The organism is Klebsiella sp. JN_Kp122, from assembly GCF_040062085.1.
In the GTDB taxonomy this organism is placed as follows: Bacteria; Pseudomonadota; Gammaproteobacteria; order Enterobacterales; family Enterobacteriaceae; genus Klebsiella; species Klebsiella aerogenes.
The window spans coordinates 1-56,499 of sequence record NZ_JBEAHW010000015.1 but is presented as its reverse complement, the minus strand read 5'-3'; the positions used below and the strand labels follow the sequence as shown (position 1 = coordinate 56,499).

The window sequence follows — 56,499 nt, the reverse complement described above, 5'->3', positions numbered from 1 at the left end:
GAGCGAATCACCTGGCCATCCGGCTGCACCACTTCCAGCTTCACCGGCTGCTCCGCCAGCGGTTTACCATCGCCGTCGCGCAACAGCGCGTTAAGGATAACCGTTTCCCCCGGGCGATAGAGATCGCGCGGGCCAAACATAAAGAACTGTTTACTGAAGCCAGGGGCGCCAGCGATGGAGAATTCCGCCAGATCCAGCGCCGGCAGTTTAAGGTCAAGCAGCGTCGTCTGCCCGTCTTTACGCGCCAGCAGCAGCGCCGCTTCTTTATCGGTTTGCAGAGTAACATGGCCCTGGCTATCGCTTTTCGCCTGCGCCAGCGTCTGCCCTTTGGCGTTTAGCAGTTGTACTTCAATATCCGACTGCGCGGCGCCATTTTCGAGGCTCTGGGTGAAGACATCGAGCCGGTTGTGGTAGCGATGCGCCGAGACGCCGATATCGCTGAGGGTGAACAGCGTTGCCGCATTACTGTAGCTGTAATGACCGGCCGGATTCATCACCGCCACATAGACGCCCGGCTGCTGAAGCGGCTTGATGTCGTTAAGCGGCAGCAGCAGCTTTTCACGGGTATTACGCGCCGGGTTGAGATCGAAGCGCCCGCTGTAAACCAGATCGGCCATCTTCAACAGTTCGTCAGATTCCCAATTGCTTAACGAGTTACGGTATTCCCACTGACTGACGAAGGCCGAGAGTGATTCCGGCTTGATACGGAAAAAATTAACATCGACATTGTCGACGTTCAGCGCCATCACTGGCAGCCCGGCGACCACTTTCCCCGGCAGCAGCGAACCGCGGCTGGCGAAACCGACGCTCGGCGCGATATCGCGAGTAGCGATGTTTTTTTCAAAAGGGCTGCCGAGGGTGGCGTCATTGAGGGCAATGAGCGTTGGGTCAACGGTGACGATCAATTCACGCTTTGGCTCGAGGTGGCGCAGACGCAGCTCTTTGAGATTCGGCGCCAGCTCCCACGCGCCGTCAACCTTGCCGCTTTTCTTATCGACCAGATGCACGCTGTGGGAGAAATCCTGATCCGGTTTGAGCGGAATGGAGAAGGTCAGCACCAGCGTCGCTGCGCCATCTAGCTGCACTTCAGAAGCGTCGAGCAACGTCAAAGCCTTGCCCTGGCTTTTTTCTTTTAACGTCGCCAGCTGCGCGCTATCCGGCTTTTTCGCGCTATCGGCGGCGCCTTTATCGGCCGCCGATACGGCCTGTGGTTCACCGCTGTTATCGCAGCCGCTTAATGAGATCGCGGTAAGGAGCGCTAACGATAGCGCCGCTAAACGAAATGGTTTCATCCTTCTAACCCCTCGGCCCAGAGCCTGATGCAATCAATAACGTTCTATTATGCGTCATCGCGGCGATTCTCAACAGCTACCAGCATAGAAACCACCGATGAATCGGGAAACTACGTGACCACCTCCCCACTCCCGCGACCTTAACTTGTCAGCCCTTTATAAAACGCCGACAATTCATTGATCGATAATAAAACGGAGGCACTCATGTCCACCTCATTCTTTGTTGCGGCCGACTGGCTGGCGGAACATATTGATGACCCGCAGATTCAAATTCTTGATGCGCGGATGGCGCCGGCGGGTCAGGAAGCGCTGCGCGATATGGCGGCGGAATACCGCGACGGGCATATCCCCGGCGCGGTTTTTTTTGATATCGAAGCGCTGTCTGACCACACCAGCCCGCTGCCGCATATGATGCCGCGTGCGGAAACCTTCGCCGTGGCGATGCGCGAGCTTGGCGTCAACAGCGATAAGCACCTGGTGGTTTATGATGAAGGCAATCTGTTCTCAGCGCCGCGCGCCTGGTGGATGCTACGTACCTTCGGCGTCGAAAAAGTGTCAATTGTCGCCGGCGGCCTCGAAGGCTGGCGCCGTGATGAATTGCCGCTGGAGAAAGGCGAACCCGACCTGCCGGAAGGCGAATTTGAGGTGAACTTCGATCCGGAGGTGATCAAACGCTTAACCGATGTACTGCTGGTCAGCCACGAAGGATCGGCGCAGATCGTTGATGCCCGTCCGGCGGCGCGTTTTAACGGGCTGGCGGATGAACCGCGTCCAGGCTTACGCCGCGGGCATATCCCCGGCGCGCTTAACGTCCCGTGGACCGAGCTGGTGATTAATGGCGAACTGAAAACCGTTGATGAGATGAACGATATCTTTAAGCGTCAGGGCGTTGATTTTGCCCGACCGATTATCGCCAGCTGCGGTTCCGGGGTAACGGCGGCAGTAGTGGTACTGGCGTTGACCACCCTCGGCGTCAACGGCGTGTGCCTGTACGATGGCTCGTGGAGTGAATGGGGAGCGAGAACGGATTTGCCGATCGAGCCGGCGCAGTAAAGGTAAAATATCCGGGTAGTGGCTGCGCCCTACCCGGCAGGCTTTAAATAATCCGGTTCTGTTTGAAATCGCGCAGGAAGCTGCCCCAACGTTTTTCATAGAACGGCGTAATATGGGCAATCATAAAGTGGCTGATGCCCTTCTCGCCTTCTACCACCTGGCAAATATCGATAGGTTCATCGCCTGGCAAGGTATCGGTGGCCACGCTGCCGGTGGTTTGGATAATGGATTCAATATCTCCTTCCGCTTCAATCCCGATCAACAAGTTAGCCGGCGCGTCGGCGCTCTCTTTAATCGAGCACAGAAACGCCCGCTTGACGGTCTTCAGCGTTTTGAACAGCGTGGTCAACGAATCCACCATCTGCGCCGGCGGTTCGGCGACTTCAGACAGCAGCAGCGCTTCACCGCCTTCCAGTACCGTCTGGGTACTGAGCGGACTGCCCTCTTCACCCAGCAGATGGCTGATTTCCCGCGGGGTGAATTCTTTGCCGCTCGGCAGCTTCGGGTTGAGGAACAGCGATTCGCCCAGCGTCATCGCCATCAGCGTGCGGGCGGGCATCATCACGAAAGCCTGTTCGTCTTCTACCGCCTGCTGCAGCGCCTCCAGCGAGGTAAAGAACGGAATAACCGACGTGCCGTCTTCTTTTTCCCAATGCTGTAGATCGAGGGCGCTATCTTCGACAATCTGCTCGCCGTCAGCCGCGCTGCCCGGCACCCACACGGTGGCCTCAAGCAGCGCGGTGAAAAATGCCGGACGATGGGCAGGCTCGGTCGCCGCCTTCTCCAGCAGAGTTTCTAATTCATTTTTAGTATCAGACATAGATTCGCTACTTCAAAAATCGCCCGTCCGCGCGGGCTTACGGTTTTCCTGGCCGGGTAAGCGTAGCGCCACCCGGCAAGGCCATTACTCAGCCGTCAGCAGATTAGCGATAGTGCGCACGCCAAGGCCAGTCGCACCCGCCGACCACTGTTCAACCGCAGCTTTACGGTAAGTCGCAGAGCAGTCGATATGCAGCCAGCCCTGGTGGTAGTTTTCCACGAAGTGGGACAGGAAGCCCGCCGCGGTGCTGGCGCCGGCCGGATACGCCGCGCTACCGGTGTTGTTCAGTTCAGCGAAGTTAGACGGCAGCTGGTTGCGGTGGAATTCGGCCAGCGGCAGACGCCAGAAGGCTTCATTTTCCGCCTGCGCGCTCGCCAGCAGACGATTCGCCAGCGCGTCGTCAAAGCTAAACAGCGCGTGGTAGTCGTTACCCAACGCCGTTTTCGCCGCACCGGTCAGGGTGGCGGCATCGATGATCAGCTGCGGCTTCTGCGCCGAGGCGTCGATCAGGCCATCCGCCAGCACCAGGCGACCTTCGGCGTCGGTGTTCATGATTTCAACGGTTTTACCGTTGCGGTAATGAATGATATCGCCAAGCTTGAAAGCGTTGCCGCTAATCAGGTTATCCGCGCAGCACAGGAACAGCTTCACACGTTTGTTCAGACCGCGGGTAATGGCGAAAGCCAGCGCGCCCGTCACGGTGGCCGCACCGCCCATGTCGGATTTCATCGAATCCATAAAGGCGCTTTGCTTGATGCTGTAGCCGCCGGAGTCGAAGGTGATGCCTTTGCCGACCAGACAGGCGTATACCGGCGCGTCTTTATCGCCGGTCGGGTTGTAGTCCAGCGCCAGCAGGACCGGCGGGCGCTCGGAGCCGCGGCCAACGGTATGCAGGCCAAGATAGTTCTGCTCACGCAGATCTTCGCCTTTGGTGATGCGATAGCTGACCTTTTCGCCCGCCACGCCGCACAGCAGATCGACGGCGCGCTGCGCCAGCTGTTCTGGCCCCAGCTCTTCTGCCGGCGCGTTGATGGTGTCGCGAACCCAATCGATGATCGTCAGGCGGTTATCCAGCTCGCTGCGCTGCGCGTCGTCCAGGGTTGGCCATTCGACCTGGCGCTGACCTTTCGGCCCTTTATAGCCGGCCCAAAAAGCCCAGGCGCGATCGGTGTTCCAGCCTTCGCCGCTCAGGGCGACGTGCTTGATCCCCATGCCGTCAATTTTGCGCGCCGCGCGCTGGATTAACCCCAGGTCGTCTTTACCGTTGAGATGTAAGGCGATACCGTCGTTATTGATACTCCAGGTCGCTTTTTCTCCCCAGCGCGCATCGGCAGGCAGAGTAGAAAGCGTAATCTTCATGGCTTCGGTCATTATCTTTATCCTTATTAGCAAACGGGCCACCCTATGGCAGCCCGTTAAAATTTTTCCGCTTGAGGCGAAAATTATTCGGCTTCGTCTAACCAGACTAGCAGAATCGCCTCCAGAATTTTTTCATTGGATGCGTTTGGGTCGTCATCGAACTCTTCCAGGTCGCAAATCCACTGATGCATATCGGTGAAGCGAACGGTTTTCGGGTCGAGATCCGGGTAAGCGTCATACAAGGCTTCGCCGATTTCGCGGCTGTCGGTCCATTTCAGTGCCATATTAGTGCTCGCGTGCGTGGTTGATGGTGTAACGTGGGATCTCAACGACCAGATCTTCGTCGGTGACGCGCGCCTGGCAGCTCAGACGGCTATCAGGTTCCAGCCCCCAGGCTTTATCCAGCATGTCGTCTTCATCTTCGCTACTTTCCGCCAGCGAGTCAAAACCTTCACGCACGATGCAGTGGCAGGTGGTGCAGGCACAGGATTTCTCACAGGCGTGTTCAATCTCGATACCGCTACGCAGCGCCGCATCCAGAATGGTTTCACCGCTCTCAGCTTCCACAACTACGCCATCCGGGCACAGGTCCTGGTGGGGCAGAAAAACAATTTTTGGCATTTTAAACCTCGTCCACGGATTGGCCTTTCAGCGCAGCGCGGACCGACTGGTCCATGCGGCGTGCGGCGAATTCCTGGGTTTGTGTGTCGATATTTTTAATGGCTTCTTTAATCGCGTCGGCATCTTCGCCTGCCGCGGCGGTGCGAACCTGCTCCGCGGCGGCATCGATAACCTGACGCTCTGCGGCGCTTAACAGCGCGGCGTCGGCGGCCAGCGCGCTTTCCAGGCTCTCCAGTACGCGAGCGGCTTCGACTTTCTGTTCAGCCAGCATACGCGCCTGAATATCCTGTTCGGCGTAGCTCATCGAATCTTTAATCATGTTGGCGATTTCGCCGTCGGTCAGGCCGTAAGACGGTTTCACCTGGATTGAGGCTTCCACGCCGGTCGATTTCTCCATCGCCGTGACGCTCAGCAGACCGTCGGCATCAACCTGGAAGGTCACGCGAATATGCGCCCCGCCCGCCGGCAGCGCCGGGATACCGCGCAGCGCAAAACGCGCCAGGGAGCGGCAATCCTGCACCAGCTCACGTTCGCCCTGCATCACGTGAATAGACATCGCCGTTTGGCCATCTTTGAAAGTGGTAAACTCCTGCGCCCGGGCCACCGGAATGGTGGTATTACGCGGGATCACTTTCTCTACCAGGCCGCCCATGGTTTCCAGCCCAAGCGACAGCGGGATAACATCAAGCAGCAGCAGTTCGCTGTCCGGTTTGTTGCCGACCAGAATATCTGCCTGAATCGCCGCGCCAATGGCGACGACTTTGTCCGGGTCGATAGAGGTCAGCGGGGTTCGGCCAAAGAATTCGCCAACGCGCTCACGCACCAACGGCACGCGGGTGGAGCCGCCAACCATCACCACTTCCAGCACTTCTTGCGCTTCAACGCCGGCGTCTTTCAGCGCGCGACGGCAGGCCATCAGAGTACGTTTTACCAGTGGGGCAATCAGATCGTTAAACTGGCTACGGCTGATATCGCCCTGCCAGCCGCCGACCTCAACGTGCGCCACGTCGGCATCGCTCAAGGCGATTTTCGCCGCAATGGCGGCATCCAGCAACTCACGCTGCAGGCGGTTATCGCTACGGTCGCGGAGACCCGCCTGCTCGCGCAGATAGTCGGCCAGCAGATGGTCGAAATCATCGCCGCCGAGAGCGGAATCGCCGCCGGTCGCCATCACTTCAAACACCCCGCGGCTTAAGCGCAGAATGGAGATATCAAAGGTACCGCCGCCGAGATCGTAAACCGCAATCACCCCTTCCTGGCCGGAATCGAGGCCGTAGGCGATAGCCGCCGCGGTCGGCTCATTGAGCAGGCGCAGCACGTGCAGGCCCGCCAGACGCGCCGCGTCTTTGGTTCCCTGACGCTGAGCATCATCGAAATAGGCCGGAACGGTAATGACCACGCCGTCGAGATCGCCCGCCAACGCTTCGGTCGCCCGGGCAGCCAGCGCTTTGAGGATATCGGCGGAGACCCGCACCGGGTTCAGCAAGCCGCCGGCGGTCTGGAGCATCGGCAGTCCATTTTCGCTGGCCTGCAGCTGATACGGCAGATGCGGATAGCGGGTTTGAATATCGGCGAGGGAACGCCCCATCATTCGCTTCACCGAGCTGATGGTGTTCACCGGATCCTGAGCGGCATTGAGCCGGGCTTCATAGCCGACGGTCAGCCCTGAGGCGTGGTAGTTCACGACCGACGGCAGCAGGTAGCGGCCTTGATGATCGGGCAGAGTTTCGGCCTGGCCGCTACGCACGGTAGCAACCAGAGAATTGGTGGTGCCAAGGTCGATACCTGCCGCCAATCGACGCTGATGCGGCGCGGCGCTCAGACCAGGCTCACTAATTTGTAATAGGGCCATAATTGCTTCCGAAAATTAAAAATCGAGCAGTTTTTCTTCGAGTTCTTCAGCACTGCTGCGCAGTTTATCGAGAAAACGGAGCTTGCGTACAGTATCAGCCGCCGCATCCCAGGTCTCGTTTTGCAATTGTTCAACCATCAGTTGATGGCGGGTATCAAACAGCGCTTTTACCCGTTTGATAAAAGCTTCCAGCCGCGCTTCGTCTTTCGCCTGGCCGATTTCATCGAGCTCTTCGCGCAGTTCCAGCTGCTCCATCAGGAACGCGGTGTCGCGGACGGTGTGCTGCTCGCTGGCGAGGTCAAAGCCGTGCAGCGAAAGGAGATATTCCGCACGGGTCAGCGGATGACGCAGAGTCTGCCAGGCCTGGTTAATGGTGGCGGAGTGCTGAACCGCAGCCAGCTGTTCCGCAGCGGGCGCGCTGGCAAATTTATCCGGATGGTACTGGCGCTGCAGATCCTGATACCGGACAGCCAGTTGTTCGAGCGAGAGGGTATAGCTGGCTGGTAACCCGAAGAGGGTGAAATAGTCCATAGTAACCTCAGGGTCATGCATCTAAACGAAAACCCCACGCGCGGCGTGACCGCGGTGGGGTTGGGGATTACCGATTATACGTTAAAGCTTTCGCCGCAACCGCACTCATCTTTCACGTTCGGGTTAGTAAATTTGAACCCTTCGTTAAGGCCTTCTTTGACGAAGTCCAGTTGAGTGCCGTCGAGGAATTGCAGGCTCTTACCGTCGATCACGACTTTCACGCCTTTGTCTTCAAACACGGTGTCTTCTGCCGCCGGCTCGTCAACAAATTCCAGTACATAAGCCATACCTGAACAGCCGGAGGTTCTTACCCCCAGACGCAGGCCAAAGCCTTTACCGCGGTTCGCCAGGAAGGAATTGACTCGCGCTGCTGCACTGTCGCTTAAGGTAATCGACATAACAAACCTCAACTCTTAATTATTTTGCTTCACGTTTGCTTTTGTAATCCGCAATCGCGGCTTTAATCGCGTCTTCCGCCAGGATAGAGCAGTGAATTTTCACCGGCGGCAGTTCCAGTTCATCGGCGATATCGGTGTTCTTGATAGCCTGCGCTTCGTCCAGCGATTTACCTTTCACCCACTCGGTGACCAGGGAGCTGGAAGCGATAGCGGAACCGCAGCCATAGGTCTTGAAGCGCGCGTCTTCAATGATACCTTCATTGTTGACTTTAATCTGCAACTTCATGACGTCGCCGCACGCCGGCGCGCCAACCATACCGCTACCGACGCTGTCGTCGCTGTTGTCGAAGGATCCGACGTTGCGCGGATTTTCGTAATGATCGATGACTTTTTCGCTGTATGCCATGTTGAATTCTCCTTATCGGTGCCGAATTAGTGATGTGACCATTCAATGCTGTTCAGATCCACGCCCTGCTTGAACATTTCCCACAGCGGAGAAAGGTCGCGCAGACGGCCGATGGAGTTACGAACCAGCTTGATGGTGTAGTCAATCTCTTCTTCGGTAGTGAAACGACCTAAAGAGAAACGAATAGAACTGTGCGCCAGTTCATCAGTCATGCCTAACGCGCGCAGCACGTAGGATGGCTCAAGGCTCGCGGAAGTACAGGCTGAACCGGAGGAAACCGCCAGGTCTTTCAGCGCCATAATCAGCGACTCGCCTTCAACATAGTTGAAGCTGACGTTGAGAATGTTCGGCGCGCCCTGCTCAAGGTCGCCATTCAGATAGACTTCTTCCATATCTTTCACGCCGTTCCACAGACGGTCACGCAGGCCGCGCAGGCGCGCCATTTCGCTTTCCATCTCTTCTTTGGCGATACGGTAAGCTTCGCCCATACCGACGATCTGGTGGACAGGCAGGGTGCCAGAACGCATGCCGCGCTCGTGACCGCCGCCGTGCATCTGCGCTTCGATGCGGATACGCGGCTTACGGCGTACGTACAGCGCGCCGATACCTTTCGGGCCATAAATTTTGTGACCGGAGAAGGACATCAGGTCAACTTTCAGCTGGCTCAGATCGATAGGCAGTTTGCCCACGCTCTGGGTGGCGTCAACGTGGTAAATGATACCGCGGGCGCGGCACATTTCGCCGATGGTAGCGATATCCTGCACCACGCCGATTTCGTTGTTCACGTGCATAATGGAAACCAGGATGGTGTCGTCACGCATCGCCGCTTCCAGTTCTTTCAGATCGATAATACCGTTGCTCTGAGGAGCAAGGTAGGTCACTTCAAAACCTTCGCGCTCGAGCTGACGGCAGGTATCCAGCACCGCTTTATGCTCAGTTTTGCTGGTGATGATGTGCTTGCCTTTTTTCTGATAAAAGTTGGCTGCACCTTTAATCGCCAGGTTATCGGATTCCGTTGCGCCGGAGGTAAAGACGATTTCGCGCGGATCGGCGCCGACCAGTTCGGCAATCTGATTACGGGCGATATCTACCGCCTCTTCAGCCTGCCAACCGAAACGGTGAGAACGTGAGGCCGGGTTACCAAAGGTCCCGTCCAGGGTCAGGAACTGCATCATTTTCTCGGCAACACGCGGGTCCACCGGCGTTGTTGCGGAGTAATCGAGGTAAATCGGTAATTTCATTGCTCTTAAACTCCGTACATCACTCAATGCAAGGAACCAGGCAACCGGCTTGATGTACGACCGAGTACACGAGATGTCTCAACATCCCGGCCTGATTCTGAAAATCTTTATTATTGCTATCTACCCTGCCGTTTCACCTTGCAGCCCGTAAGCCGCAAGCTGAAACTAAGCCTCGTGCTAGGCGCGCAGTTTTACGTCAATGGCGTCCTGAGAACGCGTAGTACGCTGAGATTCATGATTGTGCTGACGACCAGAAACATCGAGGATTTCCTGGTTATTCACCAGTTCGCCCAGGGTGATGTTGTTGAGGAAACCGGTCAAACGTTCGCTCAGATCGCGCCACAGCGCGTGGGTCAGACACTTATCGCCACCCTGGCAGCCGCCTTTACCCTGACAACGGGTGGCGTCAACGGATTCGTCTACGGCGCTGATCACTTCGCCTACGGCGATGCTGCCAGCTTCTTTACCTAACAGGTAACCGCCGCCTGGTCCACGAACGCTGGATACCAGACCATTTTTACGCAGGCGAGAGAACAGCTGTTCCAGATAGGAAAGCGAAATTCCCTGACGCTCTGAAATATCTGCCAACGGAACCGGACCCGTTTCAGAGTTGAGCGCAACGTCAAGCATTGCGGTCACGGCATAACGCCCTTTAGATGTCAGTCTCATGTCTTACTTAACCTCAAACTCGCCCCTGCCCGGGCTTTTTATTAATATGGGTATTGCATAGCAGGGCCAAGTCTGACATTCCCGAGTAAATTGGTCAACTATTTACTTGACTGTTTTAGTCAGGTATTTGGCTTTCCGTGCCGTTATTGATTTCGAGCCGCTCCCGGGGTCGGCCAAAGGCCTCGCCCGGGCTACAACAGATTCGTAGGCCGGATAAGCGAAGCGCCATCCGGCGTTAACGCGCTTACTTACCTTTATTCTGCTGCTCAATAGACGCCAGCATCCCGCGCAGGATGTTCAGCTCCTGGCTTTCCGGACGCGCGCGGGTGAACAGACGACGCAACTTGTTCATCACCTGCCCCGGATGATTCGGACGGATAAAACCGGTCGCCAGCAGCGTCTGCTCAAGGTGGCCGTAGAAACGTTCTAAATCATCGACCAGCGGATATGGCGTTTCTTCATGTTCAACCGCTGGCTGCGCCTGCTCCTGAGTCGCCAGCCAGGCCATTCGCACTTCATAGGCGATAACCTGCACCGCCATTGCCAGGTTCAGCGAGCTGTACTCGGGGTTGGCGGCGATCGCCACATGATAGTGGCACTTCTGCAGTTCGTCGTTAGTCAGGCCAACGCGCTCGCGGCCAAAGACCAGCGCGACCGGCGCATGCTGACCTTCGGCGACGCTTTTCAGGCCGCATTCGCGCGGATCCAGCATCGGCCACGGCAGCGTGCGGGAGCGCGCGCTGGTGCCAACCACCAGGCTACAGCCCGCCAGCGCTTCATCAAGGGTATCGACGATCTGCGCGTTACCAATCACATCGCTGGCGCCAGCGGCCAGCGCGATGGCCTGGGAATCAGGTTTCACCAGCGGGTTGACCAGCCACAGGTTAGTTAAGCCCATGGTTTTCATCGCGCGGGCAACGGAGCCCATATTGCCGGTGTGTGAGGTTTCTACCAGTACGATTCGAATATTTTGCAGCATTATGGTTCTTCGGCTAAAGATTATTCGTGCATGCTAACATAAAACGGAGACATAAGCAGAATTCGCTGTTAATATATGCGCCGTTTTTTCCCGTTCTTTAACATCCAGTGAGAGATACCGATGCATCCGATGCTGAACATTGCCGTGCGCGCAGCGCGCAAGGCGGGTAATTTAATTGCCAAGCACTACGAAACGCCAGATTCCGTAGAAACCAGCCAGAAAGGCAGCAATGACTTTGTGACTAACGTCGATAAAGCCGCAGAAGCGATTATTATCGAAACCATTCGCAAGTCTTACCCACAGCACACCATCATCACCGAAGAAAGCGGCGAGCACGCTGGTGAAGATCAGGATATTCAATGGGTTATCGATCCACTGGATGGCACCACCAACTTCGTTAAACGTCTGCCGCACTTCTCTGTTTCCATCGCCGTACGCATTAAAGGCCGTACTGAAGTCGCGGTGGTTTACGATCCAATGCGTAATGAACTGTTCACCGCCACCCGCGGCCAGGGCGCGCAGCTGAACGGCTACCGTCTGCGCGGCAGCAACGCTCGCGATCTCGACGGTACTATCATCGCCACCGGTTTCCCGTTCAAAGCGAAGCAGCACGCTACCGCTTACATGAACATCCTCGGTAACATGTTCACCGAGTGCGCTGACTTCCGTCGCACTGGTTCCGCCGCGCTGGATCTGGCCTACGTTGCCGCTGGCCGCGTTGACGGTTACTTTGAAATCGCCCTCAAACCGTGGGATTTCGCCGCTGGTGAACTGATCGCTCGTGAAGCAGGCGCCATCGTTTGCGACTTCACCGGTGGTCATAACTATATGCTGACCGGCAACATCGTAGCCGGTAACCCGCGCGTCGTGAAAGCGATGCTGGCGAACATGCGCGAGCAACTGAGCGAAGCGCTGAAGCGTTAATTTCTCACTGAATGTAAAAAGGAAGCCGCGGCTTCCTTTTTTTATACACTAAAACGGACGCAAGCCGCCGCCCGGCGGGATCGCGCTACTCCACATCACGACAGCAGCCGTCAACAGCGCCACGCCGCCGGCCAGCGCCAGCGTCGCCCAGCCAACCTGTTTCCACATCGCCGGCGTCTGATGGCGACTCAGGCGGATAGCCAACTGGCGGAATCCATGCACCAACAGCGCCAGCCCGCTTATGGTCAGCGACGTTCCCGCCGCCATTACCAGCGCGGCAGCCATGCCCCAGCCAAAGACGCCGATCACCTTGCTGAACAGCAGCACCATAATCGCTCCCGAGCAGGGACGCATGCCCATCGACAGTACAATCGCCAGCCTGGCGCGCCAGTCGTCGCCACTCTGTAGTTGATCCGGCGCCGGAAGGTGCTGATGGCCGCAGCCGCAATGTTCATCATGGACGTGATGCGGGGTAAAAGCGGTAAACGTTGGCCGCCGCAGCAAGACTCGCAGTTTTTTCAATGCCCGCCAGCACAGTAAAAGCCCCAATGCGCCGACCAGCAGATAGCTCCCCTTCTCCAGCCAGAAGCTGCTGAGATGCAGTTGACGCGCCGGAAGCTGCAGCAGCGTCAATACCACCACCACCAGCGCTATCGCCACCATTCCCTGCAACAGCGATGCCGCCAGCGTCAGCGCAATACTCGATTTCAACTTTGAGGGATGGGTGGCAAGCCAGGTGGTAATCACGATTTTTCCGTGACCGGGGCCAAGCGCGTGCAGTACGCCGTAGACAAAACTGAACCCGAGCAGTGACAGCCCCGCCGCTGACGGATTATCCGCCACCGCCTGCAGCAGTTGGCTGAGCTCAAGATTCAGTGAACGCTGCCAGACCGCGCTTTGCAACAGTACCTGCGGCCAGGCGAGCCACAACCAGATACCGCCCACGACGGTCAGCATCAGAAACAACGCCAGCGGCCAGAATGATTTCCAGCGCGGCGCCCGCGCTCGCGGCGTAAAGACTACTGACATGTCAAGGTCACCTTCTGGGCGAAGTAGTTACCCAGTTCCATATCTTCCGGCGGCGCGTCCTCTTTATCGAGCGACTGCGCATAAGACAACATTTTGTCGTTGGGTTTCGGCGTCATTACCGTGGCCTTGCAGGAGGCCCGCAGCGCGGCAGGCAACGAAAAATCGCTATCCTGCTCATAAAACATATCGACGTAGTAGGTCGGATCGAAGGTGGATAAAGTAAAGGTTTGTCCGGCAACAGGTTGCGGTGTCGCCAACGGCAAGGTGAAGGTGAGTACCGCCTGCAGCCCGCTACGCGCAAGGCCGTAGCCATCCGGGCGGTTAGCAAACTTAACCCGCTGGCCGTTGTGCCACAGTTCGCTGAAGTAGTGCTGGCCGAGTACGTTGGCCATGACCTCCGCCGCCAGTTTTTTCCATACTTCGCTGCCCGCCTTTGCATTGCCGGCATCATAGAGCAGATCCGCTGAAGTTATTTCGTCCATCGTCCAGCGCATCTTAAAGCCGGTCAACAGACCGTCTTTCACCACGGCTTCACTCTGCAAATTAATGAAGCTGTGCGGATGCGCAACGGCTGACAATGATAAAACCATGAAAAATGCCGCACCGACGCAGTGTTTCACTTTCTTCATCTGTTCCTCGCGTGAAAAATTCTGTGAACTTCGCCAGCAATCCTGATCTAAAGGCCGCGGCCCGCCCTGCTCACCCTGCATCCTTTGGCTATTCTTAGCTGAAACCCTAACTGGAACTTACCAGATGATGACAGTGATTGAACCACCATCTGCGCTTTCCAGTCCACAGCGCCGTAGCCAGGTGCTCCTGATGTTCTATCTTCCGGGACAATCCGTCACGCCGCAACAGCTGGTCAGGCTCAACCAGGTGGATGAGGCGACGGCCCAACAGGATATCGCGGAGACGGGGCGCGAAATTCAGCGTTATCATCGACTGACTCTCGCGTCGCAGATGGACGGCAGCTATCGGATTGAAGGCGCCGCGCTCGATCAACGCCTGTGCCTGCTGCACGCTCTCCGGCGTGGGCTACGCCTGTGCCCGCATTTCGTTCATCACCATTTTACCCCGGCGTTAAAAACGCAGCTTAAACAGCAGGGTATCGCGCGAACCTTATATGATGATACCAATCTTCAGGCGCTGGTGAATCGCTGCGCTCGCGCGCTCAATCGGCAGTTCGACTGCCGGGACGGTCAGTTCCTGCGCCTGTATCTTCAGTACTGCCTGCTACAACATCATCTGGGCCAGTCGCCGGATTTCACCCGTGAGCAGCGCAACTGGGCGCAGGCCGCGGCGGAATTTAACCTCGCCGCCGAAATCGTCCGCCACTGGCAGCGCCGGGTCAGCGCCACGCCCCATGCCGGCGAACAACTTTTCCTGACCCTGCTGTTTATGTTACTGAAAACCCCGGATCCCATTCACGACGGTCATCAACAGGACAGACGCCTGCATCTGGCGATCTCCCGCTTGATCCATCGTTTCCAGGATCTGGCGGGACGGCCATTCAGCGATGAACAAGGGTTGAGTGACCAACTCTATATCCATCTTTCGCAGGCGTTGAACCGCAGCGTATTCGCCATCGGTATTGATAACGCTTTACCGGAGGAGATCGAACGCCTGTATCCGCGCCTGATGCGTACCACCCAGGAGGCATTACGCGATTTCGAAACGGCCTATCATATTCAATTTAATCAGGAAGAGGTCAGCTTAATCGCGGTGATTTTCGGCGCGTGGTTGATGCAAAAAGCCGACCTGCATGAAAAGCAGGTAGTGCTGCTGACGCGGGAAAATAGCGAACTGGAACAGGCGCTGGAAATGCAATTGCGGGAATTAACGCTGCTGCCGCTGAATATTAAATACTTAAGCGTGACTCAGTTTCAGCAACAAGGCGCGCCCAAGGATGTGACCTTAGTGGTCACGCCTTACACCACCGCGCTACCGCTGTTTTCGCCGCCGCTGTTTCATGCTGAAGAGAATTTTAGCGATCACCAGCGGCAGCAGATTTGCAAAATGCTTGAGGATTAGGCGCTCACCGCCTTCGGTCGCACGATCAGCGCCGGTAGCGCCACCAGCGCCATCACCCAGAAGACGCCCTGATGCAGGTGCTGGTAGAGGAAACCAGCAAACACCGTCATCACCGCGATGCTGCCGCCCATCGCCACCGCCGAGTAAACGGCCTGCAGGCGGATAACCTCACTTCCCTGCCGCGCGGCGATATAGCGCATGGCCGCCAGATGACAGACGGTAAACGTTCCGCAGTGGAGGATCTGCGCGACCAGTAGCCATGGCAGCGCGGTCGTCCAGCCCATAATCGTCCAGCGCGCCACCCCGCACACCGCCGAGAGCAGCAGCAGGTCGCGGGCGCTAAACCGACGGAACACTTTTTTACTCAAGGCGAAAATCACCACTTCGGCGACGACGCCGAGCGACCATAAATAACCGACGGCGGAGGCAGAATAACCGGCCTGCTGCCAGTATAGCGCGCTGAAGCCATAGTAGGCGGCATGCGCTCCCTGCAACAGACAGACGCAGGCTAGAAAACGCCAGCTTTGCCGCACCAGGCTAAGCCACGCCGGTAGTCCGGCCGCCTCCTGATGGCGGCTCTCCCCCTGAGGCATCACTGAAGGTTTCAGCAGCATGCCCAACAGCATCGAAGCGGTGCCCAGGCTTAACAACAACAGGATCGCCCGGTAATCAAACAGACTCACCAGCTTGCCGGTCAGCGCAGAACCGATGACAAAAGCAATCGATCCCCACAACCGCACCCGGCCGTAATCCATGGTGATCTGCTTTTGCCAGGTGTTGGCCAGCGCATCAGTTAAGGGTACCAGCGGCGAGAAAAAGAGGTTGAATCCGACGATGACCACCATCAGCCAGGCCACCTGCCCGCCGACCCAGAAGGCGAGAGCAAACAGCAGCGTCAGCAACGCCAGGATACGCAAGGCGCTAATCAAACGAGAAGGATCGCTGACCCGCGGCGCAATTAGCAGGCTGCCCAGAAAACGCGCCACCAGCCCGGCGCCGAGCAGCACGCCAATGGTTTCGGGCGTCAGGCCAACGCCTGCCAGCCAGACGCTCCAGAATGGTAAAAAAATACCGTAGCTAAAAAAGTAGGTGAAGTAACTTAGCGCCAGCCAGCGCGTGGAGTGCAAGACCATGATTCCCTCCCGAATGGAAGCTCTAGTCTGGCGATAAAGCGCATACTGAGCAAACCCATGTCTCACTATCTTCATGGTCGTTAAGTACATTTCTCTTAAAATCGTGAGCATTGTCACGCGATGAGTGTGCGACATGGCGGGCAGTATGAAAAAAAATCCGATAACCGGGCATCAGAGCGCTTCCCTCGTATCGGCTTAATCGCCGCTCAACGAGGCGCAACAATATTATTTTCCCAGCGTGGCGGGGAGTAAAAATGTGTATTACGTTTAGATCACACGCCTGTGATAAAGGACTGATTATGAACACGCTACGCTATTTTGACTTTGGCTCTTCCCGCCCTGTCCTGCTGTTAATCGCACGTATTGCGATCGTGCTGCTGTTCATTATTTTTGGCTATCCGAAACTGATGGGGTTTAGCGGAACGGTACAATATATGGCTTCTTCCGGCGCGCCGATGCCGACGCTGGCGGCGATCATCGCGGTCATCATGGAGGTACCCGCCGCTATTCTGATTATTTTAGGTTTCTTCACCCGCCCGCTGGCGGTGATCTTTATCTTTTACACCCTGGGTACCGCGGTTATCGGCCATCATTACTGGGATATGACCGGCGATGCGGTATTGCCGAATATGATTAACTTCTATAAGAACGTCAGTATCGCCGGGGCCTTCCTGCTGCTGGCGATAACCGGACCAGGTTCGATTTCGCTGGACCGTCGATAACCAGCAGACACAAAAAAGGCCGCAATCGCGGCCTTTTTTATCTTAACGCGGCAAGATTACGCGTAAACCGGGAAACGGGCGCAGATATCCAGCACTTTACCTTTGACGCGCTCAATAACAGCTTCGTCGTTGATATTGTCGAGAACGTCGCACATCCAGCCAGCCAGCTCTTTCACTTCCGCTTCTTTAAAGCCGCGGCGAGTCACAGCCGGAGAACCGATACGGATACCGGAAGTCACGAACGGGCTCTTCGGATCGTTCGGTACGCTGTTTTTGTTAACGGTGATGTTGGCGCGGCCCAGGGCGGCGTCAGCTTCTTTACCGGTCAGGTTTTTATCTACCAGATCCAGCAGGAACAGGTGGTTTTCAGTACCGCCGGAAACCACTTTGTAACCGCGGTTCAGGAACACTTCCACCATCGCTTTGGCGTTTTTGGCAACCTGCTGCTGATAAACTTTGAACTCTGGCTCCATCGCTTCTTTCAGCGCCACCGCTTTCGCGGCAATTACGTGCATCAGCGGGCCGCCCTGCGCGCTTGGGAACACGGCGGAGTTCAGTTTCTTGTACAGCTCTTCGCTACCGCCTTTCGCCAGGATCAGGCCGCCGCGCGGACCCGCCAGGGTTTTGTGGGTGGTAGTAGTAACAACGTGGGCGTGCGGAACCGGGTTCGGATAAACGCCGGCGGCAATCAGGCCCGCTACGTGCGCCATATCGACGAACAGGTAAGCGCCGATGCTGTCAGCGATTTCACGCATTTTCGCCCAGTCAACGATACCGGAGTAAGCGGAGAAGCCACCGATGATCATCTTCGGTTTGTGCTCCTGGGCCTGCTTCGCCATGTCTTCGTAGTCAATTTTACCGGACTCATCGATACCGTAAGGAATGATGTTGTACAGTTTACCGGAGAAGTTAACCGGGGAACCGTGGGTCAGGTGGCCGCCTTGCGCCAGGTTCATACCCAGCACGGTATCGCCTGGTTGCAGCAGAGCGGTATAGACGGCAAAGTTAGCCTGCGAGCCGGAGTGCGGCTGCACGTTAGCGTAGTCGGCGCCGAACAGTTCTTTCGCGCGGTCGATAGCCAGTTGCTCAACGATATCCACGTACTCGCAGCCACCGTAGTAGCGCTTGCCCGGATAACCTTCGGCATATTTGTTAGTCAGCTGGGAACCCTGAGCCTGCATCACGCGCGGACTGGTGTAGTTCTCGGAGGCGATCAGTTCGATGTGCTCTTCCTGACGTACTTTTTCCTGCTCCATAGCCTGCCACAGTTCGGCATCATAATCGGCAATGTTCATTTCACGCTTTAACATCCGCATCTCCTGACTCAGCTAACGATAAAATTTTGGCCTAAAAAGGCGGTCCTGATGGACAACGGCCCACAGTATAACCGAATCATTCTGTGATAACAGGTCTTGACAAAGGATTTTACGCAAACGATTGGCTCCACAGCACACAAGGCTTTGAGCAATAACGCATCAAACATTATCAACGGATTTCTTTTCAGGTTTGTGATGCAAATTCTTCATGTTGTAACTGCTTTGCGGCAAAGTGATAAAGAACCATTTACATAGCAGGGTTATTTATATAAGATGCATTTGAAATGCATCAATAGGATAACATTTAAGGAAGCTGCTATGCTCGACGCTCAAACCATCGCCACGGTCAAAGCCACCATTCCCCTGCTTGTAGAGACCGGCCCAAAGCTAACCGCGCATTTTTATGACCGCATGTTTACTCATAACCCGGAGCTCAAAGAGATCTTCAATATGAGTAACCAGCGCAACGGCGACCAGCGCGAAGCGCTGTTCAACGCTATCGCCGCCTACGCCAGTAATATCGACAACCTGCCGGCCCTGCTGCCGGCGGTTGAAAAAATCGCCCAGAAACATACCAGCTTCCAGATTAAACCGGAGCAGTACAATATTGTCGGCAGCCATCTGCTGGCGACCCTCGACGAAATGTTTAGCCCAGGCCAGGAAGTACTCGACGCCTGGGGCAAAGCCTACGGGGTGCTGGCGAACGTCTTCATCAACCGCGAAGCGGAGATCTATCAGGATAACGCCAGTAAAAATGGCGGCTGGGAAGGTACCCGCGCGTTCCGCATTGTTAAGAAGACCCCGCGCAGCCAGCTTATTACCAGCTTTGAACTGGAGCCTGTCGACGGTCAGCCGGTCGCCGATTACCAGCCAGGACAGTATCTGGCTATCTGGTTGAAGCCGGAAGCCTTCGAATATCAGGAAATTCGTCAATACTCTCTGACCCGCAGAGCGGACGGTAAAGGCTATCGCATCGCGGTGAAACGCGAGAATGGCGGCCAGGTGTCCAACTGGCTGCATAACCACGCCAGCGAAGGCGACGTAGTCTATTTAGCCGCGCCAGCGGGCGACTTCTTCCTCAACGTGGAAGCGCAGACGCCGGTGACCCTGCTCTCCGGCGGCGTCGGCCAAACGCCAATGCTGGCGATGCTGGATACGCTGGCCAAAAGCCATCATCAGGGCCAGGTGAACTGGTTCCACGCGGCGGAAAACGGTGACGTTCACGCCTTTGCGGACGAAGTGAAGGCGCTTGGCGCGGCGCTACCGAAGTTTACCTCTCACGTCTGGTACCGCAGCCCGAGCGAGGCCGACCGTCAGGCAGGACGTTTTGATAGCGAAGGTTTGATGGATTTAGCGCCGCTGGCGGAAAATATTCGCGACCCGCAGATGCAATTCTATCTCTGCGGCCCGGTAGCGTTTATGCAGTTTGCGGCGAAGCAGCTGGTAGAATTAGGGGTCAATAAAGACAACATTCATTACGAATGTTTCGGCCCGCATAAGGTTCTGTAAGCCCAACGACGCGGGGATTTGTAGGCCGGGTAAGCGCAGCGCCACCCGGCAATACTGCAGCGAGCGGCGAGGATTAAATCGCCGCGTCGTCTTCTTCACCGGTACGGATACGAATCACCCGCGCCACGTCGAAGACAAAGATTTTACCGTCGCCGATTTTACCGGTCTGGGCGGTACGAATGATGGTATCGACGCAGGTATCGACGATATCGTCCGTCACCACGATTTCAATTTTCACCTTCGGCAGAAAATCCACCATATATTCCGCGCCGCGGTACAGCTCGGTATGCCCTTTCTGACGACCAAACCCTTTGACTTCGGTGACCGTCATGCCGGTGATACCGACTTCCGCCAGCGCTTCACGCACGTCATCCAATTTGAACGGTTTAATAATCGCATCAATCTTTTTCATGGTTTTCCTGTCTTTGTCGCGTAACCGGTTGCTTACCGTATCATAGCTTGCGCTATGCCGCGGGGCTACTCTTTAAAGTCGTTGGCGTCGAGCTCGTGGCGCGACAGCAGTTTGTAAAACTCGGTGCGGTTGCGCCCGGCCATCCGCGCGGCATGCGTCACGTTACCTTTGGTTATCTGCAAAAGCTTACGCAGGTAGTTGAGCTCAAACTGATTACGCGCCTCGACGAAGGTCGGTAGCGCGGTATTCTCCCCCTCCAGCGCCTGCTCCACCAGCGCATCGCTGATCACCGGCGATGAGGTCAGCGCCACACATTGTTCAATCACGTTAACCAACTGACGCACGTTGCCCGGCCATTTGGCGGCCATTAGCCGCTTCATCGCATCGGTGGAGAAGGCGCGCACGAAAGGTTTGTGACGGTCGGCGGACTGGCGCAATAGATGATTGGCCAGTAGCGGGATATCCTCCGCGCGCTCGGAAAGCGGCGGGATCTTCAGGTTAACGACATTGAGCCGATAGAACAGATCTTCGCGGAATTCGCCGCGCGCCATCGCCTTCGGTAGATCGCGGTGGGTCGCCGAAATAATGCGCACGTCGATGTCGATATCGCGGTTGCTGCCCAGCGGGCGCACCTTACGCTCCTGCAGGACGCGCAGCAGCTTTACCTGCAGCGCGACGGGCATATCGCCGATTTCATCAAGAAACAGCGTACCGCCCTCGGCGGCCTGAAAAAGCCCTTCGCGGTTGCTGACCGCGCCGGTAAAGGCGCCGCGCGCGTGGCCGAACAGTTCGGACTCCAGTAATTGTTCCGGCAACGCGCCGCAGTTAATCGCGATAAACGGTTTTTCGTGGCGCGGACTGGCGTTGTGGATCGCCTGGGCGACAATCTCTTTCCCGGTACCGCTCTGGCCGATAATCAACACGCTAACGTCAGACTGCGCCACCATACCGGCCTGCTCGAGCAGCCGCAGCATCTGTGGACTACGTGTGACAATCGCCTGTCGCCAGCGCTCGTCGGTGGCCGGCGAGCTCTGCTCGAGAGCATCGTCAATCGCTTTATATAGCGCGTCTTTATCGACCGGTTTAGTCAGAAAACTAAACACCCCTTTCTGGGTAGCGGCAACGGCGTCAGGAATAGAGCCGTGGGCGGTCAGGATGATGACCGGCATGCCGGGTTGCGCCTTCTGGATTTCAGCAAACAGCTGCAGGCCGTCCATTTCATCCATGCGTAAATCGCTCACCACCAGGTCCACCCGCTCGCGCGTCAGCACGCGTAGCGCCTCGGGCCCGCTTTCCGCCGTGACCACGCTATAACCCTCACTGACCAGTCGCATCCCCAGCAGCTTTAACAGCCCCGGATCGTCGTCCACCAGCAACAGGTGGGCGGGTTTACGGATCGTCATGGATCACCTCCGGTACCTTGTCGCTACCGCTATTAAAATTGCCGCCGGGCTTACGGCTGGAGAGCTGGCGCTCAATATCGGTAAGGTTTTCCAGCTTGCGGGTGGTCAGCTCCAGTTGGCTACGCAACTGCTGCTCCTGCTGACGCAAGGTTTCCAGTTCAGCATCGCTCGATTGCTGGAGTTTGCCGTAGCGGGAGCGCTCCTCAAATAACTGCAATTGCCGGGCCTGGCCGTCGCGCCACAGCCGGTACAGCGGGCGAACCTGCGCGGCGATTTGCGGGCTAAAGCTGTCGATGCGGGCAACCATTTCGCGACGCTCATCGGGGGTGATTTTGGCGTCGGCCAGCAGAATGCCGCGTTTCAACGCATCCTGCCAGTTATCATCGTTATGCAATTTGGCTTCGGCGCGGGCTTGTACCGGCGCCAGGCGATCCGCGCAGTCAATACCACGCAGCCAATACAGCGGGTTCTTATCACTGGCATCGTTTTCCAGCGACCAGATATTGGCGCAATCTACGGAGAGAAAATCCGCCACCTGATGTTCCGGTAGCTCGGGCGGCGCATTGCCGTCTGCGGCGCGCGGCGACATAGCGGCAGAACAACCCGCCAGCGTCAGGCAGCATAGGCCCGACAGCAGCCATCCCCGTAAAGGACGGCGCAATGCGAAAAAGAGGGACATATTCACCCAATGTTGATTCATGTGTTGGTTTTTCCCGGCTCAGCGGCGGGGAGCGAGATGCGAAAACAGATGAACCCGGGATTATCATCGACCAGGCTCAGCTCTCCCTGCATTTGCCGTACGCAGTCGCGGGCGATACTCAACCCCAGACCGCTGCCTTTTACTGCCCCTTTACGCAGGTGGCTTCCCTGATAAAAAGGCTCGAAAATCATGTTTCTTTCGGCGGCGGGGATCGGCTCGCCGCTATTGGCGACATCGATACGAACCTGCTCGCTGTGGCGGTAACTATGAATACGAATGTTACCGGATTCAGCGCCATAGTGCACCGCATTGGAGTACAGATTATCAAGCACGCTGGTCAGCAACGTCGGCTCCGCCAGGCAGAAGAGTTCATCCAGCGCCAGCTCGGTAGACATCATCTTGGCCCTTGCCGGTAAACTATGCGCGGAAACGACGGTCTGCGCCAGTTCGGCAATATCCACCTTCTGCCGCTCGACCGGGCCATCGGCCAGTTTACGGTTATAGTCGAGCAGCTGTTCGATCAGCTTTTGCAGATTGCGGCTGCTGTTATCAAGGATCTCAACGATTTCTTGCTGTTCCGTCGTCAGCGGCCCCGCTACCCGGTCCGCCAGCAGCTCCGTTCCTTCACGCATGCTGGCGAGCGGTGTTTTCAGTTCATGTGACAGATGACGAAGAAACTGGTGGCGTTGGGACTCCAGCCACGCCAGACGTTCACTCAACCAGATAATCCGTTTACCGACCGATCGCAATTCGCGCGGGCCGGTGAACAGCGCCGCATCATCCAGCGACTTTCCCTCTCCCAGGCGGTTAATCATCTTCTCGATGCCCTTCACCGGGCCGATGATCATGCGGGTAAACAGCAAAACCAGCGTCAGGCTCAGCAGAAACAGAACCAGCGCCTGCCAGCCGAAGAACTGCCCGCGCTCGGCGATCTCCTGCTGTAGCTGCTGGCCGCGGGAGAAGATGACCGTGCGGGTCGCTTGCACCATTTCACTGTTAGCATCGGCAAAGGCTTCGAGGCTCGCCGCGGCTTTGGCGTCCGGCGCGCTATTATGGCAACGCAATTGGGCCAGGTCGGCGAGGTTCTGCCGCAGGGTCTGCCAAATGTGAGCATCCGGCAACACGCCGGAGAGCGCCTCAAGCATTTCGCTATAACGCTTACGTTGATTTTGATAGACCCGCTCAAGAGTAGGATCGTCCAGCACGCAATACTGGAGATAGCTACGCTCCATTTCCAGCGAGGCGTTGACCATCGCTTCGCTACGCCGCGCATCAGTCAAGGTGGTGCGGTTAATATGCGCGGCCTGGGCGCTGAGCGCGTTCAGGCTTTGCCAGGCCTGCCATGCCAGCACCAACAGCGGCAGCATGATCAGCACAAAGGACAGCGTCACCAGTTGGCGCAAGGAACGGGGGAAAAGAGAGAATCGCTTCAAAGATATAGCCTCAACCATTAGCTCCTGAAGATGCTAACTGAGGATGGCGGAAACATCCACGGCAGAAACAATAAAGGCAGGCTCTAAAGCCTGCCTTTATTAAGGAATGAGGCGGTGCCTTACTCGACGTTTCGCCCGATGACTGATAAAGCAGAGCTGTTATCAGGAGTTGGACGGCAGGCACCTGTTTGTGCGTCATTCGAAGTTTATGTAGCGCTTCCCGAAGGGGCTGACATAAGAAGGTGAATGAGCCACTGCTGATTATTATGCACGAACTATGCCACCTTTCAAAACAAATTATTAACAGTATGATATATAACGAATTACATGCAATAACCCACTAAAATTCATTTGTCTATTCTTTGACCATAGTGTCGCCAATTGGCAACAACAAATCAGCCCTCAATTACACATATTTAAAATCAATAGCTTAAGTGTCGTCATTCAGAGACACCATTAAACCGCGTCTGTCGGTAATTCCCGACACTCTGATACGGCCTCGATCACAAATAAAAAAGCCCCCTGGATTAACAGGGGGCCCGTTTTCATCAACTTAGCGGTATTAACCCAGTTGCTTACGCGCGTTGCGGAAGATACGCATCCATGGGCTGTCTTCACCCCAGTTTTCCGGGTGCCAGGAGTTGCTAACGGTACGGAAGACGCGTTCCGGGTGCGGCATCATGATCGTCGCGCGACCGTTTTCGCTGGTCACCGCGGTAATGCCGTTCACCGATCCGTTCGGGTTCGCCGGATAGGTTTGCGTCACTTTGCCGAAGTTATCGACGAAGCGTAGCGCCACCAGGCCTTTGCTTTCAAGCGCGGCCAGGTGCGCGCTGTCCCGCACCTCCACCTGCCCTTCGCCGTGAGAAACGGCAATCGGCATCATCGAACCGGCCATGCCCTGCAGCAGCAGCGATGGGCTCTGGGTGACTTCAACCAGGCTGAAACGCGCTTCAAAGCGGTCAGAGTGGTTGCGTACGAAGCGCGGCCACAGGTCGCTTCCAGGGATCAGCTCACGCAGGTTGGACATCATCTGACAACCGTTACACACGCCCAGCGCCAGCGTCTGCGGGCGATGGAAGAAAGTGGCGAACTCATCGCGTACGCGTTCGTTGAACAGAATCGATTTCGCCCAACCTTCGCCTGCCCCCAGTACGTCACCGTAGGAGAAACCGCCGCAGGCCACCAGCGCATGGAAGTCGCCAAGACCAGTACGACCCGCCAGCAGATCGCTCATATGCACGTCGATGGCATCGAAGCCGGCGCGATGGAAAGCGGCCGCCATTTCAACGTGGGAGTTAACCCCCTGCTCGCGCAGCACGGCCACTTTCGGGCGCGCGCCGGTCGCAATATACGGCGCGGCAACATCTTCATTGATATCAAACGACAGCTTAACGTTAAGGCCCGGGTCGCTATCGTTAGACTTCGCCTGGTGCTCCTGATCGGCGCATTCTGGGTTATCGCGCAGGCGCTGCATCTGCCAGGTGGTCTCCGCCCACCACATACGCAGCGTGGTGCGGCTTTCGCTGAACAGCGGCTGACCGTCGGCGGTGATAACAAAACGATCGCCTGCCGTCGCCTGGCCTAAGTAGTGCACGCAATCTGCCAGACCATTCATCGCCAGCAGCGCTTCCACCGCTTCGCGGTCGGCGGCGCGAACCTGAATCACCGCGCCCAATTCTTCGTTGAACAGCGCAGCCAGACGGTCGTCGCCCAGCGCGGCGATATCGGCTGTTACGCCGCAGTGACCGGCAAAAGCCATTTCCGCCAGCGTCACTAACAAGCCGCCATCGGAGCGGTCGTGATAAGCCAGCAGCTTACGCTGCGCCACCAGCGCCTGCATCGCGTCCCAGAAGCCTTTCAGCTGCGCGACATCACGCACGTCGGCCGGCTGGTCGCCTAGCTGACGATAGACCTGCGCCAGCGCGGTGGCGCCCAGCGCGTTACGCCCTTGGCCGAGATCGATCAGCAGCAGGGCGTTATCTTCCGTAGAGAGTTGCGGGGTCACGGTGCCGCGCACGTCTTCAACGCGGGCAAACGCGGAGATCACCAGCGACAGCGGCGAGGTCATTTCGCGCTGCTCGCTTCCTTCCTGCCAGCGGGTTTTCATCGACATTGAGTCTTTACCCACCGGGATAGTCAGGCCCAGCGCCGGACACAGTTCTTCACCGACTGCTTTTACCGCCTCATACAGACCGGCGTCTTCACCCGGGTGACCGGCTGCCGCCATCCAGTTTGCCGACAGTTTGACGCGGTTGAGTTCGCCAATCTGCGTAGCGGCGATGTTTGTCAACGCTTCGCCGACCGCCAGGCGGGCAGAGGCGGCAAAGTCGAGCAGCGCAACCGGCGCGCGTTCGCCCATCGCCATCGCTTCGCCGTAGTAGCTATCGAGGCTGGCGGTGGTCACCGCGCAGTTGGCGACCGGGATCTGCCACGGCCCCACCATCTGGTCACGCGCCACCATACCGGTCACGGTGCGATCGCCGATGGTCACAAGGAAGGTTTTCTCAGCCACCGTCGGCAGATGCAGCACGCGGTTAACCGCATCGGCAATCGTCATTGGTTGACGATCCAGCTCGCTGCCCTGCGCTTTCAGCGTTTGCACGTCACGCGTCATTTTCGGCGTTTTGCCGAGCAGGACGTCCAGCGGCAGGTCGATCGGCCGATCGTTAAAGTGGCTGTCGCTCAGGCTAAGATGTTGCTCCGCCGTGGCTTCGCCGATCACCGCATAAGGCGCGCGCTCGCGGCGGCACAGCTCTTCAAACAGCGGCAGCTGTTCCGGCGCGACCGCCAGAACGTAACGCTCCTGGGATTCGTTACACCAGATCTCCAGCGGGCTCATGCCCGGCTCATCGCTGAGGATATCGCGCAGCTGGAATTTTCCGCCGCGGCCGCCATCGCTCACCAGCTCCGGCATGGCGTTAGAGAGACCGCCCGCGCCAACGTCGTGGATAAACAGAATCGGGTTCGCATCGCCCAGCTGCCAGCAGCGGTCGATCACTTCCTGACAGCGTCGCTCCATTTCCGGGTTGTCGCGCTGTACAGAGGCGAAATCCAGATCGGCATCAGACTGGCCGGAAGCCATGGATGACGCCGCGCCACCGCCGAGACCAATGTTCATCGCCGGGCCGCCCAGCACGATAAGCTTGGCGCCAACGGTGATTTCGCCCTTCTGGACGTGCTCGCCGCGGATGTTGCCAATACCGCCCGCCAGCATGATCGGTTTGTGATAGCCGCGCAGCTCTTCGCCATTGTGGCTGGTCACTTTCTCTTCATAGGTACGGAAGTAGCCATTCAGCGCCGGACGACCAAATTCGTTGTTAAACGCCGCGCCGCCCAGCGGGCCTTCGGTCATGATATCCAGCGCGGTCACGATACGCTCAGGTTTACCGAAATCCTCTTCCCACGGCTGTTCAAAACCCGGGATACGCAGGTTAGACACCGAGAAGCCGACCAGACCCGCTTTCGGCTTCGCGCCGCGCCCCGTGGCGCCTTCGTCGCGGATCTCGCCGCCGGAGCCGGTTGCGGCGCCCGGCCACGGCGAAATCGCCGTCGGGTGGTTGTGAGTTTCAACTTTCATCAGAATGTGCGCCGGCTCCTGATGGAAGTCATAGCGCCCGGTCTGGTAGTCGGCGAAATAGCGTCCGACTTCGGAACCTTCCATTACCGCGGCGTTGTCTTTATAGGCAGACAGCACATATTCCGGGTTTTTCTCGAAGGTATTCTTAATCATTTTAAACAGCGACTTCGGCTGTTGTTGGCCGTCGATAATCCAGTCGGCGTTAAAAATTTTGTGGCGGCAATGTTCCGAGTTGGCCTGCGCGAACATATACAGTTCAATGTCGTTCGGATTGCGGCCAAGCTTAACGAATGCGTCCTGCAGGTAGTCGATTTCGTCATCGGCCAGCGCCAGCCCCAGACGGAGGTTGGCGTCAATCAGCGCCTGACGTCCCTGGCCCAACAGGTCCACGCTGGCCACCGGTGTCGGCTGATGGTGAGCAAACAGCTTCTCTCCCTCTTCCAGCTCAGTGAAAACGCTCTCCATCATGCGATCGTGCAGCTCCGCCGCAACGGCGTCCCACTGCGCATCGCTCAGACCCTGTGCTTCAACGTAGTACGCCACGCCGCGTTCCAGCCGCACGACCTGCGATAAACCGCAGTTATGGGCGATGTCGGTAGCTTTGGAGGACCAGGGGGAGATAGTGCCGGGGCGAGGGGTGACGAGCAGTAATTTACCGGTTGGCGTATGGCTGCTGAGGCTTGGGCCATATTTAAGCAGTCTGACCAGTCTTTCGCGCTCCTCATCGCTTAGCGGGGCGCTCAGGTCGGCAAAGTGAACATACTCCGCGTATAAGGTGCTAACCGGCAGGTTGGCCGCCTGAAAACGTGCCAGCAGTTTGTTGATACGGAATGCCGACAGTGCAGGTGAACCACGCAAAATATCCATCATAAGTCTCTCGTCTTCGAAGCTTTCAAGGTGAGCCAGGGGGAAACGGGCGCCATTATAGAGAATCCTGAGCCCCGACGAAACCGTTTGCGTAGAAATAAAATGATTCATCAGTTTTATCAATAAATGTGACATGAATCGCGAATATGTTGCCAACTGGCGCATTCTTAAGCAAAATGCCGCTCAACTTACGGCAACCTTTTACTTTTTCCGGATATACCCAGCTGAGGAACTCCACGCTGCAGAAAATTAACTATTTGAAAAAATTAAAGATTAATTATCTGCTGATCGGCGTCGTCACCCTTTTGTTGGCGGCGGCGCTGTGGCCGTCTTTACCGTGGATGGGAAAACCGGAGAACCGTGTTGCCGGGATCATTGCTCGCGGCGAACTGCGCGTGAGTACAATTAACTCGCCGCTGACCTACGCCGCCATCAACAACAAAGACTACGGTCTCGATTACGAACTGGCGAAACGCTTCGCCGATTACCTTGGGGTGAAGCTGAAAGTCACCGTGCGGCAGAATATTAGCCAGCTATTTGACGATCTCGATGCCGGTAAAACCGATATGCTGGCCGCCGGGCTGGTCTATAACACCGAGCGGGTAAAGAACTATCAGGCGGGCCCCACCTATTATTCCGTTTCGCAGCAGCTGGTCTATCGCGTTGGCGGTAATCGTCCGCGTACGCTGGCCGGGATCAACGCCGAACAGCTCGCCATCGCCCCAGGCCACGTCGCCCTCAACGACTTGCAGGCGCTGAAGGAGAGCAAATACCCGGACCTCAACTGGCGCGTTGATGAAAAGCGCGGCACCACCGCCCTGATGCAGGCGGTCATCGACGGCACGCTGGAATATACCGTCGCCGATTCCGTCGCCGTCAGCCTGTTCCAGCGCGTACATCCGGAGCTGGCGGTGGCTCTCGACATCAGCGATGAACAGCCGGTCACCTGGTTTAGCGAAAAAAGCGAAGACAATTCACTATCGGCAGCCATGCTCGATTTCTTTAATAGTATGAATGAAGACGGCACCCTCGCCCGCCTGGAAGAGAAGTATCTCGGCCACGGCAACGACTTCGACTATGTTGATACCCGCACCTTCCTGCGCGCGGTACAGAATACGCTGCCGGATCTGAAGCCGCTGTTTGAGAAATATGCCCGACAGATCGACTGGCGACTGCTGGCGGCGATTGCCTGGCAGGAGTCGCACTGGGATCCGCAGGCCACCTCGCCGACCGGCGTGCGCGGTATGATGATGCTAACCCGTAACACCGCCCAGAGTTTAGGTCTGACCGATCGTACCGATGCCGAACAGAGCCTCGACGGCGGCATGCGCTATCTGCAGGATATGATGGCCAAAGTGCCGGAGGCGATCCCAAAAGAGGAGCGGATCTGGTTTGCGCTGGCGGCCTATAATATGGGCTACGCGCATATGCTTGACGCGATGGCGCTGACTAAAAAACAAAAAGGCAACCCGAACAGCTGGTCCGACGTTAAGCAGCGTCTGCCATTGCTGAGCCAGAAGCCCTACTACAGCCGCTTAAAATATGGCTACGCCCGCGGCCATGAGGCTTACGCCTACGTGGAAAATATTCGTAAGTACCATATCAGCCTGGTTGGATATTTGTCTGAACAGGAAAGGAAAGCGGCGCAAGAAATGGCGATTGCCGAAGCTTATCCAGCCGTCGCGCCGGAAGAACTCGATAGCGAGCATAAAGAGTATGCGATGCCCTTCTTTAAATTCCGCGGCGAAAAGCTCGTCGACAACGTTAAGCTGAAGTTGCCGACAATGGGACGTTAGCCCTCTTCCTGACGCGCTTTCTTCAATGCCTTTTTCTCTTCCCGCCGCCAGCGGAAGAAGTCGCTCAGCATCGCGGAGCAAGATTCAGCCAGAATTCCCTCGGTAATTTCAACCCGGTGGTTCATCCCCGGATGATGCAGCACATCGATTAACGACCCGGCCGCGCCGGTTTTAGCATCGCGGGCGCCGAACACCAGCCGCGAGATGCGGCTATGCACCATCGCCCCGGCGCACATCACACAAGGCTCCAGCGTGACGTACAGCGTGGCATCAATTAAACGATAGTTCTGCAGGACCAGCCCTCCCTGACGCAGCGCCATAATTTCGGCATGGGCGGTAGGATCGTGACGACCAATTGGCCGGTTCCAGCCCTCGCCGATGACCTGATTGTTATGCACCAGCACGGCGCCCACCGGCACCTCGCCCTCTTCCCAGGCGCGTTTCGCCAGCGTCAGCGCATGGCGCATCCAGTATTCATCGTTAAATTCGTGATCAGACACAGCGGCACTCCTGCAGAAAAAGCGGGGCGCATTATACATGGGCGCTATATATCGCCCAAATAATTCGCCTGCAGCGGAATTATTCGAGCTGCTGGAGATCGCCCTGCGGCGTCACCCGCCAGCGATGCTGGCAAAAACAGAGTAGCGGGTTATCCTGCTCGCTATCGCTATAGCCGCTATATAAGCGTAGCGGCGCGCCGATCCGCTGTTCCAGCTGCGCTACTTTCTCATGGCCCAGGCAACGCAGCGTCAGCACCCAGCCGCCGCGACGGCGGCTCATGCGACTGGCGATAAGCTTTACGCGCGGCAGCCAAAGCGTATCGGCATAGACCTGTTCCACCAGCGACTGCGGTGAGCCGGTAATCAGCCAGACATCGGCATCGGTACTGGTTAAATAGTCGTTTAGCCGGCCCTGTACCACCGGAAAGGCGGTCACTTGCTGGCGAAACCAGCTAACGAACTCCGCCTCCAGACGCTTAAGATGACTTTCACGCCGGCCGCAGGTGGCGGCCCACAGCAGCAGGCTCATCGGCCAGCGCGCCGCGCGTCCGTTAACCAACAGGCCCAGCAGTACTATTGGCGACAAGGCCGCCACTGACAGTACGTTGAGCGGTTGACGACGTAAGAGGTAACGAATAAAGCTGCCGAACATATCCTGCTGGTGCAATGTGCCATCAAGATCGAAAAACACGACTCGTCGCGCGTTACTGTTCAAACCGAACTCCTTTCTGGTACGGATTTTCCTGGCGATGCCGATAGCTTAACAGGCTTGCCGCGACGAGCGCGAAATTGTCTGCCACGGTTGAGGCAAGATTCAGAATCTGACCCATTCGCATAATTCTTCACAGCAGAATTTTTAATTCGTACTATTCCACTTATAATCGAATACAAAATTCTTTCAGCCGCTAACGCCCTCCTTCGGAGAAGCCATGAACTGTTTAATCCGCATCCGCCAACGTTACCCGTCGCTGGCGGCGAGCGACAAAAAACTTGCCGACTTTATTCTGGCTCAGCCGGACCAAACCCGCCATCTCAGCTCGCAGCAGCTGGCGGGCGAAGCGGGCGTCAGCCAGTCCAGCGTGGTGAAGTTCGCGCAAAAAATGGGGTTCAAAGGCTTTCCGGCATTAAAACTGGCGCTCAGCGAAGCGCTGGCCAGCAGTCCGGACCCGCACTCTGTACCGGTACATAACCAAATCCGTGGCGACGATCCGCTGCGTCTGGTGGGTGAAAAGCTGATCAAAGATAACATCGCGGCGATGCACGCCTCGCTGGACGTCAACAGCGAAGAGAAACTTCTGGAAGCAGTGGCCCTGCTGCGCGATGCTCGCCGGGTGATCATTACCGGCATCGGCGCCTCCGGGCTGGTGGCGCGCAATTTTAGCTGGAAGTTAATGAAAATTGGCATCAACGCCGTCGCCGAGCAAGATATGCATGCGCTGCTGGCAACGGTGCAGGCGATGTCGGCGGACGATCTGCTGTTGGCTATCTCCTATTCCGGTGAACGCCGCGAGATCAATATGGCGGCCGCTGAAGCGCTCCGCGTCGGCAGCAAGATCCTCGCGATCACCGGTTTCACTCCCAACGCGTTGCAGCAGCAGGCTTCACAGTGTCTTTACACCATTGCTGAAGAGCAGGCGACGCGCAGCGCAGCGATCTCCTCCACCAGCGCGCAAATGATGCTCACCGATCTCCTCTTTATGGCGCTGGTGCAGCAAGATCTCGAACACGCGCCGGAACGCATACGCCATAGCGAAGCGCTGGTGAAAAAGCTGGTCTGAGTAGAAAATGGGCGTATAATGCCCGCCCTGTTTGTGTTGTTTCTGAGATTTTCCTGATGGCGCTGTTAATCACCAAAAAATGCATCAATTGCGATATGTGCGAACCGGAGTGCCCGAATGAGGCCATTTCGATGGGCGAGAGCATTTATGAGATTAACAGCGACCGCTGCACCGAGTGCGTGGGCCACTACGACACGCCAACCTGCCAGAAAGTGTGCCCGATCCCGAATACTATTCTCAAAGATCCGGCCCACGTCGAGAATGAAGAACAGTTGTGGGATAAATTCGTGCTCATGCACCACGCGGATAAGCTTTAACCGCGGGTTTAGCTTTCGACGATCACCGTGGCGCAGGCGTAGTGGCGTTCATCGGCGAGAGTGACGTGAATAGCGCTTACCCCCATCCGTTCGGCTAAAAGCTTTGCTTCACCCCATAGCCGCAGTTTCGGCTTGCCCAATTCATCGTTGTAAACTTCGAACTGGTTAAACGCCAGGCCGTTGCGAATACCGGTTCCGAGCGCTTTCGCCGCCGCTTCTTTGACCGCAAAGCGTTTTGCCAGAAAACGCACCGGCTGCTGGTGCTGCTCCCAAATACTCCATTCGTGATCGCTCAGCACCCGGCGCGCCAGGCGATCGCCGCTACGGGCGATCACCGCTTCGATGCGGGCGATTTCGACGATGTCGGTACCCAGCCCGAGAATCGCCATTAGCCGCGCGCTTCCAGCATCAGGCGTTTCATTTCCGCGACAGCCTCTTTCAGGCCGCTCATCACTGCGCGACCAATAATGGCATGGCCGATATTCAGTTCGTGCATTTCCGGTAAGGCGGCAATGGCTTTCACGTTGTGATAGGTCAGACCGTGACCGGCGTTCACCTTCAGGCCAAGGCTGGCAGCATAGGTCGCCGCTTTGGCGATACGCTCAAGCTCTTTAGCCTGTTCGGCATCGGTTTTGGCATCGGCATAGCAGCCGGTATGGATTTCAATATACGGCGCGCCCACTTCGGCAGCCGCTTTGATCTGCTCATCATCCGCGTCGATAAACAGGGAGACCAGAATACCGGCATCCGCCAGGCGCTGACAGGCATCGCGCATCTTATCGCGCTGCCCGGCCACGTCCAGCCCACCCTCGGTGGTCACTTCCTGACGCTTCTCCGGCACCAGGCAGCAAAAGTGCGGTTTAGTTTCGCAGGCGATCGCCAGCATCTCTTCGGTAACCGCCATTTCAAGATTCATTCGGGTATGCAACGTCTGGCGCAGGATGCGCACGTCACGATCGGTGATATGGCGACGATCTTCGCGCAGGTGCACGGTGATACCATCGGCGCCGGCCTGTTCAGCAATAAAAGCCGCCTGCACCGGATCCGGATAAGCGGTACCGCGCGCGTTACGCAATGTCGCAATGTGGTCAATATTGACCCCTAACAGTAATTCAGCCATGACAATCCTCGTTAATCATTATTCGTATTATCGGCTCGCGCCTTTCGCGCGGGCATAAACTGGCGAAACAATTCCCGGCTCTTGAGCGGTTTCCCTCCAAGATACGGCTTCAGGGCGATGCGGGTAAAGCGCTTCGCGGCGCGCAGCGTATCTACATCCGGAAACTCGCGGCTAGCCAACGCTTTCAAATGGTGCCCGGTAAACGTGCTGTTATCAATCACCAGGCTGGCGATAAAGCCTTTTTCTTCGCGATAGCGGTAGGTCATGGTGTCATCCACCGGGTCGCCGCTGCCGGCGCAGTGGAGGAAATCAACGCCATAGCCCAGGTGCCCGAGTAGCGCCAGCTCAAAGCGCCGCAGCGCGGGCTCCGGCGAACCGCTGGCCCCGGCAAGCGCCTGAATACAATGCAGGTAGTCGAAAAAGAGTTCAGAGAAGCGCGTTTCGTGCTCGAGCACGCGGGAGATGAGTTCGTTAACGTAAAGACCGCTGTAGAGCGTGATACCGCTGAGCGGCAGCGCCAGCGAGACGGCTTCCGCGCTGCGAAGCGTTTTGACTTCGCCGCGGCCGCCGAAGCGAACCAGTAAGGGGGTAAAGGGCTGTAAAGCGCCCTTGAGATTAGAGCGTTTGGAGCGTGCGCCTTTGGCAACCAGGCGCACGCGACCGGACTCTTCCGTGAAGACGTCCAGCATCAGACTGGTTTCGCTCCACGGTCGGCTATGCAGGACAAAGGCGCGCTGCCATCCATCCACGTTGCGTTAACTCAGAGGTCGTCAACGTAACCGAGACTGCGCAGCGCGCGCTCGTCATCGGCCCAGCCGGATTTCACTTTGACCCACAGTTCGAGGTGCACCGGCGCTTCAAACATCTCTTGCATGTCTTTGCGCGCTTCGATGCCGATGGTTTTGATTTTGGCGCCTTTGTTGCCAATTACCATCTTCTTCTGCCCTTCACGCTCGACGAGGATCAGGCCGTTGATGTCGTAACCGCCGCGTTCGTTACTCACGAAACGTTCAATTTCGACGGTCACGGAGTACGGCAGTTCAGCGCCCAGGAAACGCATCAGCTTTTCGCGGATGATCTCGGAGGCCATAAAGCGCTGGGAACGGTCGGTAATATAATCTTCCGGGAAGTGATGAATCGCTTCCGGCAGATGTTTACGTACGATCGACGCGATGGTATCAACGTTGGTGCCGGTTTCCGCAGAGATCGGCACAATGTCGAGGAAGTTCATCTGGCTGGCAAGGAACTGCAGATGCGGCAGCAGATCCGCTTTCTCCTGCACGTTATCAACTTTGTTGACGGCCAGAATCACCGGCGCGCGCGCATCACGCAGCTTGTTTAGCACCATCTCGTCATCTTGCGTCCAGCGAGTGCCTTCAACAACGAAGATAACCAGTTCCACATCGCCAATCGAGCTGCTGGCCGCTTTGTTCATTAAGCGGTTAATCGCGCGCTTCTCTTCCATATGCAGGCCCGGGGTATCAACATAAATCGCCTGATACGGCCCTTCGGTATGGATACCGACGATGCGGTGACGGGTAGTCTGCGCTTTACGGGAAGTGATCGAGATCTTCTGCCCAAGCAGCTTGTTCAACAGCGTGGATTTGCCAACGTTTGGACGACCAACGATGGCGACAAATCCGCAATAACTTTTTTCTTCGCTCATTCCAGCTCCAGTTTTTTCAGCGCCTGTTCGGCGGCAGCCTGCTCCGCCTTGCGACGGCTGGAACCTGTGCCAACCACCGGTTCACTCAGGCCACTGACCTGGCAGTGGATAGTAAATTCCTGATCGTGCGCTTCGCCGCGTACCTGGACGACCAGGTAAGACGGCAGCGGCAGATGACGACCCTGCAGATACTCCTGCAGACGCGTCTTCGGATCCTTTTGCTTATCGCCCGGGCTGATTTCGTCCAGACGAGTCTGGTACCAGGAGAGGATTAAGCGTTCAACATTCTGAATATCGCTGTCGAGGAAAACCCCGCCGATTAAGGCTTCTACGGTATCAGCCAGAATCGATTCGCGACGAAAACCGCCGCTCTTCAGCTCGCCAGGCCCAAGGCGCAGGCACTCGCCCAGTTCAAATTCGCGGGCGATTTCCGCCAGCGTATTGCCTCGCACCAGCGTCGCGCGCATACGGCTCATATCCCCTTCGTCTACCCGAGGGAAACGATGATAGAGCGCATTGGCGATCACAAAACTTAAAATAGAGTCGCCTAAAAACTCGAGACGCTCGTTGTGTTTGCTGCTGGCACTGCGGTGAGTTAATGCCTGTTGCAACAGCTCCTGATGAACAAAAGTGTAGCCCAGCTTTCGTTGAAGCCGATTAATTACGATGGGGTTCATGCGTTACCAATAAATGAATGCGTCAAAGATGCAGCACACGAAACCGACCTGAGCATACATACCCTTGATATATAAGGGCAGAAACTAACCAACGCGGTTTCGTGTGCAGTGTCACTCTTTCGAGAGACAACCAAAAACTTCGGGGGGATATTCTATACGCAACGACAAGGGATGTCGTTAGTTTGGATGGATTTAAATACTAAATAATTCACGCTGCCGTTATTGCACTGGCAGCGTGAATTAAGACGAGGAATTAGTGGATGCCGCCAATGCGCGATAAACGTACGCCGGTTGGCCACTCGCCTTCCTGTTTTTCGAAGCTCATCCAGATGGCGGTGGCTTTACCCACCAGATTCGCTTCCGGCACGAAGCCCCAGTAACGGCTGTCGGCGCTATTGTCGCGGTTGTCGCCCATCATGAAGTATTCACCCGGCGGAACGACCCACGTTGCCAGCGGCTGGCCGGACTGACGATAGTACATCCCCACCTGATCCTGAGCGATGGGTACCGTCAGAATACGGTGGGTCACTTCACCCAGCGTCTCTTTACGCTCGGTCAGACGAATACCATCGGCTTTGGTTTCGCCTTTCGGCAGTTGCCAGAAACCGCTGGTGGCTTCGCCGCCGTTGCGGCGGGAGAAGGTCTGAACGAAATCGCTTGGTTCGACGTTGGAGTAGGTGATCGGCAAGGCGCTACCGCATGCCTGACCCGACGCGCAGCCAGGCTCAATCGTCACCTGTTTAGCCACCGGATCGTAAGTGACTTTATCGCCCGGCAAACCGACCGCGCGTTTGATGTAGTCCAGACGCGGATCTTCCGGATATTTAAACACCACGATATCGCCACGTTTCGGATGACCGGTTTCGATCAGCGTTTTCTGGTAGATCGGATCTTTTATGCCATAGGCGAATTTCTCCACCAGGATAAAATCGCCAATCAGCAGAGTCGGCATCATCGAACCTGACGGGATCTGGAAAGGTTCATAGATAAACGAACGCACAATCAGCACAATCGCCAGTACCGGGAAGACCGAGGCGCCGGTTTCCAGCCAGCCCGGTTTCGGGCCGACTTTCTTCAGCGTCTTCTTGTCCAGTTGCTCGCCGGTCGCTGCCTGAGCAGCGGCCTGACGTTCACGACGTTTTGGTGCGAATATGAACTTATCCAGACACCACAACAGCCCTGTCACAAGGGTCGCAATGACCAGAATCAGGGCAAACATGTTCGCCATGCCAACTCCTTAGATTATTTGCCGTCTTTACCAACGTGCAGAATGGCGAGGAACGCTTCCTGCGGCAGTTCAACGTTACCGACCTGTTTCATACGCTTCTTACCTTCTTTCTGCTTCTGCAGCAGCTTTTTCTTACGGCTGACGTCGCCGCCGTAGCATTTCGCCAGGACGTTTTTACGCAGCTGTTTCACGGTAGAGCGCGCGATGATGTGGTTACCAATAGCCGCCTGAATCGCAATATCGAACTGCTGACGCGGGATCAGATCTTTCATCTTCTCGACCAGCTCGCGGCCACGATACGGCGCGTTGTCGTTGTGCGTGATGAGCGCCAGCGCATCGACGCGCTCACCGTTGATCAGCACGTCAACGCGCACCATGTTAGAGGCCTGGAAACGCTTGAAGTTATAATCCAGCGACGCATAGCCGCGGGAGGTGGACTTCAGACGGTCGAAGAAGTCGAGGACCACTTCCGCCATCGGGATTTCATAGGTCAGCGCAACCTGTTTGCCATGGTAAACCATGTTGGTTTGCACACCGCGTTTCTCGATACACAAGGTGATCACGTTGCCGAGGAACTCCTGCGGCAGCAGCATGTGACATTCGGCGATCGGCTCACGCAGTTCCTGAATATTATTCAGCGGCGGCAGCTTCGACGGACTATCGACGTAGATAACCTCTTTAGAGGTGGTTTCTACTTCATAGACTACCGTCGGCGCGGTGGTAATCAGGTCAAGATCGTATTCACGCTCCAGACGCTCCTGAATGATTTCCATGTGCAGCAGGCCGAGGAAGCCGCAGCGGAAGCCGAAGCCCAGCGCCGTAGAGCTTTCCGGCTCATAGAACAAGGATGCATCGTTCAGACTCAGTTTACCCAGCGCATCGCGGAAGTTCTCATAGTCATCAGAGCTCACCGGGAACAGACCGGCGTAGACCTGCGGCTTCACTTTTTTGAAGCCCGGCAGCGCCTTATCCGCTGGATTACGCGCCGCGGTCAGGGTATCGCCCACCGGCGCGCCGAGGATGTCTTTAATAGCGCAAACCAGCCAACCCACCTCGCCGCATTTCAGTTCGGTACGGTCAACCTGTTTCGGGGTGAAGATGCCCAGACGGTCGGCGTTATAGACCTGACCGGTGCTCATCACCTTAATTTTGTCGCCTTTGCGCATGGTGCCGTTTTTAATACGCACCAGCGACACGACGCCTAAATAGTTATCGAACCAGGAGTCGATAATCAGCGCCTGCAGCGGCGCGTCCGGATCGCCTTCCGGCGGCGGAATATCACGAACCAGACGTTCCAGCACATCCGGCACGCCGACACCGGTTTTCGCCGAGCAGCGAACCGCGTCGTGAGCGTCGATACCGACGATATCTTCAATCTCGTCCGCTACGCGCTCAGGGTCGGCCGCAGGCAGGTCGATCTTGTTAAGAACCGGGACGACTTCGAGGTCCATTTCCATCGCGGTATAGCAGTTCGCCAGGGTCTGGGCTTCTACACCCTGCCCGGCGTCAACCACCAGCAGCGCGCCTTCGCACGCCGCCAGGGAGCGCGATACTTCATAGGAGAAGTCAACGTGGCCCGGGGTGTCGATAAAGTTGAGCTGATAAGTTTCACCATCGCTGGCTTTATAGTCCAGGGTGACGCTCTGCGCCTTGATGGTAATGCCGCGCTCACGTTCAAGGTCCATGGAGTCCAGAACCTGGGCCGCCATTTCGCGATCAGAAAGGCCACCGCAAATCTGGATGATACGGTCAGACAGCGTCGACTTACCGTGGTCGATGTGAGCGATGATCGAAAAGTTACGTATATTCTTCATATTTAGAGTTAATTATGCCTTACGAGTCTCATGAGGCCGCTGTTCTGTGCCTGACGTTTTTTAATCCGAAAACGCCGCATTCTACACTACATCCGCGAAACCAGGAAATGCTGTTAGATCCAGCATAACGGCAGAATTGTGGCGTTGTATCAGGAAGCGTAAATAAAGATGAGGGACAGTGAAATCACTGCCCCATTTCAGAGGAAGGCGTATCGACGCGCAGCAGATCCGGCGGTAAACCAACGCTTAAAATCACCGGCTGCCACGACTGGCGAGCAGCCAGCTTCGGCGACAGCCCACGCGCCACCAGGAACCCGCCGACACCGCCCAACAGCGCGCCGCACAACGAAGCGATATCGCTGGCAAACAACACCTGAAAAATAGATGCCATCACAAACAGCCCGAACAGCGGCGCCATGTAGACCAGCAGCGCCGAACCCAGCAGGCTGCTTTCAGCAATGCCCAGCTCCACTTTTTGCCCGGCCGTCAGCGGCTGCTCACAGGGGACGCTAATGGTATGGCTGGTTTGCGGCCCCAGTTTATTGAGCACCCGGCTACCGCACCCGGCGCGCGAGGCACAGCTGCTGCAAGAGGCTTTAACATCGCAGTGAACCTGCGCCACGCCGTTGTGCCAGGAGACAACAGTCGCCCACTCTTTGATCATTGCGCGGCCCTGAACTTAATACTGTCGGAGATACGTTTTGCCGTCTGCGGCGGTAACTCTCCCACCACTGAGATTTCGGCGTTATCGCGCACCGAGGTACTGACGGTACGGCGGCCGGTGCGCAGCAGCTGATCGCTACTGTTTACCGTCGCGCGGTTAACGTTGACGGAGAAGCTGAACAGACCATCGGAATAGAGACGCGACTCGACAGGGCCATCGAAGGTCGGTAAACGACGCTGACTGCTGGAAACTTCCGTCACGCCCTGCGGCAGCCAGGTCGGCTCCCAGTTAAAGTTGGCTTTATTGCCGCTTTCCGGGACCGACAGCTGCGGCGGCAGGCTGGCTTTCGACAGCGCTTCCATACTCGAGCTTACGTTATCACCGATATTGAATGAGACCACCCGGAACTGCTCCAGGGTTTCACCGTCGCGGTCGAGCAGGTCGACGCGCAGCGGCAGCTTGGTCTCGGCATCCAGCCACGCAATGTAGCTGTAGCGCGTACCGTCGCGGGCTACTACGCGCACCACATCGCACAGGCGATCGGCGATACGCGTACGGCCAACGGAGATGAAATCATAATACGAGGCCAGCTTTTTGAAATCGGTATACACCAGAGACGGCAAGGAATCGACGATATAGTCGCCGTTCAGAGTGAAGGGATCGAGACCGGGTTCAAAATAGCTGATTTCAGTACCGCGCAGCACCACTTCCCGACGCGGACCGTCGAGCTGCAGCAACTGAGCAAGGGGCTGGTTGTTCAACCGCACGTGACGATAGCGCAGCGACTCAACGCCCTGTTTGTTGATACTGACAAAAGACAGCTCGTAATTGAGGGACTGGCTAGCCAGGTTCATCTGCTGCAACAACGCCCCGGACGATGTATCAGCCGAGGCGTTGGTGGAGAAGAACAGGCTGCCCGCCATGAGCGACATGGCACACCAAAGTTGCTTCATTACTGCGATTGCGTTCCTAAAGTTTGATAACCCGGCACCTGAACAGCGGCTTGCTGAGTCTGGGCCTGGCCAAACTGAAGCTGCTCAGCGTGCAGGCGACGCTGCAATTCATAGTCCTGCAGCATAGCATTAATACGACGACGTTGCTCCTGAACCTGCGCCTGCTGACCGCTGCCGGCGGAGGCATCAGCCGGAACGCCCAGGCTAACCGGGCTGGCTTTGCCCATCATCGGCATAGTGTTGAAGACTGGCGCTTCCGGCTGCTGGGAGGCATCGGAGTGTCCGTTATACTGCTGGACGCCGACGATCACAGCCAGAGAAACGCACGCTGCCACACCCATTTGGGTAAGCGAGCTGGCCCACGGGCGTACTTTCTGCCAGAAAGGCATTTGACGCCACTGGTGTGGAGCAGGTTGAGACTCAGGAATAAGCGGCGCAACCTGACGAGCAGGTTCGTTCTCGATGGCGGCCATCACGCGAGCTGAGATATCGAATTGGAGCATCTCGGCGGTATCGCCTCGCAGCGTGTCGCGGATGAGATGGTAGCTCTCCCAGGTTTTTTGCATTTCAGAAGAACGACTCAGCTCATTGAGCAGCTCGTTATCCAGCGTTTCACCATCCATTAAGGCCGAAAGTTTTTCTTTCTGCATGCCTGATACCCTTTTCCAGTATTCCGCTATCGTCAACGCCTGATTAGCGGTTGAACTTTATTATCAATAGCTTCACGTGCCCGGAAGATACGCGAACGTACCGTGCCAACCGGACAATCCATGATGGCGGCTATTTCTTCATAGCTCAGGCCATCCAGCTCCCGCAACGTAATTGCCATGCGTAAATCTTCGGGAAGCGATTCAATGGTACGAAAAACTATTTGTCTCAGCTCTTCTGACAACATTAAGTTCTCAGGGTTCGAAATTTCTTTCAATGCCCCGCCGCTTTCGAAGTTTTCCGCCTCGTTGGCGTCAACATCGCTTGATGGCGGACGGCGTCCCTGAGCAACCAGATAATTCTTTGCCGTGTTTACGGCGATACGATACAACCAGGTATAAAAAGCGCTATCCCCCCGGAAAGAATCCAGCGCACGCCACGCCTTCACGAACGACTCCTGAACAACGTCAGCAATATCGCCCGGCGGTACATAGCGGGAGACCAGACTTGCAACCTTGTGCTGATAGCGCACTACCAGTAGGTTAAAAGCTTTCTGATCTCCTTTCTGGACCCGTTCAACGAGGACCTGATCCGTTAACTGCTCGCTCATCCGAGGTAATGTCTCCCCAAACCCAATTCCCATGCGTATTCAGAACACCACCCAAGCACTGCATTATGAGCAAGCAGTCGTTTGGAGTGTCTGAACACAATAAAGTTCCGTTACGCTTTTGATTTTTGTCTGACAACGGTGGACTGATTGTTATCTCTCATTATAAGTCCCGTTGTTCAACGCCAGGTAAGCTAATGAAGAAAAAGCGCAAGGCCCGCCTGAAGGGTAACGTAACACAACTTATTTTTCACTATAAAATCTGAAGGTAACGGCTTGCTTCGCAAATATTTTCTTTCGTTTACATATTTGCTTTTCTGCCACCCTTGTTTAGCCCGCACAACCATTCACGAAAATAATTGTACGATTTAGCCCCACCAGGTGCTATGGTGAGGCTATTGTGTTTAGTAAATTAAACAGAAGCTATGAAGACGACTCCTGACTTTTCCTGTGATGTGTTGATTATCGGCAGCGGCGCTGCCGGATTGTCTCTGGCGCTGCGCCTGGCGGAACGCCACTCGGTTACCGTCCTGAGCAAAGGGCCGGTTAGCGAAGGCTCGACGTTCTACGCCCAGGGTGGAATTGCCGCCGTTTTCGATGAAACCGACAGCATCGAATCCCACGTCGAAGATACGCTCATCGCCGGGGCCGGACTTTGTGACCGTCATGCCGTCGCCTTTGTCGCCAGCAACGCCAAACCCTGCGTACAGTGGCTTATCGATCAGGGGGTACTATTTGATACCCAGGTGCAGGCCAACGGTGAAGAGAGCTATCACCTGACCCGCGAAGGTGGCCATAGTCATCGGCGGATCCTGCATGCCGCCGATGCCACCGGCAAAGAGGTTGAGACGACGCTGGTTGGCAAAGCGCTGGCGCATCCGAATATCACCATTCTGGAACGTAGCAACGCGGTTGACCTGATTATCTCCGATAAGATTGGCCTGCCGGGTACCCGGCGGGTAGTCGGCGCGTGGATCTGGAACCGTAATAATAAGGAAAAGGTAGAAACCTGCAGCGCAAGAGCCGTGGTGCTGGCGACCGGCGGCGCAGCTAAAGTTTATCAATACACCACCAATCCTGATGTCTCCTCCGGCGACGGCATCGCCATGGCCTGGCACGCGGGATGCCGTGTGGCCAATCTCGAATTTAACCAGTTCCACCCTACCGCGCTGTTTCATCCACAGGCGAGAAACTTCCTCTTAACGGAAGCCCTGCGCGGCGAAGGCGCGCTGTTGAAACGGCCTGACGGTAGCCGCTTTATGCCGGACTTCGACGAACGCGGCGAACTGGCCCCGCGCGATATCGTCGCCCGCGCCATCGACCATGAGATGAAGCGCCTCGGCGTCGACTGCATGTATCTGGATATTAGCCATAAGCCCGAAGCGTTTATTCGCCAGCATTTTCCGATGATTTATGAAAAGCTACTCGGACTTGGTATTGATTTAACCAAAGAGCCGGTGCCTATCGTGCCCGCCGCCCACTACACCTGCGGCGGCGTGATGGTGGATGATAACGGACGTACCGACGTCGACGGTCTGTACGCCATCGGCGAGGTAAGCTACACCGGGCTGCACGGCGCCAACCGCATGGCCTCGAACTCATTGTTGGAGTGTCTGGTGTACGGCTGGTCGGCAGCCGAGGACATAGCGAAACGCCTGCCGCTGGCGCAAGCGGCGGAACAGCTGCCGCCATGGGATGAAAGCCAGGTTGAGATCCCGGATGAACTGGTGGTGATTCAACATAACTGGCACGAACTGCGCCTGCTAATGTGGGACTATGTCGGAATTGTGCGTACCACCCGCCGGCTGGAACGTGCGCTGCGGCGCATTACTATGCTGCAGCAGGAGCTGGATGAGTATTACGCGCGTTTTCGCGTCTCCAATAACTTACTGGAGCTGCGCAATCTGGTGCAGGTGGCCGAGCTTATCGTGCGTTGCGCCATGCAGCGTAAGGAGAGCCGCGGCCTGCACTACACGCTCGACTACCCGGACACACTGGAAAACAGCGGCCCGTCGGTGCTCTCGCCGCTTGCTCACATAAAGAGATAGAAGTCGCGGGTCAGCGCGGTAAAGCCTTCAGAGTACTGCTGCTCTGGCCCACGAACCACCAGCCGATCGCTGAAACACTCGCCGGCGCTGGGAGAGAATGCCAGCAGGACCCGATGCGGCGGGCGCATTTCTGTTTCCGCCACGTCGGTGCGTAAGCGCAAATGCCACCCCATCGCTTTCGCCCGTTCGACAAACGCATTACCAATATCCACCGGCAGCACCACGCAGAAAAAGCCCTCCTCGGTAATCAGATCCGCGGCGCAGGTGAGCAGCGTCGTATGATCGAGCGAGGTGGTATAACGCGCTTGTTCGCGCTGCGACGTCGCGCAAGGTACGCCTTCGGCAAAAAACGGCGGATTGCTGACGATGAGCTCATAGCGCCGCGGCGGCTGCGGCTGCCACTGCTGAATCGGCGCCTGGTATACGGCGATGCGTCCAGGCCAGTTGCTGGCCGCCACGTTATCCCGCGCCTGCGTCGCGGCCTCTTCATCCAACTCCACCGCATCCAGTTGGACTGAATTCGCGGTACGCTGGGCTAACATTAATGCCAACAAACCGCTGCCGGTTCCGATATCCAGCACGTGCTTCACCTGAGCAATCGGCGCCCAGGCGCCCAGCAGAATACCGTCGGTACCGACTTTCATGGCGCAGCGATCGTGGGCGACGAAAAATTGTTTAAAGGTAAAACCATTGCGCGGCAGCGCAAACTTCGACTGAGACATCCTCAAAACCTTGCTGACGAAAACTCCTGTGCTTAAGGCTATGCACAATACCGGAGAACAGATAGCCTTACAAACAGATGAACATTACGTCAGTAACGTCTATAATCGGCGGCCCACTCAGAGGTAGAACATGACTGTAACGACTTTTTCCGAACTTGAACTCGACGAAAACCTGCTGGAAGCGCTCCAGGATAAAGGTTTCACACGCCCGACAGCCATTCAGGCCGCCGCTATTCCGCCTGCGCTTGATGGCCGTGATATTCTCGGTTCTGCGCCGACAGGCACCGGTAAAACTGCGGCATATTTGCTGCCAGCGTTGCAGCATCTGCTTGATTTTCCGCGCAAGAAATCGGGGCCGCCGCGGATCCTTATCCTGACGCCGACCCGCGAGCTGGCGATGCAGGTTGCCGATCACGCCCGCGAACTGGCGAAGCATACCCATCTGGATATTGCCACCATTACCGGCGGCGTTGCGTACATGAACCACGCGGAAGTGTTCAGCGAAAACCAGGATATCGTGGTCGCCACCACCGGTCGCCTGCTGCAGTATATTAAAGAAGAAAACTTCGACTGCCGCGCGGTAGAAACGCTGATCCTTGATGAAGCGGACCGCATGCTGGACATGGGCTTTGCCCAGGATATCGAAACCATCGCCGGTGAAACCCGCTGGCGCAAGCAGACCATGCTGTTTTCCGCCACGCTGGAAGGCGATGCGATTAAAGACTTTGCCGAACGCCTGCTGGAAGACCCGGTGGAAGTTTCCGCGAATCCGTCGACCCGCGAACGTAAAAAAATTCACCAGTGGTACTATCGCGCCGATGATATCGATCATAAAACCGCGCTGCTGGTTAATCTGCTGAAGCAGCCGGAAGCAACCCGCTCTATCGTGTTCGTGCGTAAACGCGAGCGCGTTCACGAGCTGGCCGCTAAGCTGCACGAAGCAGGCATTACCACCTGCTGGCTGGAAGGCGAAATGGTGCAGATCAAACGTAACGAAGCGATTAAACGCCTGACCGATGGTCGCGTGAACGTGCTGATTGCCACCGACGTCGCCGCGCGCGGTATTGATATTCCGGATGTCAGCCACGTGTTTAACTTCGATATGCCGCGCACAGCCGATATCTATCTGCACCGTATTGGCCGTACCGGCCGTGCAGGTAAGAAAGGCACCGCTATTTCGCTGGTTGAAGCGCACGATCACCTGCTGCTGGGCAAAATCGGCCGCTACGTTGAAGAACCGCTGAAAGCTCGCGTGATTGATGAATTGCGCCCGAAAACCCGCGCGCCGAGCGAGAAGTTAACCGGTAAACCATCGAAGAAAGTGCTGGCGAAACGCGCCGAGAAAAAAGAGAAAGAAAAAGAGAAGCCGCGGGTGAAGAAACGCCACCGCGATACCAAAAACATCGGTAAGCGCCGTAAGCCAAGCTCTGCCGTGACGCCGTCAACGTCCAACGAAGAGTAAAAAAAACGCCGGGATATCCCGGCGTTTTCACATCTGGCTTCAGCCTTACAGGCTTTCGGTAAAGGTACGAGCGATAACGTCGCGCTGCTGTTCCGGAGTCAGAGAGTTAAAACGCACCGCGTAGCCGGAAACACGAATGGTCAGCTGCGGGTATTTTTCCGGGTGCTCAACGGCATCCAGCAGAGTTTCGCGACGCAGCACGTTCACGTTCAGGTGCTGACCGCCTTCCACGCGGACTTCCGGTTTCACGTCTACCGGGATTTCACGGTATTCGATTTCACCCAGTTTGCTCACCGCAACTACGTCATCTTCCGCAAAACCACCTTTGGCACACAGGCAGCGCGCTTCGCCTTTTTCGCTATCCAGCAGCCAGAAAGAGTTCAGCAGGTCGTCGTTTGCCGCTTTAGTAATTTGGATACCAGTAATCATTTGATGCCTCCCAGGCAGTGTTTATTCGATTTTGGCCTCTTTGCGGCCAATTGGTAAAACCATTGTTGTATGAGTGTATATATATCAGCCACACACCCGGCATTCATTGACTTAAATCAACAAAAACCACTCACTCAAAGTGGGTATATGAGGATAGTATTGTTTTACATCAAGTTACGCCAGTAGCCACCATAAAAAAATTTGTAAATTTTCAATTTTTTTTATGCGAAACCAGTCAGGAATGACGTCGCGATTTTGTTATGCAGAAAGAAGCAGTTAAGCTATGGGCATGACACTTTGCAGGAGAGCGAGATGACCACCCCATTAACCTGGCACGACGTGCTGGCGGAAGAGAAGCAGCAGCCCTATTTTCTCAACACCCTCAAGACCGTCGCCGAAGAGCGCCAGTCCGGCATGACTATCTATCCGCCGCAGAAAGACGTCTTTAACGCCTTTCGCTATACCGAACTGGGCGAGGTCAAAGTGGTCATCTTAGGTCAGGATCCCTATCACGGCCCGGGACAGGCGCACGGTCTGGCCTTTTCTGTTTTACCGGGAGTGCAGATACCGCCGTCGCTGCTGAACATGTATAAAGAGCTGGAAGGCACCATCCCCGGCTTTCAGCGCCCGGCGCATGGTTATCTGGAAAGCTGGGCGCGCCAGGGCGTGCTCCTGCTTAATACCGTGTTAACGGTGCGCGCCGGTCAGGCGCATTCACACGCCAGTCTCGGCTGGGAAACCTTTACCGATAAAGTGATAGCGCTGATTAACCAGCATTGTGAAGGAGTGGTATTTCTGCTGTGGGGGGCGCACGCGCAGAAAAAAGGCGCCATTATCGATCGCCAGCGCCATTGCGTCCTGAAAGCGCCGCACCCGTCGCCGCTGTCGGCGCACCGCGGTTTCTTCGGCTGCAACCACTTTGTGCAAACCAACCAGTGGCTGGCCGAACGCGGCGAGGCGCCCATTGACTGGATGCCGGTGCTGCCCGCTGAAAGCGAGTGAGCGACGGCAATAAAAAAGCCAGCATCAGCTGGCTTTTTGCATTCAGAGACCGTTATCAGGCCTTATTCTGACGCCACCATTCCGCCAGCAGCACGCCGGTCGCCACGGAGACGTTAAGGCTTTCGACGTTGCCGGTGCCATCGATGGCGACGTTGAGGTCAGAGCTGGAGATCGCCGCATCGGACAGACCGTCGCGCTCCTGGCCTAATACCAGCACCATTTTCTTCGGCAGCTCGGCCTTAAACAGCGGCGTACCGTTATGGCTGGAGGTCGAGACGATGGCGTAGCCAGCCTGACGGAACTGCGTCAGGGTATCGATAAAGCTGTCGCCGGTGATCGGCTCAACATGTTCCGCGCCGCCTTCTGCAGTACGGATCGCCGCGCCAGACTCCAGCACGCCGGCATCCTGCACTACCACGCCTTTCACGCCAAAGTGCGCGCAGCTACGCATAATCGCGCCGAGGTTGTGCGGGTTGCCAACATCTTCCAGCGCCAGTACGCAATCTTCGGCTTCTGCTTTCGCCACCCACTGGGCCACGGAAGTACCATGACGTTTTTTGATCAGGAAGCAGACGCCGCCGTGGTGTTCGGTACCAGACGCCTTCGCCAGTTCGGCTTCGTCCACTACGTGGTAGGCCTTACGGTTGGCCGCCATCCAGCGCAGCGCCTCTTTAAAGCGCGGAGTGACGCTCTGGATAAACCAGGCGCGTACGATGGCTTCCGGACGGCTCTGGAACAGCGCCTGACAGGCGTTCTCGCCGTAGACGCGGGTCTCTTCCGCGCGCTGACGGCGCAGCACTTCCGGATCGATAAAGCTCTTACCGCTGATGCCGCCGTGATCTTCTTTTACCGGCGTATCATCGCCCGGAGCACGGGAAACGGTGCGCCACGGGGACGCATCATCACGGTTAAAATCATTACGCTTGCGATCGTCGCGTTTGCGATCGTCGCCGCGGCTGTTACGTTCATCGCGCGCAGGGCGGCTGCGGCCGTCAACACGTGACTTTCCTGGACGCCCTCCCCCTTTCCCGGTACGCGGGTTATGGGTACGTTTGTCAGAATCATCATCACTGCGGACATACATCACTTTGACCTTGCCGCTTTTATTTTTCAGTTCGTCGCTCATCTATTTTCTCCACCTGCGCTGCGCGAAGCGCGAAGATTACCCGATGTATCTTCACTTAGCCATTATTTCATTTAAAAGCCTTGGTCTATTGTAACCATCGAACAAAAGACATTGTCCTTTATTCGCGCCTCATCGATAATATGTAACATTACAGAAACAAATCGGCCACGTGCCGCGCTGCAACCCCATAACCAGAGGTTAGTTATGAATACCGTTTGTGCCAGTTGTCAGGCTCTTAACCGCATCCCCGAAGACCGTAGCGCTGATGGCGCCAAGTGCGGACGCTGCGGCCACGATCTCTTTGACGGCGATGTCATCAACGCGACCGGGGCAACGCTGGATAAACTATTAAAGGACGATCTGCCAGTCGTTATTGATTTCTGGGCCCCGTGGTGCGGCCCATGCCGTAGCTTTGCGCCGATCTTTGAAGATGTGGCTGAAGAGCGCAGCGGCGAAATGCGTTTTGTGAAAGTGAACACCGAAGCCGAACGCGAACTGAGCGCTCGCTTCCGCATCCGCAGCATTCCAACCATTATGATGTTCAAAAATGGTGAAATGGTCGACATGCTGAATGGCGCCGTCCCCAAAGCGCCGTTCGATAGCTGGCTGAACGAAGCCAACCAGCAGTAACCCCACCGGGGCACCGCTTGTGCCCCGTTTTCTCCTCTGCGACAATAGCGTTTTTCATTAGCGACTCCCATGATTGATAACGCTGTCCTTCGGCTACGCGCCGAACGCCTCGCGCGCGCAACCCGGCCTTTTCTTGCTCGCGGCAACCGCATCCGCCGCTGCCAGCGCTGCCTGCTCCCCCTAAAACAGTGTCTGTGCGCAACGCTGGCGCCAGCGCAGGCCGACAGCCGCTTTTGCCTGGTAATGTTCGACACCGAGCCGATGAAGCCCAGCAATACCGGGCGCCTTATCGCCGATATTCTGCCCAACACCGAAGCGTTTCAGTGGTCGCGTACCGAGCCGCCGCAGGCGCTGCTCGATCTGGTCGCCAATCCCGATTATCAGCCCATGGTCGTCTTTCCGGCCTCTTATGCCGGAGCGGAACGCCAGGTACTGAGCGCCCCGCCGGAGGGTAAGCCGCCGCTGTTTATTATGCTCGACGGCACCTGGACGGAAGCGCGGAAAATGTTTCGCAAGAGCCCGTATCTCGATGCGCTGCCGGTAATTTCTGTCGACCTGTCGCGCATCTCCGCCTATCACCTGCGCGAAGCCCATGCCGACGGTCAGTACTGTACGGCGGAAGTCGCCATCGCCCTGCTGGACTTAGCCGGCGACGCGCAGGCGGCGGCCGCGCTTGGCGATCACTTTAGCCTGTTCAGAAGCCGCTATCTGGCGGGAAAAACGCAGCATAAGGGCAGTATCACAGCACAACAGGCTGAAAGCGTTTAAAATCATTCGGTCACAGGGGATCAAAGGAGACCGGAATGAGCCAACGAGGCCTGGAAGCACTGCTGCGGCCAAAATCGATCGCCGTCATTGGCGCATCGATGAAACCACAGCGCGCTGGCTATTTAATGATGCGCAATTTGTTGGCCGGCGGTTTTAATGGCCCGGTCCTGCCGGTGACGCCCGCCTGGAAAGCGGTGCTTGGCGTACTGGCGTGGCCGACTATCGACAGCCTGCCGTTTACCCCGGATCTGGCGGTGCTCTGTACTAATGCCCGTCGCAATCTCGAGTTGCTCGAGGCCTTAGGGCGGAAAGGGTGTAAAACCTGCATTATCCTCTCTTCACAGCCAGACCAGTACCCGGCGCTGCTCGAATGCGCCGCCCGTTATCAAATGCGTCTGCTCGGTCCCAACAGCCTGGGGCTGCTGGCGCCGTGGCAGGGTCTGAACGCCAGCTTTTCGCCGGTCCCTATCCAGCGCGGCAAGCTGGCGTTTATCTCGCAATCCGCCGCCGTCTCTAACACCATTCTGGACTGGGCGCAGCAGCGCGAAATGGGTTTCTCGTACTTTATTGCGTTGGGCGATAGCCTTGATATCGACGTCGACGACCTGCTCGATTTTCTCGCCCGCGATAGCAAGACCAGCGCTATTTTGCTCTATCTGGAGCATCTCAGCGATGCCCGGCGTTTTGTCTCCGCTGCCCGTAGCGCATCGCGTAATAAACCCATTCTGGTCATCAAAAGCGGCCGCAGCCCGGCGGCGCAGAAATTACTGCATGTCAACTCAGGGATGGATCCCGCCTGGGATGCCGCTATTCAGCGGGCGGGGCTGCTGCGCGTGCAGGACACCCACGAGCTCTTTTCCGCCGTTGAAACCCTGAGCCATATGCGCCCATTGCGCGGCGAAAAGCTGATGATTATCAGTAATGGCGCGGCGCCGGCAGCGCTGGCGTTGGACGAACTGTGGCTGCGTAACGGCAAGCTCGCCAACCTCAGTGAAGCCACCTGCGACCAGCTCAGGCAGGCGTTACCGACGGGCGTCGAGGTTGCTAATCCTCTGGATCTGCGCGATGACGCCAGCAGCGAGCATTATCTCAAAGCGCTGAATGTGTTGCTGGACAGCCAGGATTATGATGCGCTGTTGGTGATCCACTCCCCCAGCGCCGCAGCGCCGGGTACCGAAAGCGCGCTGGCGTTGATTGATGCCCTTAAGCGTCATCCACGCGGGAAATACGTCACGGTGCTGACGAACTGGTGCGGGGAGTACTCTTCCCAGGAGGCGCGACGGTTGTTTAGCGAGGCCGGTATCCCAACCTATCGCACGCCGGAAGGCACTATTACCGCCTTTATGCATATGGTGGAATACCGTCGCAACCAGAAACAGCTACGGGAAACGCCGGTATTGTCCGATACGTTGACCGCCAATACCGCAGAGGCCCACACGCTGTTGCAGCGCGCGCTGAGCGAAGGCGCGACCTCGCTGGACACCCATGAGGTCAGCCCGCTGCTGCGCGCCTACGGCATCCATACTCTTCCCACCTGGATTGCCGCCGACAGCGCCGAAGCGGTACATATCGCCGAGCAGATTGGCTACCCGGTGGCGTTGAAGCTACGTTCGCCGGATATTCCGCATAAATCGGAAGTTCAGGGCGTCATGCTCTATTTACGTACCCCAGCTGAAGTCCAGCAGGCGGCGGACGCGATTATCGACCGGGTAAAAATGGCCTGGCCGCAGGCGCGCATTCATGGCCTGTTGGTACAGAGTATGGCCAACCGTGCCGGGGCGCAGGAGCTCCGGGTCGTCGTCGAGCATGACCCGCTTTTCGGCCCGCTGATTATGCTTGGCGAGGGCGGCGTCGAATGGCGAGCGGAAAATCAGGCCGCGGTCGCCCTGCCGCCGCTGAATATGAACCTGGCGCGTTATCTGGTGATCCAGGCCATCAAGAGTAAAAAGATCCGCGGGCGCAGCGCGCTACGCCCGCTGGATATTCCCGGACTCAGCCAACTGCTGGTGCAGGTCTCTAACCTGATTGTCGATTGCCCCGAGATCCAGCGGCTGGATATTCACCCCTTGCTTGCTTCCGGCAACGAGTTTACCGCCCTCGACGTTACTCTCAGCCTGGCGCCATTTAGCGGCGACAGCGAAAGCCGACTGGCAGTCAGACCCTATCCGCAGCAACTTGAGGAATGGGTGGAAATGAAAAACGGCGAGCGCTGCCTGTTCCGGCCGATCCTGCCTGAGGATGAACCACTATTATTGGCCTTTATTGAGCGGGTCACCAAAGAAGATCTCTATTACCGCTACTTCAGCGAGATCAACGAATTCACCCATGACGACTTAGCCAATATGACGCAGATCGACTACGATCGTGAAATGGCCTTTGTTGCGGTTCGCGCCACGGAGCAAGGAAGCGAGATCCTCGGCGTGACCAGAGCAATTTCCGATCCTGATAATATTGATGCCGAGTTTGCCGTGCTGGTGCGTTCTGACCTGAAAGGTTTAGGCCTTGGCCGACAGCTTCTTGAAAAACTGATCGCCTATACGCAGAGCCATGGATTACAGCGCTTGAATGGCATCACCATGCCAAATAACCGCGGCATGATAGGCCTTGCCAGAAAGCTTGGTTTTGCAGTGGATATCCAGTTAGAAGACGGAATAGTGAGCCTGTCTCTTGCGCTGAATACGTTACATTCGGTGACAAGCGACAGCAATTAATGACCACATTCGCGGGTAGTAATGGTATTATTGCCCGCTTACGTCATCTGCATGGTACAGAAGACCCTTCAATAAACAGAGAAGAAACGCACTGTGATGTTGTCAAAATTTAAGCGTAATAAACATCAACAACACCTTGCCCAACTCCCTAAGCTCTCTCAGTCAGTTGATGATATCGAGTTCTTTTACGCGCCGGCTGATTTCCGCCAGGCGCTACTGGCAAAGATAGCCCACGCCACCCAGCGTATTTGCATTATTGCGCTCTATCTTGAGCAAGATGATGGCGGAAAAGGAATACTGCAAGCCCTGTATGACGCTAAACGCCAGCGTCCAGAACTGGATGTGCGCGTGCTGGTTGACTGGCATCGCGCCCAGCGTGGCCGTATCGGCGCGGCAGCCTCCAATACCAATGCCGATTGGTACTGTCGCATGGCCCAGGAAAACCCAGGGATTGATATCCCGGTGTATGGCGTCCCGGTCAATACCCGGGAAGCGCTCGGCGTGCTTCATTTTAAAGGCTTCATCATCGATGACAGCGTTATTTATAGCGGCGCCAGCCTGAACGATGTGTACCTGCATCAGCATGATAAATATCGCTACGATCGCTATCAGTGCATCCGCAACGGCAAGATGGCCGACGTGATGTTCGACTGGGTCGAGCAGAATCTGGTACAGGGTCGCGGCGTGAATCGACTCGATCGCCCGGATCGACCAAAAAGCCCGGAAATCAAAAATGATATTCGCCAGTATCGCCAGGATCTGCGCGAAAGCGGCTATCACTTCACCGGCAATGCCGATGAAGATCAACTGTCAGTCACGCCGCTGGTTGGGCTCGGTAAATCGAGCCTGCTCAACAAGACTATCTTCCACCTGATGCCGTGTGCGGAACATAAGCTGACCATCTGCACCCCGTATTTCAACCTGCCCGCCGTACTGGTCAGAAATATTATTTCTCTGCTACGCAGCGGAAAAAAAGTGGAAATCATCGTCGGCGACAAGACCGCGAACGACTTCTATATCCCGGAAGATCAGCCGTTTAAAATCATCGGCGCTTTACCTTATTTGTACGAAATTAACCTGCGTCGCTTCCTGAGCCGTCTGCAGTATTATGTGAATACCGATCAGCTCATCGTACGTTTATGGAAAGATGACGATAATAGCTACCACCTGAAAGGCATGTGGGTTGATAACGAATGGATGCTGCTGACCGGCAACAACCTCAATCCGCGCGCCTGGCGGCTGGATTTAGAAAATGCCGTGCTGATCCACGATCCTAAGCATCAACTGCGCGAAATGCGGGAAAAGGAGCTTCAGCTCATCCGTACACATACGACGGTAGTGAAGCACTATCGCGATCTACAAAGCATCGCCGACTATCCGGTGAAGGTGAAAAAGCTTATCCGCCGTCTGCGGCGCATCCGCATCGACCGCCTCATCAGCCGCATTCTCTAAGATCAACGCCCCGTAATCCGGGGCTTTTTTTCAGGAAGAATTATGCGCTACTTCATCATTATTGCCCCTTTACTACTCAGCGGCTGCAGCCATATGGCCAATGATGCCTGGAGCAGTCAGGACAAGGCCCAACACTTTCTCGCGTCGGCAATGCTCTCCGCCGCCGGCAATGAATATGCGCAGCATCAGGGGTACAGCCGCGATCGCAGCGCCGCCATCGGTCTGATGTTTTCCGTTAGTCTGGGGGCATCAAAAGAGTTATGGGACAGCCGCCCGGCAGGGAGCGGCTGGAGCTGGAAGGATTTCGCCTGGGATGTCGCCGGCGCCACCACCGGCTATACGGTGTGGCAACTGGCGCATCAATGAGGTTACAAACGCAACCCCTTCCCTTTACCATGCAGCATCAGGGAGACCAGGAAGGCAATCGCCGCCATTACCGTCACGTACCAGTAGAAGGCATTCTCCATTCCTATAGATTTAAGCGACAGCGCGACGTATTCAGCTGAACCGCCGAACAACGCGTTTGCTACCGCATAGGACAGGCCCACGCCCAGCGCGCGAACCTGTGCCGGAAACATTTCCGCCTTCAGGATCCCGCTGATGGAGGTGTAGAAGCTGACGATCAGCAACGCGCAAATCACCAGCGCAAATGCGGCATACGGCGAGCTAACATTCTGCAGCGCACTCAAGATTGGCACGGTAAACAGCGTCGCCAGCACGCCGAAACACAGCATTGAAGTACGGCGCCCCACCTTATCCGAGAATGCGCCAAACAGCGGTTGTACCAGCATATACACGAAAAGCGCCGCCGTCATAATCATGCTGGCTGTGCTGGCCGACATGCCGGCGGTATTCACCAGATATTTTTGCATATACGTGGTGAAGGTGTAAAAAGTCAGCGAACCGGCGGCAGTAAAGCCCAGTACCATGACAAAAGCCCGGCGATTACGCCACAAACCTTTAAAGGAACCGGCCTCTTTCAGCGCACGGGTTTCCTGCTTCGAGGTTTCATCCAACTGACGACGCAGCCACAGCGCGACGATGGCCAGTACTGCGCCCAGCGCAAAAGGAATACGCCATCCCCAGGCATGCAAATCTTCATCACTGAGGATTTGCTGTAGTGCGACAACGACCAGTACCGCCAGCAGTTGACCACCAATTAACGTAACGTACTGGAAGGAGGCGTAGAATCCTTTCTTTCCTTCTACTGCGACTTCACTCATGTAGGTCGCGCTGGTGCCATATTCCCCGCCAACGGACAGGCCCTGGAACAGACGTGCCAGCAACAGCAGTGCCGGCGCCCAGGTACCGATAGTGGCGTATCCCGGTAGACAAGCAATCACCAGCGAGCCGAAGCACATCATGCATACCGAAATAAGCATTGAGGCTTTACGTCCGCGTCGGTCAGCAATACGGCCAAATAGCCAGCCGCCGATGGGGCGCATCAGGAAGCCAGCAGCAAAAACTCCGGCCGTTTGTAACAATTGAGTGGTGGTATTTCCTGAAGGGAAGAAGATGTGCGCAAAATAGAGTGAGCAAAATGAGTAGACATAAAAATCAAACCATTCCACCAAGTTCCCTGAAGATGCCCCCACAATTGCCCATACACGGCGCCGGGTATCGCCCTGCTCCAGGGAACCCTGCTCGTTAATGCTACTTTCTGTCATTATAATTTTGCTCCAGCAAAGACCGTAATCTGTCTCATCGGGCGTGACACGTCACTCAGACAAATTAATTAGTGAACCAAATGTTATATAATTGTTATTTATTTATATGTGATTGTATTCACATTTTTTTTCGTAACACCGGTTTTCGCGATTAACGTCAGTACATGAGCAGTGAAAAAGTGAATTATGGCGAAGTGGTTACAACGACGGGGTTTTATATGGCTTTGAATGAAGGTGATGAGATGGTGTAGCAAGATTTTCCCGCAGGCGGTTCAACCCCGGGAAGGAGCGGTAGCCCCGGTAAGCGCAGCGCCACCGGGGAGATGGCGAAGTACCTGGCCGCAAAACACAAAAACAAAAGGCCCGGTCTTCCGACTGAGCCTTTCGTTTACGTTGCTATGACAGCGGCTTTCCCCGGAGGCGGTGCTGCGCAC

General features: G+C 56.4%; 54 protein-coding genes (1 of these 54 only partly in view). 16 read left to right on the top strand and 38 right to left on the bottom strand.

Annotated elements, in window-relative coordinates; all coding sequences use genetic code 11:
- Positions 1–1,292: the 5' end (the start) of an alpha-2-macroglobulin gene (locus ABLU78_RS04370; protein ID WP_142966375.1), read on the bottom strand. 3,652 nt of this gene lie to the left of the window's left edge; only the first 1,292 of its 4,944 coding nucleotides appear in the window; its start codon is at positions 1,290–1,292; the stop codon falls past the left edge of the window.
- 204 nt (positions 1,293–1,496) lie between these two features.
- On the opposite strand from ABLU78_RS04370, the gene sseA reads away from it, so the two are divergent.
- Positions 1,497–2,345, top strand: coding sequence for a 3-mercaptopyruvate sulfurtransferase (sseA, locus tag ABLU78_RS04365; protein ID WP_015370319.1), 849 nt, complete (start codon positions 1,497–1,499; stop codon positions 2,343–2,345).
- A 43-nt stretch (positions 2,346–2,388) separates the two neighbouring features.
- Here the strand turns inward: sseA and sseB are convergent, their stop codons facing one another.
- From sseB to trmJ, 11 genes are all read right to left on the bottom strand, one after another.
- The gene (gene sseB, locus ABLU78_RS04360; protein WP_015370318.1) at positions 2,389–3,165 is read right to left on the bottom strand and encodes an enhanced serine sensitivity protein SseB; all 777 of its coding nucleotides are present in this window, start codon (positions 3,163–3,165) and stop codon (positions 2,389–2,391) included.
- Positions 3,166–3,249: 84 nt separating this feature from the next.
- Positions 3,250–4,536 carry an aminopeptidase PepB gene (pepB, locus tag ABLU78_RS04355; RefSeq protein WP_015370317.1) on the bottom strand — a complete coding sequence of 429 codons (1,287 nt, stop codon included), beginning with the start codon at positions 4,534–4,536 and terminating at the stop codon, positions 3,250–3,252.
- Between the two features lie 71 nt (positions 4,537–4,607).
- Positions 4,608–4,808, bottom strand: a complete 201-nt coding sequence (gene iscX / locus ABLU78_RS04350) for a Fe-S cluster assembly protein IscX (protein WP_002913954.1) — start codon at positions 4,806–4,808, stop codon at positions 4,608–4,610.
- Between the two features lies 1 nt (position 4,809).
- The gene (gene fdx, locus ABLU78_RS04345) at positions 4,810–5,145 is read right to left on the bottom strand and encodes an ISC system 2Fe-2S type ferredoxin (RefSeq protein WP_012540871.1); all 336 of its coding nucleotides are present in this window, start codon (positions 5,143–5,145) and stop codon (positions 4,810–4,812) included.
- A 1-nt stretch (position 5,146) separates the two neighbouring features.
- On the bottom strand, positions 5,147–6,997 hold the full coding sequence (hscA, locus tag ABLU78_RS04340) for a Fe-S protein assembly chaperone HscA (protein WP_048229243.1): 1,851 nt from the start codon (positions 6,995–6,997) through the stop codon (positions 5,147–5,149).
- Positions 6,998–7,012: 15 nt separating this feature from the next.
- Positions 7,013–7,528, bottom strand: a complete 516-nt coding sequence (hscB, locus tag ABLU78_RS04335; RefSeq protein ID WP_012540869.1) for a co-chaperone HscB — start codon at positions 7,526–7,528, stop codon at positions 7,013–7,015.
- Positions 7,529–7,602: 74 nt separating this feature from the next.
- The gene (gene iscA / locus ABLU78_RS04330; RefSeq protein WP_012540868.1) at positions 7,603–7,926 is read right to left on the bottom strand and encodes an iron-sulfur cluster assembly protein IscA; all 324 of its coding nucleotides are present in this window, start codon (positions 7,924–7,926) and stop codon (positions 7,603–7,605) included.
- A 19-nt stretch (positions 7,927–7,945) separates the two neighbouring features.
- Entirely contained in the window at positions 7,946–8,332 is a 387-nt protein-coding gene (gene iscU, locus ABLU78_RS04325) for a Fe-S cluster assembly scaffold IscU (RefSeq protein WP_004866383.1), read from the bottom strand.
- Positions 8,333–8,358: 26 nt separating this feature from the next.
- Positions 8,359–9,573 (bottom strand): cysteine desulfurase, encoded by a 1,215-nt coding sequence (iscS, locus tag ABLU78_RS04320; protein WP_015703173.1) that lies wholly within the window; start codon positions 9,571–9,573, stop codon positions 8,359–8,361.
- 177 nt (positions 9,574–9,750) lie between these two features.
- Entirely contained in the window at positions 9,751–10,242 is a 492-nt protein-coding gene (gene iscR / locus ABLU78_RS04315; protein WP_015370314.1) for a Fe-S cluster assembly transcriptional regulator IscR, read from the bottom strand.
- A 244-nt stretch (positions 10,243–10,486) separates the two neighbouring features.
- Positions 10,487–11,221 (bottom strand): tRNA (cytosine(32)/uridine(32)-2'-O)-methyltransferase TrmJ, encoded by a 735-nt coding sequence (gene trmJ / locus ABLU78_RS04310; protein ID WP_015370313.1) that lies wholly within the window; start codon positions 11,219–11,221, stop codon positions 10,487–10,489.
- A 120-nt stretch (positions 11,222–11,341) separates the two neighbouring features.
- Between trmJ and suhB the strand changes: the two genes are divergently transcribed.
- Positions 11,342–12,145: an inositol-1-monophosphatase gene (gene suhB / locus ABLU78_RS04305; protein WP_015370312.1), complete on the top strand. Its 804-nt coding sequence runs from the start codon at positions 11,342–11,344 to the stop codon at positions 12,143–12,145.
- Between the two features lie 48 nt (positions 12,146–12,193).
- Here the strand turns inward: suhB and ABLU78_RS04300 are convergent, their stop codons facing one another.
- The gene (locus ABLU78_RS04300; protein ID WP_048229245.1) at positions 12,194–13,174 is read right to left on the bottom strand and encodes a nickel/cobalt transporter; all 981 of its coding nucleotides are present in this window, start codon (positions 13,172–13,174) and stop codon (positions 12,194–12,196) included.
- Positions 13,165–13,803 (bottom strand): DUF1007 family protein, encoded by a 639-nt coding sequence (locus ABLU78_RS04295; RefSeq protein ID WP_032708890.1) that lies wholly within the window; start codon positions 13,801–13,803, stop codon positions 13,165–13,167. Before ABLU78_RS04295 ends, ABLU78_RS04300 begins: the two co-directional genes overlap by 10 nt.
- A 124-nt stretch (positions 13,804–13,927) precedes the next feature.
- On the opposite strand from ABLU78_RS04295, the gene csiE reads away from it, so the two are divergent.
- The gene (csiE, locus tag ABLU78_RS04290; RefSeq protein ID WP_047080765.1) at positions 13,928–15,205 is read left to right on the top strand and encodes a stationary phase inducible protein CsiE; all 1,278 of its coding nucleotides are present in this window, start codon (positions 13,928–13,930) and stop codon (positions 15,203–15,205) included.
- On the opposite strand, the gene ABLU78_RS04285 is transcribed toward csiE, so the two are convergent.
- A complete protein-coding gene (locus tag ABLU78_RS04285; protein WP_015370308.1) occupies positions 15,202–16,338 on the bottom strand; it encodes a 3-phenylpropionate MFS transporter in 1,137 nt (378 codons plus the stop codon). The genes csiE and ABLU78_RS04285 overlap by 4 nt on opposite strands.
- Positions 16,339–16,637: 299 nt before the next feature.
- On the opposite strand from ABLU78_RS04285, the gene ABLU78_RS04280 reads away from it, so the two are divergent.
- A complete protein-coding gene (locus tag ABLU78_RS04280; RefSeq protein ID WP_015370306.1) occupies positions 16,638–17,060 on the top strand; it encodes a DoxX family protein in 423 nt (140 codons plus the stop codon).
- Positions 17,061–17,116: 56 nt separating this feature from the next.
- On the opposite strand, the gene glyA is transcribed toward ABLU78_RS04280, so the two are convergent.
- A complete protein-coding gene (gene glyA, locus ABLU78_RS04275) occupies positions 17,117–18,370 on the bottom strand; it encodes a serine hydroxymethyltransferase (protein WP_015370305.1) in 1,254 nt (417 codons plus the stop codon).
- A gap of 324 nt (positions 18,371–18,694) precedes the next feature.
- Here glyA and hmpA point away from each other — a divergent pair, with 324 nt between their 5' ends.
- Positions 18,695–19,885: an NO-inducible flavohemoprotein gene (gene hmpA, locus ABLU78_RS04270; RefSeq protein ID WP_015370304.1), complete on the top strand. Its 1,191-nt coding sequence runs from the start codon at positions 18,695–18,697 to the stop codon at positions 19,883–19,885.
- A 73-nt stretch (positions 19,886–19,958) separates the two neighbouring features.
- Here hmpA and glnB read toward each other — a convergent pair whose 3' ends face one another.
- From glnB to purL, 5 genes are all read right to left on the bottom strand, one after another.
- A complete protein-coding gene (glnB, locus tag ABLU78_RS04265) occupies positions 19,959–20,297 on the bottom strand; it encodes a nitrogen regulatory protein P-II (protein ID WP_002914032.1) in 339 nt (112 codons plus the stop codon).
- A gap of 65 nt (positions 20,298–20,362) precedes the next feature.
- Positions 20,363–21,700: a two-component system response regulator GlrR gene (gene glrR / locus ABLU78_RS04260; RefSeq protein ID WP_015370303.1), complete on the bottom strand. Its 1,338-nt coding sequence runs from the start codon at positions 21,698–21,700 to the stop codon at positions 20,363–20,365.
- Complete coding sequence (gene qseG / locus ABLU78_RS04255) at positions 21,687–22,379, bottom strand: two-component system QseEF-associated lipoprotein QseG (RefSeq protein ID WP_026612244.1); 693 nt, start codon at positions 22,377–22,379, stop codon at positions 21,687–21,689. Before qseG ends, glrR begins: the two co-directional genes overlap by 14 nt.
- A gap of 17 nt (positions 22,380–22,396) precedes the next feature.
- Positions 22,397–23,833 carry a HAMP domain-containing sensor histidine kinase gene (locus ABLU78_RS04250; protein ID WP_080957151.1) on the bottom strand — a complete coding sequence of 479 codons (1,437 nt, stop codon included), beginning with the start codon at positions 23,831–23,833 and terminating at the stop codon, positions 22,397–22,399.
- A gap of 562 nt (positions 23,834–24,395) precedes the next feature.
- Positions 24,396–28,283, bottom strand: a complete 3,888-nt coding sequence (gene purL / locus ABLU78_RS04245; RefSeq protein ID WP_047053264.1) for a phosphoribosylformylglycinamidine synthase — start codon at positions 28,281–28,283, stop codon at positions 24,396–24,398.
- 173 nt (positions 28,284–28,456) lie between these two features.
- Here purL and mltF point away from each other — a divergent pair, with 173 nt between their 5' ends.
- Positions 28,457–30,076 carry a membrane-bound lytic murein transglycosylase MltF gene (gene mltF / locus ABLU78_RS04240; protein ID WP_026612242.1) on the top strand — a complete coding sequence of 540 codons (1,620 nt, stop codon included), beginning with the start codon at positions 28,457–28,459 and terminating at the stop codon, positions 30,074–30,076.
- Here mltF and tadA read toward each other — a convergent pair.
- Positions 30,073–30,576 carry a tRNA adenosine(34) deaminase TadA gene (gene tadA, locus ABLU78_RS04235; RefSeq protein WP_015370298.1) on the bottom strand — a complete coding sequence of 168 codons (504 nt, stop codon included), beginning with the start codon at positions 30,574–30,576 and terminating at the stop codon, positions 30,073–30,075. The genes mltF and tadA overlap by 4 nt on opposite strands.
- 79 nt (positions 30,577–30,655) lie before the next feature.
- Complete coding sequence (yfhb, locus tag ABLU78_RS04230) at positions 30,656–31,291, bottom strand: phosphatidylglycerophosphatase C (protein WP_048229248.1); 636 nt, start codon at positions 31,289–31,291, stop codon at positions 30,656–30,658.
- Between the two features lie 214 nt (positions 31,292–31,505).
- On the opposite strand from yfhb, the gene ABLU78_RS04225 reads away from it, so the two are divergent.
- Both ABLU78_RS04225 and ABLU78_RS04220 read left to right on the top strand, forming a co-directional pair.
- The gene (locus ABLU78_RS04225; protein WP_015370295.1) at positions 31,506–32,354 is read left to right on the top strand and encodes a MurR/RpiR family transcriptional regulator; all 849 of its coding nucleotides are present in this window, start codon (positions 31,506–31,508) and stop codon (positions 32,352–32,354) included.
- A gap of 56 nt (positions 32,355–32,410) precedes the next feature.
- A complete protein-coding gene (locus tag ABLU78_RS04220) occupies positions 32,411–32,671 on the top strand; it encodes a YfhL family 4Fe-4S dicluster ferredoxin (protein WP_015370294.1) in 261 nt (86 codons plus the stop codon).
- Between the two features lie 8 nt (positions 32,672–32,679).
- On the opposite strand, the gene acpS is transcribed toward ABLU78_RS04220, so the two are convergent.
- The 11 genes from acpS to rpoE all read right to left on the bottom strand — a co-directional run bounded on the left by acpS (position 32,680) and on the right by rpoE (position 42,051).
- Entirely contained in the window at positions 32,680–33,060 is a 381-nt protein-coding gene (gene acpS / locus ABLU78_RS04215; protein WP_015370293.1) for a holo-ACP synthase, read from the bottom strand.
- Positions 33,060–33,791 carry a pyridoxine 5'-phosphate synthase gene (pdxJ, locus tag ABLU78_RS04210; RefSeq protein WP_015370292.1) on the bottom strand — a complete coding sequence of 244 codons (732 nt, stop codon included), beginning with the start codon at positions 33,789–33,791 and terminating at the stop codon, positions 33,060–33,062. The genes acpS and pdxJ overlap by 1 nt, the downstream gene beginning before the upstream one ends.
- An 11-nt stretch (positions 33,792–33,802) precedes the next feature.
- Positions 33,803–34,540: a DNA repair protein RecO gene (gene recO, locus ABLU78_RS04205; protein WP_015370291.1), complete on the bottom strand. Its 738-nt coding sequence runs from the start codon at positions 34,538–34,540 to the stop codon at positions 33,803–33,805.
- Between the two features lie 11 nt (positions 34,541–34,551).
- Positions 34,552–35,457 carry a GTPase Era gene (gene era / locus ABLU78_RS04200; protein ID WP_015370290.1) on the bottom strand — a complete coding sequence of 302 codons (906 nt, stop codon included), beginning with the start codon at positions 35,455–35,457 and terminating at the stop codon, positions 34,552–34,554.
- The gene (gene rnc, locus ABLU78_RS04195) at positions 35,454–36,134 is read right to left on the bottom strand and encodes a ribonuclease III (protein WP_020078171.1); all 681 of its coding nucleotides are present in this window, start codon (positions 36,132–36,134) and stop codon (positions 35,454–35,456) included. Before rnc ends, era begins: the two co-directional genes overlap by 4 nt.
- Before the next feature lie 253 nt (positions 36,135–36,387).
- The gene (gene lepB / locus ABLU78_RS04190) at positions 36,388–37,362 is read right to left on the bottom strand and encodes a signal peptidase I (RefSeq protein ID WP_020078170.1); all 975 of its coding nucleotides are present in this window, start codon (positions 37,360–37,362) and stop codon (positions 36,388–36,390) included.
- 14 nt (positions 37,363–37,376) lie between these two features.
- Positions 37,377–39,176: a translation elongation factor 4 gene (lepA, locus tag ABLU78_RS04185; protein WP_015370288.1), complete on the bottom strand. Its 1,800-nt coding sequence runs from the start codon at positions 39,174–39,176 to the stop codon at positions 37,377–37,379.
- Between the two features lie 184 nt (positions 39,177–39,360).
- Positions 39,361–39,840, bottom strand: a complete 480-nt coding sequence (gene rseC, locus ABLU78_RS04180) for a SoxR-reducing system protein RseC (protein WP_042893105.1) — start codon at positions 39,838–39,840, stop codon at positions 39,361–39,363.
- Complete coding sequence (rseB, locus tag ABLU78_RS04175; RefSeq protein ID WP_048229251.1) at positions 39,837–40,793, bottom strand: sigma-E factor regulatory protein RseB; 957 nt, start codon at positions 40,791–40,793, stop codon at positions 39,837–39,839. The genes rseC and rseB overlap by 4 nt, the downstream gene beginning before the upstream one ends.
- Positions 40,793–41,443, bottom strand: a complete 651-nt coding sequence (gene rseA / locus ABLU78_RS04170) for an anti-sigma-E factor RseA (RefSeq protein WP_015370285.1) — start codon at positions 41,441–41,443, stop codon at positions 40,793–40,795. The genes rseB and rseA overlap by 1 nt, the downstream gene beginning before the upstream one ends.
- A 32-nt stretch (positions 41,444–41,475) precedes the next feature.
- A complete protein-coding gene (gene rpoE, locus ABLU78_RS04165) occupies positions 41,476–42,051 on the bottom strand; it encodes an RNA polymerase sigma factor RpoE (protein WP_002914074.1) in 576 nt (191 codons plus the stop codon).
- A gap of 422 nt (positions 42,052–42,473) precedes the next feature.
- Here rpoE and nadB point away from each other — a divergent pair, with 422 nt between their 5' ends.
- Complete coding sequence (gene nadB, locus ABLU78_RS04160) at positions 42,474–44,096, top strand: L-aspartate oxidase (protein WP_348820163.1); 1,623 nt, start codon at positions 42,474–42,476, stop codon at positions 44,094–44,096.
- Here the strand turns inward: nadB and ABLU78_RS04155 are convergent.
- Positions 44,081–44,818, bottom strand: coding sequence for a tRNA1(Val) (adenine(37)-N6)-methyltransferase (locus ABLU78_RS04155; protein ID WP_015370282.1), 738 nt, complete (start codon positions 44,816–44,818; stop codon positions 44,081–44,083). The genes nadB and ABLU78_RS04155 overlap by 16 nt on opposite strands.
- 130 nt (positions 44,819–44,948) lie before the next feature.
- Here ABLU78_RS04155 and srmB point away from each other — a divergent pair, with 130 nt between their 5' ends.
- Complete coding sequence (gene srmB, locus ABLU78_RS04150) at positions 44,949–46,280, top strand: ATP-dependent RNA helicase SrmB (RefSeq protein ID WP_048229254.1); 1,332 nt, start codon at positions 44,949–44,951, stop codon at positions 46,278–46,280.
- 45 nt (positions 46,281–46,325) lie between these two features.
- Here the strand turns inward: srmB and grcA are convergent, their stop codons facing one another.
- Positions 46,326–46,709: an autonomous glycyl radical cofactor GrcA gene (grcA, locus tag ABLU78_RS04145; RefSeq protein WP_002914084.1), complete on the bottom strand. Its 384-nt coding sequence runs from the start codon at positions 46,707–46,709 to the stop codon at positions 46,326–46,328.
- 312 nt (positions 46,710–47,021) lie between these two features.
- Here grcA and ung point away from each other — a divergent pair, with 312 nt between their 5' ends.
- Positions 47,022–47,711 (top strand): uracil-DNA glycosylase, encoded by a 690-nt coding sequence (gene ung, locus ABLU78_RS04140; RefSeq protein ID WP_020078167.1) that lies wholly within the window; start codon positions 47,022–47,024, stop codon positions 47,709–47,711.
- A gap of 55 nt (positions 47,712–47,766) precedes the next feature.
- Here the strand turns inward: ung and ABLU78_RS04135 are convergent, their stop codons facing one another.
- Positions 47,767–48,837: a tRNA/rRNA methyltransferase gene (locus tag ABLU78_RS04135; protein ID WP_048229256.1), complete on the bottom strand. Its 1,071-nt coding sequence runs from the start codon at positions 48,835–48,837 to the stop codon at positions 47,767–47,769.
- Between the two features lie 204 nt (positions 48,838–49,041).
- Here ABLU78_RS04135 and trxC point away from each other — a divergent pair, with 204 nt between their 5' ends.
- The 5 genes from trxC (at position 49,042) to ABLU78_RS04110 (ending at position 54,764) form a co-directional block, all read left to right on the top strand.
- Positions 49,042–49,467: a thioredoxin TrxC gene (gene trxC, locus ABLU78_RS04130; protein ID WP_015370277.1), complete on the top strand. Its 426-nt coding sequence runs from the start codon at positions 49,042–49,044 to the stop codon at positions 49,465–49,467.
- A gap of 69 nt (positions 49,468–49,536) precedes the next feature.
- Positions 49,537–50,235: a tRNA-uridine aminocarboxypropyltransferase gene (gene tapT / locus ABLU78_RS04125; RefSeq protein ID WP_015703189.1), complete on the top strand. Its 699-nt coding sequence runs from the start codon at positions 49,537–49,539 to the stop codon at positions 50,233–50,235.
- Positions 50,236–50,270: 35 nt separating this feature from the next.
- Complete coding sequence (pat, locus tag ABLU78_RS04120) at positions 50,271–52,946, top strand: protein lysine acetyltransferase (protein ID WP_045367493.1); 2,676 nt, start codon at positions 50,271–50,273, stop codon at positions 52,944–52,946.
- 96 nt (positions 52,947–53,042) lie between these two features.
- Complete coding sequence (gene pssA, locus ABLU78_RS04115; protein ID WP_015370274.1) at positions 53,043–54,398, top strand: CDP-diacylglycerol--serine O-phosphatidyltransferase; 1,356 nt, start codon at positions 53,043–53,045, stop codon at positions 54,396–54,398.
- Positions 54,399–54,440: 42 nt separating this feature from the next.
- Positions 54,441–54,764 (top strand): YfiM family lipoprotein, encoded by a 324-nt coding sequence (locus tag ABLU78_RS04110; protein ID WP_048229258.1) that lies wholly within the window; start codon positions 54,441–54,443, stop codon positions 54,762–54,764.
- 2 nt (positions 54,765–54,766) lie between these two features.
- Here ABLU78_RS04110 and ABLU78_RS04105 read toward each other — a convergent pair whose 3' ends face one another.
- Positions 54,767–56,065, bottom strand: coding sequence for an MFS transporter (locus tag ABLU78_RS04105; RefSeq protein ID WP_032708912.1), 1,299 nt, complete (start codon positions 56,063–56,065; stop codon positions 54,767–54,769).
- Positions 56,066–56,499 lie beyond the last annotated feature (434 nt).

What these genes read in the sequence shown, in the direction of transcription:
- ABLU78_RS04225 (WP_015370295.1), top strand. Translation starts at nt 31,506, where the DNA reads ATGAACTGTTTAATCCGCATCCGCCAACGTTACCCGTCGCTGGCGGCG.
- pepB (WP_015370317.1), bottom strand. Translation starts at nt 4,536, where the DNA reads ATGACCGAAGCCATGAAGATTACGCTTTCTACTCTGCCTGCCGATGCG.
- ABLU78_RS04105 (WP_032708912.1), bottom strand. Translation starts at nt 56,065, where the DNA reads ATGACAGAAAGTAGCATTAACGAGCAGGGTTCCCTGGAGCAGGGCGAT.
- era (WP_015370290.1), bottom strand. Translation starts at nt 35,457, where the DNA reads ATGAGCGAAGAAAAAAGTTATTGCGGATTTGTCGCCATCGTTGGTCGT.
- iscR (WP_015370314.1), bottom strand. Translation starts at nt 10,242, where the DNA reads ATGAGACTGACATCTAAAGGGCGTTATGCCGTGACCGCAATGCTTGAC.
- hmpA (WP_015370304.1), top strand. Translation starts at nt 18,695, where the DNA reads ATGCTCGACGCTCAAACCATCGCCACGGTCAAAGCCACCATTCCCCTG.
- rnc (WP_020078171.1), bottom strand. Translation starts at nt 36,134, where the DNA reads ATGAACCCCATCGTAATTAATCGGCTTCAACGAAAGCTGGGCTACACT.
- pdxJ (WP_015370292.1), bottom strand. Translation starts at nt 33,791, where the DNA reads ATGGCTGAATTACTGTTAGGGGTCAATATTGACCACATTGCGACATTG.
- ung (WP_020078167.1), top strand. Translation starts at nt 47,022, where the DNA reads ATGACCACCCCATTAACCTGGCACGACGTGCTGGCGGAAGAGAAGCAG.
- rseC (WP_042893105.1), bottom strand. Translation starts at nt 39,840, where the DNA reads ATGATCAAAGAGTGGGCGACTGTTGTCTCCTGGCACAACGGCGTGGCG.
- sseB (WP_015370318.1), bottom strand. Translation starts at nt 3,165, where the DNA reads ATGTCTGATACTAAAAATGAATTAGAAACTCTGCTGGAGAAGGCGGCG.
- grcA (WP_002914084.1), bottom strand. Translation starts at nt 46,709, where the DNA reads ATGATTACTGGTATCCAAATTACTAAAGCGGCAAACGACGACCTGCTG.
- iscU (WP_004866383.1), bottom strand. Translation starts at nt 8,332, where the DNA reads ATGGCATACAGCGAAAAAGTCATCGATCATTACGAAAATCCGCGCAAC.
- purL (WP_047053264.1), bottom strand. Translation starts at nt 28,283, where the DNA reads ATGATGGATATTTTGCGTGGTTCACCTGCACTGTCGGCATTCCGTATC.
- pssA (WP_015370274.1), top strand. Translation starts at nt 53,043, where the DNA reads ATGTTGTCAAAATTTAAGCGTAATAAACATCAACAACACCTTGCCCAA.
- nadB (WP_348820163.1), top strand. Translation starts at nt 42,474, where the DNA reads ATGAAGACGACTCCTGACTTTTCCTGTGATGTGTTGATTATCGGCAGC.
- trmJ (WP_015370313.1), bottom strand. Translation starts at nt 11,221, where the DNA reads ATGCTGCAAAATATTCGAATCGTACTGGTAGAAACCTCACACACCGGC.
- ABLU78_RS04110 (WP_048229258.1), top strand. Translation starts at nt 54,441, where the DNA reads ATGCGCTACTTCATCATTATTGCCCCTTTACTACTCAGCGGCTGCAGC.
- rseB (WP_048229251.1), bottom strand. Translation starts at nt 40,793, where the DNA reads ATGAAGCAACTTTGGTGTGCCATGTCGCTCATGGCGGGCAGCCTGTTC.
- mltF (WP_026612242.1), top strand. Translation starts at nt 28,457, where the DNA reads ATGCCGCTCAACTTACGGCAACCTTTTACTTTTTCCGGATATACCCAG.
- csiE (WP_047080765.1), top strand. Translation starts at nt 13,928, where the DNA reads ATGATGACAGTGATTGAACCACCATCTGCGCTTTCCAGTCCACAGCGC.
- iscS (WP_015703173.1), bottom strand. Translation starts at nt 9,573, where the DNA reads ATGAAATTACCGATTTACCTCGATTACTCCGCAACAACGCCGGTGGAC.
- srmB (WP_048229254.1), top strand. Translation starts at nt 44,949, where the DNA reads ATGACTGTAACGACTTTTTCCGAACTTGAACTCGACGAAAACCTGCTG.
- lepB (WP_020078170.1), bottom strand. Translation starts at nt 37,362, where the DNA reads ATGGCGAACATGTTTGCCCTGATTCTGGTCATTGCGACCCTTGTGACA.
- glrR (WP_015370303.1), bottom strand. Translation starts at nt 21,700, where the DNA reads ATGACGATCCGTAAACCCGCCCACCTGTTGCTGGTGGACGACGATCCG.
- qseG (WP_026612244.1), bottom strand. Translation starts at nt 22,379, where the DNA reads ATGTCCCTCTTTTTCGCATTGCGCCGTCCTTTACGGGGATGGCTGCTG.
- trxC (WP_015370277.1), top strand. Translation starts at nt 49,042, where the DNA reads ATGAATACCGTTTGTGCCAGTTGTCAGGCTCTTAACCGCATCCCCGAA.
- iscX (WP_002913954.1), bottom strand. Translation starts at nt 4,808, where the DNA reads ATGGCACTGAAATGGACCGACAGCCGCGAAATCGGCGAAGCCTTGTAT.
- ABLU78_RS04295 (WP_032708890.1), bottom strand. Translation starts at nt 13,803, where the DNA reads ATGAAGAAAGTGAAACACTGCGTCGGTGCGGCATTTTTCATGGTTTTA.
- suhB (WP_015370312.1), top strand. Translation starts at nt 11,342, where the DNA reads ATGCATCCGATGCTGAACATTGCCGTGCGCGCAGCGCGCAAGGCGGGT.
- ABLU78_RS04280 (WP_015370306.1), top strand. Translation starts at nt 16,638, where the DNA reads ATGAACACGCTACGCTATTTTGACTTTGGCTCTTCCCGCCCTGTCCTG.
- tapT (WP_015703189.1), top strand. Translation starts at nt 49,537, where the DNA reads ATGATTGATAACGCTGTCCTTCGGCTACGCGCCGAACGCCTCGCGCGC.
- glnB (WP_002914032.1), bottom strand. Translation starts at nt 20,297, where the DNA reads ATGAAAAAGATTGATGCGATTATTAAACCGTTCAAATTGGATGACGTG.
- lepA (WP_015370288.1), bottom strand. Translation starts at nt 39,176, where the DNA reads ATGAAGAATATACGTAACTTTTCGATCATCGCTCACATCGACCACGGT.
- fdx (WP_012540871.1), bottom strand. Translation starts at nt 5,145, where the DNA reads ATGCCAAAAATTGTTTTTCTGCCCCACCAGGACCTGTGCCCGGATGGC.
- rpoE (WP_002914074.1), bottom strand. Translation starts at nt 42,051, where the DNA reads ATGAGCGAGCAGTTAACGGATCAGGTCCTCGTTGAACGGGTCCAGAAA.
- ABLU78_RS04135 (WP_048229256.1), bottom strand. Translation starts at nt 48,837, where the DNA reads ATGAGCGACGAACTGAAAAATAAAAGCGGCAAGGTCAAAGTGATGTAT.
- ABLU78_RS04155 (WP_015370282.1), bottom strand. Translation starts at nt 44,818, where the DNA reads ATGTCTCAGTCGAAGTTTGCGCTGCCGCGCAATGGTTTTACCTTTAAA.
- ABLU78_RS04285 (WP_015370308.1), bottom strand. Translation starts at nt 16,338, where the DNA reads ATGGTCTTGCACTCCACGCGCTGGCTGGCGCTAAGTTACTTCACCTAC.
- ABLU78_RS04220 (WP_015370294.1), top strand. Translation starts at nt 32,411, where the DNA reads ATGGCGCTGTTAATCACCAAAAAATGCATCAATTGCGATATGTGCGAA.
- hscA (WP_048229243.1), bottom strand. Translation starts at nt 6,997, where the DNA reads ATGGCCCTATTACAAATTAGTGAGCCTGGTCTGAGCGCCGCGCCGCAT.
- hscB (WP_012540869.1), bottom strand. Translation starts at nt 7,528, where the DNA reads ATGGACTATTTCACCCTCTTCGGGTTACCAGCCAGCTATACCCTCTCG.
- acpS (WP_015370293.1), bottom strand. Translation starts at nt 33,060, where the DNA reads ATGGCGATTCTCGGGCTGGGTACCGACATCGTCGAAATCGCCCGCATC.
- glyA (WP_015370305.1), bottom strand. Translation starts at nt 18,370, where the DNA reads ATGTTAAAGCGTGAAATGAACATTGCCGATTATGATGCCGAACTGTGG.
- iscA (WP_012540868.1), bottom strand. Translation starts at nt 7,926, where the DNA reads ATGTCGATTACCTTAAGCGACAGTGCAGCAGCGCGAGTCAATTCCTTC.
- sseA (WP_015370319.1), top strand. Translation starts at nt 1,497, where the DNA reads ATGTCCACCTCATTCTTTGTTGCGGCCGACTGGCTGGCGGAACATATT.
- pat (WP_045367493.1), top strand. Translation starts at nt 50,271, where the DNA reads ATGAGCCAACGAGGCCTGGAAGCACTGCTGCGGCCAAAATCGATCGCC.
- rseA (WP_015370285.1), bottom strand. Translation starts at nt 41,443, where the DNA reads ATGCAGAAAGAAAAACTTTCGGCCTTAATGGATGGTGAAACGCTGGAT.
- ABLU78_RS04300 (WP_048229245.1), bottom strand. Translation starts at nt 13,174, where the DNA reads ATGTCAGTAGTCTTTACGCCGCGAGCGCGGGCGCCGCGCTGGAAATCA.